This window comes from Undibacterium sp. Ji42W, from assembly GCF_049340405.1.
In the GTDB taxonomy this organism is placed as follows: domain Bacteria; phylum Pseudomonadota; class Gammaproteobacteria; order Burkholderiales; family Burkholderiaceae_D; genus Undibacterium.
Genome location: NZ_JBMPOV010000002.1, coordinates 229186 through 286609, shown reverse-complemented (window position 1 = coordinate 286609; position 57424 = coordinate 229186). Strand labels below are relative to the sequence as shown.

Annotated in this window: 57 protein-coding genes and 1 pseudogene (2 of these 58 running past the window's edge); 35 read left to right on the top strand and 23 right to left on the bottom strand. The window is 48.0% G+C overall.

All coding sequences use genetic code 11. The features are described from left to right. The 4 genes from ACO0LG_RS04650 to ACO0LG_RS04635 all read left to right on the top strand — a co-directional run. On the top strand, window positions 1–37 hold the final stretch of the coding sequence (locus ACO0LG_RS04650) for a DUF4214 domain-containing protein (protein ID WP_423023807.1). The gene continues 932 nt to the left of window position 1, outside the view; only the last 37 of its 969 coding nucleotides appear in the window; its start codon lies off the left edge, out of view; its stop codon occupies window positions 35–37. A gap of 59 nt (window positions 38–96) precedes the next feature. Then, window positions 97–813 (top strand): hypothetical protein, encoded by a 717-nt coding sequence (locus ACO0LG_RS04645; protein ID WP_423023805.1) that lies wholly within the window; start codon window positions 97–99, stop codon window positions 811–813. A 116-nt stretch (window positions 814–929) separates the two neighbouring features. Beyond that, entirely contained in the window at window positions 930–1490 is a 561-nt protein-coding gene (locus tag ACO0LG_RS04640; RefSeq protein ID WP_423023803.1) for a hypothetical protein, read from the top strand. A gap of 151 nt (window positions 1491–1641) precedes the next feature. Then, entirely contained in the window at window positions 1642–2226 is a 585-nt protein-coding gene (locus ACO0LG_RS04635; RefSeq protein WP_423023801.1) for a hypothetical protein, read from the top strand. Between the two features lie 26 nt (window positions 2227–2252). Here ACO0LG_RS04635 and ACO0LG_RS04630 read toward each other — a convergent pair whose 3' ends face one another. Next, window positions 2253–2513, bottom strand: coding sequence for a helix-turn-helix domain-containing protein (locus ACO0LG_RS04630; RefSeq protein ID WP_423023799.1), 261 nt, complete (start codon window positions 2511–2513; stop codon window positions 2253–2255). A gap of 262 nt (window positions 2514–2775) precedes the next feature. On the opposite strand from ACO0LG_RS04630, the gene ACO0LG_RS04625 reads away from it, so the two are divergent. Both ACO0LG_RS04625 and ACO0LG_RS04620 read left to right on the top strand, forming a co-directional pair. Further along, a complete protein-coding gene (locus ACO0LG_RS04625) occupies window positions 2776–3534 on the top strand; it encodes a hypothetical protein (RefSeq protein WP_423023797.1) in 759 nt (252 codons plus the stop codon). Between the two features lie 3 nt (window positions 3535–3537). Continuing rightward, a complete protein-coding gene (locus ACO0LG_RS04620) occupies window positions 3538–4203 on the top strand; it encodes a hypothetical protein (RefSeq protein WP_423023795.1) in 666 nt (221 codons plus the stop codon). A gap of 59 nt (window positions 4204–4262) precedes the next feature. Here ACO0LG_RS04620 and ACO0LG_RS04615 read toward each other — a convergent pair whose 3' ends face one another. Next, window positions 4263–4736, bottom strand: a complete 474-nt coding sequence (locus ACO0LG_RS04615) for a hypothetical protein (RefSeq protein ID WP_423023793.1) — start codon at window positions 4734–4736, stop codon at window positions 4263–4265. 114 nt (window positions 4737–4850) lie between these two features. Between ACO0LG_RS04615 and ACO0LG_RS04610 the strand changes: the two genes are divergently transcribed. The 9 genes from ACO0LG_RS04610 (at window position 4851) to ACO0LG_RS04570 (ending at window position 12250) form a co-directional block, all read left to right on the top strand. Then, window positions 4851–5666 carry a metallophosphoesterase family protein gene (locus ACO0LG_RS04610; RefSeq protein ID WP_423023791.1) on the top strand — a complete coding sequence of 272 codons (816 nt, stop codon included), beginning with the start codon at window positions 4851–4853 and terminating at the stop codon, window positions 5664–5666. 24 nt (window positions 5667–5690) lie between these two features. Next, window positions 5691–6179 carry a cyclic-phosphate processing receiver domain-containing protein gene (locus ACO0LG_RS04605; protein ID WP_423023789.1) on the top strand — a complete coding sequence of 163 codons (489 nt, stop codon included), beginning with the start codon at window positions 5691–5693 and terminating at the stop codon, window positions 6177–6179. Window positions 6180–6251: 72 nt separating this feature from the next. After that, window positions 6252–6425, top strand: coding sequence for a hypothetical protein (locus ACO0LG_RS04600; protein WP_423023787.1), 174 nt, complete (start codon window positions 6252–6254; stop codon window positions 6423–6425). A 110-nt stretch (window positions 6426–6535) separates the two neighbouring features. Beyond that, entirely contained in the window at window positions 6536–7009 is a 474-nt protein-coding gene (locus ACO0LG_RS04595; RefSeq protein WP_422639815.1) for a hypothetical protein, read from the top strand. Window positions 7010–7252: 243 nt separating this feature from the next. Next, the gene (locus ACO0LG_RS04590; protein ID WP_423023785.1) at window positions 7253–7708 is read left to right on the top strand and encodes a hypothetical protein; all 456 of its coding nucleotides are present in this window, start codon (window positions 7253–7255) and stop codon (window positions 7706–7708) included. Between the two features lie 750 nt (window positions 7709–8458). After that, entirely contained in the window at window positions 8459–9076 is a 618-nt protein-coding gene (gene trhA / locus ACO0LG_RS04585) for a PAQR family membrane homeostasis protein TrhA (RefSeq protein WP_423023783.1), read from the top strand. 747 nt (window positions 9077–9823) lie between these two features. Next, the gene (locus ACO0LG_RS04580; protein ID WP_423023781.1) at window positions 9824–10204 is read left to right on the top strand and encodes an HIT family protein; all 381 of its coding nucleotides are present in this window, start codon (window positions 9824–9826) and stop codon (window positions 10202–10204) included. 5 nt (window positions 10205–10209) lie between these two features. Then, window positions 10210–11256, top strand: a complete 1047-nt coding sequence (locus tag ACO0LG_RS04575; RefSeq protein ID WP_423023779.1) for an HNH endonuclease — start codon at window positions 10210–10212, stop codon at window positions 11254–11256. Window positions 11257–11308: 52 nt separating this feature from the next. Next, the gene (locus tag ACO0LG_RS04570) at window positions 11309–12250 is read left to right on the top strand and encodes a hypothetical protein (protein WP_423023777.1); all 942 of its coding nucleotides are present in this window, start codon (window positions 11309–11311) and stop codon (window positions 12248–12250) included. Window positions 12251–12400: 150 nt separating this feature from the next. Here ACO0LG_RS04570 and ACO0LG_RS04565 read toward each other — a convergent pair whose 3' ends face one another. Genes ACO0LG_RS04565 through ACO0LG_RS04555 form a run of 3 tightly spaced genes read right to left on the bottom strand, consistent with a single transcriptional unit; the run spans window position 12401 to window position 15267 of the window. Next, window positions 12401–14635, bottom strand: a complete 2235-nt coding sequence (locus ACO0LG_RS04565) for a hypothetical protein (RefSeq protein WP_423023775.1) — start codon at window positions 14633–14635, stop codon at window positions 12401–12403. A 40-nt stretch (window positions 14636–14675) separates the two neighbouring features. Continuing rightward, complete coding sequence (locus ACO0LG_RS04560) at window positions 14676–14981, bottom strand: OB-fold nucleic acid binding domain-containing protein (protein WP_423023773.1); 306 nt, start codon at window positions 14979–14981, stop codon at window positions 14676–14678. A 13-nt stretch (window positions 14982–14994) separates the two neighbouring features. Further along, on the bottom strand, window positions 14995–15267 hold the full coding sequence (locus ACO0LG_RS04555) for a hypothetical protein (RefSeq protein WP_423023771.1): 273 nt from the start codon (window positions 15265–15267) through the stop codon (window positions 14995–14997). A gap of 27 nt (window positions 15268–15294) precedes the next feature. Between ACO0LG_RS04555 and ACO0LG_RS04550 the strand changes: the two genes are divergently transcribed. From ACO0LG_RS04550 to ACO0LG_RS04535, 4 genes are all read left to right on the top strand, one after another. Continuing rightward, window positions 15295–15468 carry a hypothetical protein gene (locus ACO0LG_RS04550; protein WP_423023769.1) on the top strand — a complete coding sequence of 58 codons (174 nt, stop codon included), beginning with the start codon at window positions 15295–15297 and terminating at the stop codon, window positions 15466–15468. 218 nt (window positions 15469–15686) lie between these two features. Further along, window positions 15687–17213 carry an IS21 family transposase gene (istA, locus tag ACO0LG_RS04545; RefSeq protein WP_423023767.1) on the top strand — a complete coding sequence of 509 codons (1527 nt, stop codon included), beginning with the start codon at window positions 15687–15689 and terminating at the stop codon, window positions 17211–17213. Beyond that, window positions 17203–17979, top strand: coding sequence for an IS21-like element helper ATPase IstB (istB, locus tag ACO0LG_RS04540; protein ID WP_423023765.1), 777 nt, complete (start codon window positions 17203–17205; stop codon window positions 17977–17979). The genes istA and istB overlap by 11 nt, the downstream gene beginning before the upstream one ends. Window positions 17980–18203: 224 nt before the next feature. Next, entirely contained in the window at window positions 18204–20531 is a 2328-nt protein-coding gene (locus ACO0LG_RS04535; RefSeq protein WP_423023763.1) for a P-loop ATPase, Sll1717 family, read from the top strand. A gap of 239 nt (window positions 20532–20770) precedes the next feature. Here ACO0LG_RS04535 and ACO0LG_RS04530 read toward each other — a convergent pair whose 3' ends face one another. The 4 genes and pseudogenes from ACO0LG_RS04530 to ACO0LG_RS04515 all read right to left on the bottom strand — a co-directional run bounded on the left by ACO0LG_RS04530 (window position 20771) and on the right by ACO0LG_RS04515 (window position 24460). Then, window positions 20771–21307, bottom strand: a complete 537-nt coding sequence (locus ACO0LG_RS04530; protein WP_423023761.1) for a hypothetical protein — start codon at window positions 21305–21307, stop codon at window positions 20771–20773. Between the two features lie 85 nt (window positions 21308–21392). Then, on the bottom strand, window positions 21393–23264 hold the full coding sequence (locus tag ACO0LG_RS04525) for a hypothetical protein (protein ID WP_423023759.1): 1872 nt from the start codon (window positions 23262–23264) through the stop codon (window positions 21393–21395). Between the two features lie 74 nt (window positions 23265–23338). Continuing rightward, a pseudogene (locus ACO0LG_RS04520) lies at window positions 23339–24205 on the bottom strand (YifB family Mg chelatase-like AAA ATPase); the annotation flags it as partial. Window positions 24206–24217: 12 nt separating this feature from the next. Beyond that, on the bottom strand, window positions 24218–24460 hold the full coding sequence (locus ACO0LG_RS04515; protein ID WP_423023757.1) for an accessory factor UbiK family protein: 243 nt from the start codon (window positions 24458–24460) through the stop codon (window positions 24218–24220). Between the two features lie 458 nt (window positions 24461–24918). Here ACO0LG_RS04515 and ACO0LG_RS04510 point away from each other — a divergent pair, with 458 nt between their 5' ends. Genes ACO0LG_RS04510 through ACO0LG_RS04500 form a run of 3 tightly spaced genes read left to right on the top strand, consistent with a single transcriptional unit; the run spans window position 24919 to window position 27643 of the window. Next, a complete protein-coding gene (locus ACO0LG_RS04510; RefSeq protein WP_423023755.1) occupies window positions 24919–25677 on the top strand; it encodes a TorF family putative porin in 759 nt (252 codons plus the stop codon). Window positions 25678–25691: 14 nt separating this feature from the next. Further along, complete coding sequence (locus tag ACO0LG_RS04505; RefSeq protein ID WP_422949254.1) at window positions 25692–26030, top strand: P-II family nitrogen regulator; 339 nt, start codon at window positions 25692–25694, stop codon at window positions 26028–26030. 20 nt (window positions 26031–26050) lie between these two features. After that, window positions 26051–27643 (top strand): ammonium transporter, encoded by a 1593-nt coding sequence (locus ACO0LG_RS04500; protein WP_423023752.1) that lies wholly within the window; start codon window positions 26051–26053, stop codon window positions 27641–27643. Between the two features lie 254 nt (window positions 27644–27897). Here the strand turns inward: ACO0LG_RS04500 and ACO0LG_RS04495 are convergent, their stop codons facing one another. The 3 genes from ACO0LG_RS04495 to ACO0LG_RS04485 form a co-directional block, all read right to left on the bottom strand. After that, a complete protein-coding gene (locus tag ACO0LG_RS04495; RefSeq protein ID WP_423023750.1) occupies window positions 27898–29178 on the bottom strand; it encodes a tetratricopeptide repeat protein in 1281 nt (426 codons plus the stop codon). 192 nt (window positions 29179–29370) lie between these two features. Beyond that, window positions 29371–30006, bottom strand: a complete 636-nt coding sequence (locus tag ACO0LG_RS04490) for a hypothetical protein (RefSeq protein WP_423023748.1) — start codon at window positions 30004–30006, stop codon at window positions 29371–29373. Between the two features lie 98 nt (window positions 30007–30104). Beyond that, a complete protein-coding gene (locus ACO0LG_RS04485) occupies window positions 30105–30404 on the bottom strand; it encodes a DUF2288 domain-containing protein (protein WP_423023746.1) in 300 nt (99 codons plus the stop codon). 203 nt (window positions 30405–30607) lie between these two features. Between ACO0LG_RS04485 and ACO0LG_RS04480 the strand changes: the two genes are divergently transcribed. Beyond that, a complete protein-coding gene (locus ACO0LG_RS04480) occupies window positions 30608–32566 on the top strand; it encodes a bifunctional diguanylate cyclase/phosphodiesterase (RefSeq protein WP_423023744.1) in 1959 nt (652 codons plus the stop codon). Between the two features lie 370 nt (window positions 32567–32936). On the opposite strand, the gene ACO0LG_RS04475 is transcribed toward ACO0LG_RS04480, so the two are convergent. Then, a complete protein-coding gene (locus tag ACO0LG_RS04475) occupies window positions 32937–33638 on the bottom strand; it encodes a transglutaminase-like cysteine peptidase (protein ID WP_422949248.1) in 702 nt (233 codons plus the stop codon). Window positions 33639–33774: 136 nt separating this feature from the next. Between ACO0LG_RS04475 and ltaE the strand changes: the two genes are divergently transcribed. Beyond that, complete coding sequence (ltaE, locus tag ACO0LG_RS04470; RefSeq protein WP_423023742.1) at window positions 33775–34806, top strand: low-specificity L-threonine aldolase; 1032 nt, start codon at window positions 33775–33777, stop codon at window positions 34804–34806. An 11-nt stretch (window positions 34807–34817) separates the two neighbouring features. Here the strand turns inward: ltaE and ACO0LG_RS04465 are convergent, their stop codons facing one another. The 3 genes from ACO0LG_RS04465 to ACO0LG_RS04455 form a co-directional block, all read right to left on the bottom strand. After that, the gene (locus ACO0LG_RS04465) at window positions 34818–35840 is read right to left on the bottom strand and encodes a hypothetical protein (protein ID WP_423023740.1); all 1023 of its coding nucleotides are present in this window, start codon (window positions 35838–35840) and stop codon (window positions 34818–34820) included. A gap of 68 nt (window positions 35841–35908) precedes the next feature. Further along, a complete protein-coding gene (locus tag ACO0LG_RS04460; protein WP_423023738.1) occupies window positions 35909–36202 on the bottom strand; it encodes a hypothetical protein in 294 nt (97 codons plus the stop codon). A gap of 43 nt (window positions 36203–36245) precedes the next feature. Then, window positions 36246–36797 (bottom strand): hypothetical protein, encoded by a 552-nt coding sequence (locus tag ACO0LG_RS04455; protein ID WP_423023736.1) that lies wholly within the window; start codon window positions 36795–36797, stop codon window positions 36246–36248. Between the two features lie 187 nt (window positions 36798–36984). On the opposite strand from ACO0LG_RS04455, the gene ACO0LG_RS04450 reads away from it, so the two are divergent. Next, entirely contained in the window at window positions 36985–38502 is a 1518-nt protein-coding gene (locus ACO0LG_RS04450) for a sigma 54-interacting transcriptional regulator (RefSeq protein WP_423023734.1), read from the top strand. A gap of 62 nt (window positions 38503–38564) precedes the next feature. Here ACO0LG_RS04450 and ACO0LG_RS04445 read toward each other — a convergent pair whose 3' ends face one another. From ACO0LG_RS04445 to ACO0LG_RS04435, 3 genes are all read right to left on the bottom strand, one after another. Next, the gene (locus ACO0LG_RS04445) at window positions 38565–39014 is read right to left on the bottom strand and encodes a hypothetical protein (RefSeq protein WP_423023732.1); all 450 of its coding nucleotides are present in this window, start codon (window positions 39012–39014) and stop codon (window positions 38565–38567) included. A 137-nt stretch (window positions 39015–39151) separates the two neighbouring features. Further along, window positions 39152–41383, bottom strand: a complete 2232-nt coding sequence (locus ACO0LG_RS04440) for a protein kinase domain-containing protein (RefSeq protein ID WP_423023730.1) — start codon at window positions 41381–41383, stop codon at window positions 39152–39154. A 247-nt stretch (window positions 41384–41630) separates the two neighbouring features. After that, complete coding sequence (locus ACO0LG_RS04435) at window positions 41631–42227, bottom strand: IMPACT family protein (protein WP_423023728.1); 597 nt, start codon at window positions 42225–42227, stop codon at window positions 41631–41633. A gap of 269 nt (window positions 42228–42496) precedes the next feature. On the opposite strand from ACO0LG_RS04435, the gene ACO0LG_RS04430 reads away from it, so the two are divergent. Both ACO0LG_RS04430 and ACO0LG_RS04425 read left to right on the top strand, forming a co-directional pair. Beyond that, a complete protein-coding gene (locus ACO0LG_RS04430; RefSeq protein ID WP_423024416.1) occupies window positions 42497–42859 on the top strand; it encodes a hypothetical protein in 363 nt (120 codons plus the stop codon). Then, window positions 42852–43079, top strand: coding sequence for a hypothetical protein (locus tag ACO0LG_RS04425; RefSeq protein WP_423023726.1), 228 nt, complete (start codon window positions 42852–42854; stop codon window positions 43077–43079). Before ACO0LG_RS04430 ends, ACO0LG_RS04425 begins: the two co-directional genes overlap by 8 nt. 14 nt (window positions 43080–43093) lie before the next feature. On the opposite strand, the gene ACO0LG_RS04420 is transcribed toward ACO0LG_RS04425, so the two are convergent. Continuing rightward, window positions 43094–43504: a flagellar basal body-associated FliL family protein gene (locus ACO0LG_RS04420; RefSeq protein WP_423023724.1), complete on the bottom strand. Its 411-nt coding sequence runs from the start codon at window positions 43502–43504 to the stop codon at window positions 43094–43096. Between the two features lie 236 nt (window positions 43505–43740). Further along, a complete protein-coding gene (gene ettA / locus ACO0LG_RS04415) occupies window positions 43741–45408 on the bottom strand; it encodes an energy-dependent translational throttle protein EttA (RefSeq protein WP_423023722.1) in 1668 nt (555 codons plus the stop codon). 183 nt (window positions 45409–45591) lie between these two features. Between ettA and ACO0LG_RS04410 the strand changes: the two genes are divergently transcribed. From ACO0LG_RS04410 to ACO0LG_RS04375, 8 genes are all read left to right on the top strand, one after another. Continuing rightward, the gene (locus tag ACO0LG_RS04410) at window positions 45592–46206 is read left to right on the top strand and encodes an OmpW/AlkL family protein (protein WP_423023720.1); all 615 of its coding nucleotides are present in this window, start codon (window positions 45592–45594) and stop codon (window positions 46204–46206) included. Window positions 46207–46694: 488 nt separating this feature from the next. Further along, the gene (locus ACO0LG_RS04405) at window positions 46695–47942 is read left to right on the top strand and encodes an efflux RND transporter periplasmic adaptor subunit (protein WP_423023718.1); all 1248 of its coding nucleotides are present in this window, start codon (window positions 46695–46697) and stop codon (window positions 47940–47942) included. Window positions 47943–47980: 38 nt separating this feature from the next. Continuing rightward, window positions 47981–48643 (top strand): ABC transporter ATP-binding protein, encoded by a 663-nt coding sequence (locus ACO0LG_RS04400; RefSeq protein WP_423023716.1) that lies wholly within the window; start codon window positions 47981–47983, stop codon window positions 48641–48643. A gap of 10 nt (window positions 48644–48653) precedes the next feature. Continuing rightward, entirely contained in the window at window positions 48654–49889 is a 1236-nt protein-coding gene (locus tag ACO0LG_RS04395; RefSeq protein WP_423023714.1) for an ABC transporter permease, read from the top strand. Next, window positions 49889–51091: an ABC transporter permease gene (locus ACO0LG_RS04390; RefSeq protein ID WP_423023712.1), complete on the top strand. Its 1203-nt coding sequence runs from the start codon at window positions 49889–49891 to the stop codon at window positions 51089–51091. Before ACO0LG_RS04395 ends, ACO0LG_RS04390 begins: the two co-directional genes overlap by 1 nt. 69 nt (window positions 51092–51160) lie before the next feature. Continuing rightward, on the top strand, window positions 51161–52564 hold the full coding sequence (locus tag ACO0LG_RS04385; protein WP_423023710.1) for a sigma-54-dependent transcriptional regulator: 1404 nt from the start codon (window positions 51161–51163) through the stop codon (window positions 52562–52564). Beyond that, on the top strand, window positions 52561–53919 hold the full coding sequence (locus tag ACO0LG_RS04380; RefSeq protein ID WP_423023708.1) for a sensor histidine kinase: 1359 nt from the start codon (window positions 52561–52563) through the stop codon (window positions 53917–53919). The genes ACO0LG_RS04385 and ACO0LG_RS04380 overlap by 4 nt, the downstream gene beginning before the upstream one ends. A 93-nt stretch (window positions 53920–54012) precedes the next feature. Beyond that, window positions 54013–54522 carry a DUF1993 domain-containing protein gene (locus tag ACO0LG_RS04375; protein ID WP_423017031.1) on the top strand — a complete coding sequence of 170 codons (510 nt, stop codon included), beginning with the start codon at window positions 54013–54015 and terminating at the stop codon, window positions 54520–54522. A gap of 182 nt (window positions 54523–54704) precedes the next feature. Here the strand turns inward: ACO0LG_RS04375 and ACO0LG_RS04370 are convergent, their stop codons facing one another. After that, on the bottom strand, window positions 54705–56366 hold the full coding sequence (locus ACO0LG_RS04370; RefSeq protein ID WP_423023706.1) for an MFS transporter: 1662 nt from the start codon (window positions 56364–56366) through the stop codon (window positions 54705–54707). 75 nt (window positions 56367–56441) lie between these two features. Then, on the bottom strand, window positions 56442–57424 hold the 3' portion of the coding sequence (locus ACO0LG_RS04365; protein ID WP_423023704.1) for a M24 family metallopeptidase. 115 nt of this gene lie beyond the right edge of the window; only the last 983 of its 1098 coding nucleotides appear in the window; its start codon lies off the right edge, out of view; its stop codon occupies window positions 56442–56444.

Genomic DNA, 57424 nt, shown 5'->3' with positions numbered 1-57424 from the left:
TATTAAGAATGGTATTGCCTATATTCCGTTCAAATAATCTTAAAAATGTAATTCCATCAAACTTAAAACAACATCAACTAAGCTAAAGGTAAACCAATGGGTGATAGTGACTCAAAAAAAATAAAATTTAAGATACGAGCTAAATCAGAGAATTCGTCTAAAAAGGAATTGGATTTTCTGAAATGGGCTACGCTGATTATTAGCTTGGTAGCAGCTGGTTCCTGGATGACGGGTTCGTCCTTTTTGGCAGGATATTGGAATGTAGCGGGTTGGAATGGGCCAATTACACCTTTATCGTTTCAGCAGGTTGCATATTTTGGCTTCATGGGACCTTTGCAAAACTGGTTCTATGGTCTATTAATACTTTTGGGATTTGCGGTTTATATGATCCTATTGTCCATTAGATTGAATAGAGATAGCCGACCACCGCCAAATTGGCTCTTTACCAGTGTCACCTGGATCGTCAAGAATTTTCGATTGGATGCATCTACTGCAAAACCGGCAGCGATGGCTGTCGCAGGAATTTTTTCATTTACTTTTTTCATATTTATCCCCGTAGTTATGTGGTTCTATGCTGCTCATATTGTTGGGGAAAAGCAGTTCCGCGACGAAATTTGTATGGCACGAACTAAGAAAATTTTCCCTACTTCGCTCAAGTTATTTGATGGTACAACTATTACCGGGGAATTTTTAGAGCGTTCAGAGAAAGTCAGCGTTCTTTTAAACAACCAGGCAATTTACGTAGCAACAGTTGGTGAAAAACCTCAACTACTTGATACGACGAGTACTTTAGAGACCAAATGTAATAAGTAGTTTTTTCACGCCATAGCAGGAGAAAAACCGATGGCTCTGGCCTCAATAGATTTTTTTTTTGAAGTTGAGATCGCCTTCGTTCCGATCTGGTTCTATCAGCTTAAAAAGGAAATCCAGTGCGTAAGAAACCACTCCATGAAAGCGAGCAGGTAAAAATTGAGAAGCTCGTACGTGAATTCAGATCATATAATTTGCCTGACCTTGAAACTGAAAAAAACTTCTTTAAAGATATGCCTTCTTTAGAAGTTTGCATTCATCATGCTGCTTTGGCAATTGATCACCGTGGAAAACGTTACAAGCATCAATGTAGATTGCAACTTGTTGTCCTTCGAAAAGCAGAAGAATGCCTGAGTTCTGTCTTTTCGCGTCTCAAAGAATCGAAAACTTTCCATGATTTATTTTTAATTGTTCGTGAGCAAACAAGCCTAATTAATGGTATTGGGGAGCTTTTTATATATGACACGGCATTACGTATAGGAGCTTATCTTGGACTTGCTCCAGATCGCGTATATCTTCATGCAGGTACTACTACAGGTATACGAGCACTTGGTTTAGACAGCCACCAAGAATGGATAGATATCTCAAAACTACCCAGCGCACTTCGATCACTCTCTCCTAATGAGATAGAGAGCTTTCTCTGCGTTTTTAAGGACAAGCTGGTGAATGCTAAATATTAGGAAACCCCTGACTAGGTCAAAAATCGCACAACTAATTTCCCAAAAAATCATTAGTTTGCGAACTATGAATAGGGCTGAATCAGAGGTTGCTTAGCAACACTATTTTCAAAATCGAACTAACGGTTCTTCATTAAGATGAGGGAATTCGAACATGAATGAAATAAAGCCTTCCAGCATAGCGGGCGCTACAATTATTATGCAGGTATTTCTTCTCATTATTATTTTCTTAGGCATCAGTGGATATCGCGAAGATAGACACAGTCAGGAAGGGTCTATCAAAGCACCTGCCTTTGGATTGGGTTTGGTTCTCGCTATTCTCACCATTTTCATCATTGGTATTTCCGAGGAATTCTATAAAGTTTGGGGCGCGCTGATGGGGGATTTAAGCGTTCCCACAATAAATCAGTCCTTAGCAATGATGTTCGTCTTCCTGTTAGATATTACAATTACGATCTTTCTTATTGTGCTAACTGGCGGGACTCGGTCGAGCCCATTCACTTCGGTCCTTTTCTTGATCCCTTCGCTCGCTATTTTTCTACGCGAGTCTCCCTCAAAATTTTTGTCTTATACGGCTATTATCGGTGTCTTTTATTGGCTCACTTGTAGGGCAAATTATCGCGACCCCACTCGGCTTTCCTATGGTATTGACGATGAACTTGCTCCGTATCGCACTGTAAATATCGGTTGCCTGATTCTTGGAACTGTAATTGGTTACATCACCAGGCCTGGCACGTAATGCCATACTTAGCCTCATTCAGACAGTCAATCCAGCTTGTCGTCTACATAAGCAAATAAATCGGGATCCAGAAGATCCCGAATAGGAATGCCTAAAGCCTGGGCAAGCAAATCCATGTTGTCGATTGACACATTGCGTATTCCGCGTTCAACACCGCTGACATAACTGCGACTCAAGTCTGATCGCAGAGCCAAATCTTCTTGCGATACTTCTTTGTGCCGACGCGCACGGCGTAGGTTCTGGCCAAATATTTCTTTACTCGACAGTTGTTTTTTGGATTTCTTCATGCCTGTAAGCATCCAATTTGGATGTCTTACAGTCCACAGCTTATAATAAACGCAATGATTACTATAGTGCACATTATGGTAAATTTCAGCTATATTCTGGTTTCAATCAAATTCTTCTAATAGAAACACTGCCTTTATTGAAAGCTCAACATGAAAAGGTACTCCCAAACCTCTGGTATTCGTATCGTTCGATCGGTCTTGTAATTATGACGCGAATCAAATCAAGGGCATTTTTTCCAATATTAACTAAAAGGATAAGGCAATGAAATTAAGCCGTCACTATGGGCTAAGGCATGCACTTGCCTTATTTCTTCTCAGCATCTTCGTGCTCACAGGATGTGTTACAGCACAAACGTCACAACAAGAGGGCAAAGATGGGCAGCCTGTTCAAGCTTCTGGCCAGTCGTTTGGCGAGAGACTGAACGCGTCCATCAATACGGTTGGCAATGCCATCGTCGCCCCTGTCCAGAGCGGAAATAACAAAACTGCAGTTGCAGCGCCAGATGGCCGCCTGCGCCTTACCAATTTGCCGGTCAAAGACAGCATTGGAGCAAGCGCCTCTGCTGACTGGCCCAGGGTTGCCGTCAACATCAATAAGTTACCCAAGTGGTTTTACGGTATGCCACCTGGTGGCGTGCCTGGTCGCTATTCAGCCAATGACTGTATCAACGTGTCGCTCATGGTATGGAGCGACGCAAAGCATTCAGTCAATTACGATAACCTGAATGTCTGTGGTGACGACATTGTGCGGAACACGCCGTTCAAGGACGTTGGCCTGATGTGGAAGAGCTTTGGTGTCGTCAGTGGCACGCAGCACACCGGCGCGCAGCGTACGCGTGGCCCACTGCCGCCACAGCACCTGTTTTCCAATAAACCCGGTTATGACCTGTTTTTCAACCCCAATGGCAACTACTACATTGGCAGCATCATGATGACACTGGGATATAACTGGAATGAAGCCCAGGATTACCGCTTCTGGTTCGTGAATGTGCCAACCCAGGCAGAGGTGGCCAGGCAATAGCGTATGCCTACTACTTTACGCAAGCGCCACTGGAATTCTGGCCTCGGTATTCATCAATTACCCTGTTTTATGAAACGACCAACCCCTTACGATATCTCGACGTCGGCTTCCTCGCACACGCTGGCTACTCTTTTTGGCACAGCCTATCTCTTGGTTTGTATCGTGACTGCTCTCATCCTGCTCTTTGGTGGGATGGAGAAGTGGACTGAGAAGCTGGTCGCTATCCTGATCATCGGAGGATTCATCGTTTGGATCAGGTATATAGGCAGACAAGAAAAGACCCGGCTTGCCTCGACTCTGGCATCGGTCAATCAGGAATTCGGCACGACTTTTCAGATGGGTAAATCACTCGGATTTACGCGTGAAGAAGATTGCACCATGTTTGACCCAGAGGCCAGGAAAGTGCTGTTCATGAAATATAACGGCCACTGCGTGTGGGTAGTGGATTTCTCCGAGATCAGCAACTGGGACATTCTGTGGACCAACGACATCAAAAATCAAGGAGGAGTCCACCAGGTCAAAGGCAGCAACTATCGTTTCAAGTTTTATCTGAATGACTTGGAGTCCACCTCAGTGACTATGAAAGTGGGCAACAATGCCGCTGCGGACGACTGGAGCCATCGTATAAATCTGCTGTTGGCGGGTAAGAAACTACCGGACAAAAAATAAAAATTGTCATCATGTTCTGTTTGAACGATATAGCTGTTTAATTGCAGGAAAGAGACACATTATTGATGGTCATCCTCGGGATCATGAAAAGCCGCCAGATTCGCCCTGGCATCATAGAGAGCATGATGTTGAGGCAAGCCATGCTTCATATAAAATTCATACTTCAGGACTTCATTGATATTGCTGGCGATCAGGCGTCGGCGACACCAGGCCGGAACTTGATAGTCGATAGCGTCAATAAATAAATCCCAATCGAATTGGTAGTCGTAGCAAATCTCAATGTCCGAGTTCTCAGGGCGAACAGCGGATAGCCAGGCAAAAAGCTGCTGGCATAAACTATCTATTGCCATCGCTGCGCCGGGTATTTTTCCTAGCAGCGGGATGACTGCCTCACGCACAAATGCGCTGCAGCTTGCATCAGGGTATGGAACTTCTGCATAGAATTCCTCAACTTCATCGCTCACCAGGCCTATGCTGATCAGGTGCAGGTCAAAGAAGTCAGTAAATTCCGTATCGATGAATATTTTTTTCATGAGCAGTTAGTGACTAGAAGCGAATTTTATTTTCAAACATCCGAGTTCAGCACTTAAAGGAAGGTTTATTCCCATCCGTTATACAAAGAGGAACGTTATTTATTGAAAGTGATCATGCGTATTTTGCCTTTATCAGATCTTCATCACGAGCTGTGGCGCGAAGCGGCTCCCGTCATTGATCCTACCACCAGTCGCCCGGATGTGGTGATCTTGGCCGGAGATATTGATACTGGGGCGAAAGCGGTCGAGTGGGCCGCTCGGACGTTTGCGGGTATTCCTGTGCTCTATGTGCATGGCAATCATGAATCCTACGGAAAGCATCTGGAGCATGTGCAGGAAAACATCGAGGCTGCATGCACGGCGGCAGGCAATGTGCATTTCTTGAACTGTAGTGAATTCATACTCGAAAACGTACGGTTTCTCGGTGCGACCATGTGGACAGACTTTCGATTGTTCGGAGATGGTGATCGCCAGTTTGCTATGCGCGAAGCAGAAGCAGTGATGAACGACTACAAGCGCATACGGTTGGCCAGTGCCGGGTATCGCAAACTCAGGTCGGCAGATACTGCAAAGTTTCATTCACAGCATAAATCATGGCTCAAGCAAAAATTGGTCGAACCTTTTGCAGGACAGACCGTGGTTGTGACCCACATGGCTCCCTCGATGAAATCCGTCTCGGAGCGCTATGCCAATGACATGGTGTCTGCGGCCTATGCAGCCAATTTGGATGAGATTGCCTCACAGGCCGATCTCTGGATTCATGGGCATATGCATGAGTCATTTGATTATCAAGTCGGTGATTGCCGCGTGGTGTGCAATCCATGTGGGTATAAGACCCGGGCGGGTACCGCTGAGAATGCTCATTTCGATCCAAACCTAATTATTGATCTTCCAGATGGGCTCACACGTAAACACAATTTCGACATTTGATAACAAGTATAGGAAGCCACGATCATGACAAATAAAACGCGGAAACAGCTGATTGATGATTACCTCAAAGGGCTTCCTAGTCCTGTATTGGGAAAAGAAGATTCTTTCTGGGCTAATGTCACACCTGTCGGACGTGAATTTGGCAGTAAGGATTATGAGCGCTTAGTGGAGCATGACCATCTGGTTCACACCGCCATGACTTCACCCAATCCAGCTTCCCTTGCCTTACGCGTTTTCCTGGACGACGAGCGTGCCACGCCAGAAGGCTGGGTACGCGTGTATTGGCCAAACGAAGCCATTGACCTGTTGAAAATTAATGCGGTAGCCGAAATCAGCTTGGACCATGATCTGGGCAATGATGAACGTGGCACTGGTTATGATGTAGTGGTGTGGATAGAGGAAGCTGTCGCATTGCATGGCTTCAAGCCGCCCAAGATGGCCGTGCACTCTGCCAATTCTTCTGCTAGAGAAAAGATGGAAGCGGGAATCCGGGTAATTGAAGGACTACTTTAAGTCTGGACTAAACTGGCTGAATTACGACCATTTCTTCAGTGATAGCAATTTCGGTTTTAAATGGGAGTCTCAATGTCACCAAAAATTAGCCTGGCGCATGGAGCAACTTCTCATTTATATATGAAAACATTTGAAGACGATAAAATTTATCTTGAACTGAGCAACGTACAATTTGAAGCTAACCGTGATAAATATCAAATGACCGGAAACGCGATTGAAAGGGAGTTCATTTTGGTTAGGAGTTAGTAGCCGCATTGACGCGATAACTACTGGCAGAATCAACTTGAATTTGCACACATTGAGTGCCGTGTACGAAATAGGATTCATGGAGCACTCGCATTTTTCTTATCTTGCATATGCTAAAAATCTTTGTTGACACTGAATTTACCGACTTTATTGATACACATCTTATCAGTATTGGACTTGCGTCAGCGTCCGGCGAAGAATTTTATGCAGAGGTGCCGTATCCTGAACAGGTGTGCAGTCCCTTCGTCCGCATGGTGGTGATTCCAATGTTGGGCATGATGGCGAACGCCGCCTGCAGTGCGGAGGAGCTTCGAGGTCGTCTTCTGTCATGGTTGAATTTGGTCCGACCACGCGGGGCAGACATTGAAATCTGTTTTGACTACCAAACCGACTGGGATTTATTCGCCGATGCCCTGGACTATCGGGTACCAAATTGGTGCCATCCACGGCTAGTAGCGAATGAAATCAACGAATTGCTGCGCTACGAATTCCACCAGAAGAACAGTCTGCCCGAGCATCACGCACTCTACGACGCACAGGCAAATCGCTATGCTTTCCGAGAACGCCCTTCGACAGATTCATGATGAAGGAATTGCCAGGAATTTTTTGAGATGAAAAACAAGCAAGTAGAGACACTGAGATTGGCAGCAAAGCGTCATCTTCGCAGGCAAAACGCTGGGCACTTTGTCAATGGAGTCCGGTCTTATCATTGCTATGACCATCGTTCTGAAACTGATCTATCGTGGTGGGATGATTGTGCATTTATATTGAACGACTACCTGGTCCACTTATCCTGGGTACATCCACGTATGGTCTTTCAGGACAGAATGAAAGATGAAGCACATAAGCGTGTTGCTCACTTGGATTTGCATGACTGGGATATTGATGGGGCTACGCCTATCTATAAGACTGTCGGCAAATCCCGCAAGAAAGTAGCATTCAGAGAGTGGCAGCCTACTGTCAATGACACATGGCGCGAATCGTTTGAGAAAGCATTGGCGGAACTCCATCAAATCGAAGATTTCAACATTGAGCCCTATCTCAACGTCAAATGGACAAGGCGTTCACGCTTTGTTGAGCTATGTGTTCCGATGGAAGTTCGCAGTGAAGATGACCTGGCTATCCTTGCCAATCTCGCCAAAAGATTGCTGAAAAGAGAAGCCAGCCTGAATGACGAATTTCCTGGATATGTTTATCGTCGTTCCGACTGGGAACAAGACATGTTGGTGAATGAAAAATCAGCGCATTCTGGAGCAATTCATCTAATTGCTGGAAGCTACTGATCTGACTATAAGAATTGGATAAGTGCTTAAGTCATTTGGCATGCTCTTTATAAGTCAACGGGCTCCCTGTCCTGGCGTAACTGACGCAACGCTGTGCAGCAGCGACCAAGTTAGATATCAGGATAGGGCTATCTTGTTGCATCACAAACCTGTCTATTAACCCTGACGGCAGTCAGGTTCTATGTGTTTAGGCTCCCCCTGCCTGATGAGGCGACTGGGTATTCGCTTTGAAATGCGAGAGTTCGTCCAGTTTGAGATGAGAATTGGCAGTAGTTTCAATCGGAGATTTGCTGCCCTATTGAATGACAATACTCATTTTTCTTAAATAGCGTGAACTTCACCACTTGGCTCTCACAGATTTGCCAGGCTGTTCCGGCAATGAATGATTAACCGCAGTCACAGGATTCGATTGACAGTATTCATGTGCTCAACCGCGGGCCATCACTTCATGCAAACGTTGTTTTAAACTACTGGCCTTCCCAGCTTTATCTGACCAGATGGGACACAGAGTATCTGCGATATGTCTCAGCAAATTTTGTCAAGCGGCAAACTACCGATAAAAGGGAAGGCGTACTCAGTGAATGTATTGATCCATTACAATGGCGTCACTTCTATTGGAAAGAACTGGGAATTGATAGGCCGTGTGACCGGGGGGTAGCCTTCGCCAGGAAGTACACAACGCGCCCACGCAAATTACAATGTTTGGGCCGCAGCTTTCAGTAGTGGGAAATTTGTAGAGGAATAATACGCATGTATTACGGAGAGCGCTTCAATAGCATTACCCACGCGGTAGGTGCTGCGCTGGCGGCAGTAGGCGGCGTATCGCTGATCACGATAGCAGCTCGAAGTGGTGACTATTGGAAGATTGTTAGTTTCAGCATCTACGCTGCCACGCTAGTTGCCCTGTATTTTACATCTGCGCTGTATCACAGCACCCAAGGACCAGCCAAAGACGTATTGCGTCGACTCGACCATTGCGCGATCTACTTGCTAATTGCTGGTACCTATACTCCATTCACACTGGTCAGTCTAAACGGGACGTGGGGATGGTCGCTGTTCGGCGTGGTGTGGGGGCTTGCCGTTGCTGGCGTCCTGCAAGAATTGTGGTATGCCAAAGGAGCACGGCTAATGTCGTTGCTAATCTACGTGGTGATGGGCTGGGTTGGCGTGTTCGCTACTAAGCCGCTAATCAACGCGCTCACAATGGACGGTTTCTGGTGGCTGGCAGCAGGTGGTGCACTCTACACCGGCGGCATCGCGTTTTATGCCACAGATCACAAATGGCGTCACGGACACGGGGTTTGGCACCTGTTCGTGCTTGGCGGAAGCATGTGCCATTTTGGCGCGGTATTGCTGTACGTGGCGTAATAAAGGGCCACACAGAGCGATTTGACTACTATAGCATTTCCATTTTCGGACTTAGCATCGAAAAGAGTTTTTTCCAGATGGAGTTCTTTCGATTTAGATAATCAGCCAATAGTTGAGCTTATAGGCTAAATCGATTCGGTACATGCACGTGGCTACTTTGCATGAGAAACAGTGGCTATTTTGAAATGAGAATGAGCGGCTATTTTATGGCGCCAATTGGTGGCTACTTTGAAATAAGAACCACTGCCTACATTGCGGTGAGAATGCGTGGCTACTTTTAGGAGAATACGCAGCTTTGTTGAGTCTGAAGTTGATGAGTGTTTGAAGCCCTATGCAGAAGTCCCCGATAAAGGGAAAGCCGTAGCCTCATTGTCTGGCTCACTCATTTACGGGCTGGCGAATCAGCCACGTGACGACCAAATTGTCGCTGACATATCCATTTCACAACAATCAGAAACAAACAGCGGGAAGCTCTGCGAGCTATATATGAGCAAACACAATTGAACGCATAAGCCATATGCAATGCAAAATTTCCTCGCGAGACCTGCTTCACGGAAATTGCATCGACCATTTTTTTTATATATAAAGTCTTCTTCACCCCCTATAAATTAAATTATGTTAATGTCATCATTGGATTGAAAATTTGTATTTTCAAGTTTCGTCTTTCTCATTAAGCTTACCCAGCTTATCGCTCAATGGCTGCAAATTAAAACATATGGCAAGCCTTACTCTTATACGACCTAATTGATGAAAAACTCCTGCCCATTTTGCAGTATTCCTGCAGATCGCATTATCCAAAAAAATACCACTGGTTTTGTGATTAGAGATGGCTTTGCAGTTTCACCTGGGCACACGTTGATCATTCCGCACAAGCATATAGGATCATTCTTTGAGCTTTCACGAGATGAAAGAGAATCTCTATTCGAATTGCTTGAATCCGCAAAAGGTGAGATTACAAATGAATTAGAACCTGATGGATACAATATAGGTATCAATGATGGACCAGCTGCCGGTCAGACTGTCCCTCATTTGCATATCCATTTAATACCACGATTCAACGGTGACCAGAAAGATCCTCGCGGTGGTGTCCGATGGATTTTTCCTGACAAAGCAAAATACTGGGATTAATAAATATGCGGCCAACGTCTGATCAACAGATTGAATTCCTGCAGCAACTGCAGCGTTTGTTTGATGAGGGAGATTTTTCGTCCACCTATAAATATGCATTGATTCTTGCACTGGCTGAATTGTCTGTTGAGCTGGGTGACGATTCTGGGTCGCCACTGCCCATTTCGATGTATCAGTTAGCAGAAAAATTCGCTGAGTTTTATTGGCCGCAGACCGTACCTTATGTGACCACTCCCCCCAATACACCTGGTGTACTTCTTCAGAATCTTGGTGTCCAAGCCAGCGTTGTCAACCTATTGCTCATCTTGCGCGAGAATGGGGCAACCACTATACATCAGGCGCGTAGCCATGTAATGTGGCCGAGCATCATTAAGGAGATAGCTAGTGTTGTTCGAAACATGCCGGTTCGATTCCTCCAAAATCTACCTGGAGGTACGCTGGCCTTTCTGTACGATCCCGAGATCAAGAATAGAGCATTGATATTGCACCCAGGCGTAGCATTCAATTTGCGCCGTTTTCAGACTTTTGTGCAACAGCTAGTACGGGCGGGCTGGACAGACCATGTAAAAGGCAACAAGCGAAATAAACCCATCATCGGAGATTTTGCAGACTTGAATGCTTTCATGTTTGGCACATCAAGAGCCAATCTCGCAAGTGTCGCAGAAATACTGAAGCCTATTCAAGAGCACAAATGTTTTTTCTGTACAAAACCTCTATCAAGTGCTGTTGCGGTGGATCACTTCATCCCATGGTCAAGATATCCCCGAGATACTGCCTTAAATTTTGTTGTGGCTCACGGCTCGTGCAACAACGATAAAAGAGAACTGTTAGCGGCCCGTCTGCATCTGGAACGATGGAGCGAGAGAAACCTCAAGAGTGGCGACTATATATTGGAGTCCATGCGTACTTTGCCGTTTGATTGCAATGTATCTACTTCCAAGACGATTGCAAAATGGGCGTATGAACAAGGGTTGATGGCTGGCGCGAATGCCTGGATCAGCAATGGCAACATTGAGAAAATTCAATCAGATTATTTGAGTGTTTTCGATTAGCATGAAAAAATAAGACGAATGCAGTCTTCAATTTATATCAGAAAGTATAGGCATGGCAAATATCATGGTTTGGGCTGTGACATCGGCTGATAACTCTGCCAGACACATTTCCGAAGTTAAAGCCGGGCTAAATTGCGAATGCGTGTGTCCTGGTTGTCGAGCACCGCTTGAAGCAGTCAATTCAGAAAATCCCACATGGAAGCGACGACCACATTTTCGACATGAAAAATTAGCCGAATTGGAAAGTTGTTCAGAGGCATCCATACTTGCGGCTGCAAAAGATTGTTTAGCCAATGCAACCGAAATTTGCTTACCTGGCTATTTTGCAACAGTATTTGCCAAGACAGATAATGGAAAACTTCTAAGAGAGACGGTGGAGGGGCGTTCAGAAATTGTGAACGTAACAGCATACGAATTTGTCGATGTGACCGATGCGATCCTAACACTGGAAAGTGGTCAGCAGGTTTATGTGCGACTTATTGCAAGCAGCCATTCTTATCAGCAGGCACAACCAAAACACCAGGGCATGGCGGAAATTTCCATTGATATTTCCGATCCAAAATTGCTCATGGTAGATCGCGATGTATTGCGAAAGTTTATCTCACTGAGCGTAGAACACAGAAAATGGTGTCGCAATCAAATCTTCGATTCATTAAAGGCACAAGCACAAATGAAGGTCGATAAAGCTGCAGAAGAACACGCAGCTAAAGCACACTGGCAGCTTGCATCAGAACCACGTCGAGACGAATTCAGTCGCAAGAGTATATGCATATGGAGAGCAAGTTGGCCGAGTCATACAGAGCTAGTTTCAAAAACTCAAGCATTGCTCGATACCTCGCCGCATCGGGAAATTCTGGTACCCGCATTATTTGCTTTGCCTAAGTCCCCCAGCGAATCCCCAATTCATTTTGCTGACCGATTAGCGAAGCACGGGGTGCCGAATGATTATGCACTAGATTGTCTTGCTGAGCTGGGGCTGATCATACGCAAATGAACCTGATTCGGTGGCAGTAGCTACTACGTAAGCCTCCTGTAAGGTCATTTTAAATAGTGATTGCTAAGCGCAGATTTTAGCTCGCGTTTGATCGTTCCCAAACTGAGCGCGGACCATAGCGTTATCAGTATACATAACGCAATTCAGCAATCAGTCATCTACCCATCTATAGTGCCGATCCAGAAATTGTCTTTTGTCGACATCTTCCATAAGTGGCGTTAAAGCATCGAACACGACCTCTTTTTCTCCGATAGATAGAAAATCGTCCGTATCATTAAGTGCTTCTAAAAATGCACTCAACATATATCTGAGTGCAAACATGTTCATGGCGACCTCTTTTTTTTCAATTCGCTCCCGCAAAGAATTTATTATGTCCATGTGAGTATCGGGCGTGCTTCGAATTCCTAAATTTGAAGCGATGTATGAACTGTGCCCCTGTTGGAAACTCAAAATTAGAATGAGCGCTTCATGTAATTTACTTTCTTCATCTGTAGTAAGATAAATTGCCCGCTGATTCGGATGGATCGAATACTGCAATTTTTCAATTACGTTGACCAATCCAATTGTTAGATATCTCCTTTCCCGAATGAAGGGAAATTCTCTCAGATCTCGTATTTCTACATTGCGTTCCCACCATTGATTAAATTCTGTATCGACTTTATTTTTTCTCAGGAAACTTGGCTTACCTATCTCCTTGGCTTTAATCCACCCTTTAACTTTTGGTAGAAGTTTTTGGGTTATCCACTGGAGTGCGTAGAGGCATGGCATCCAATTCCGCTTGTCAGGGACATCATCATGGAATGAGTTTGGTGGTTGCCACAATATAGCAACTGAGTTGCCATAATTGGTGCCAGCTAAGTTTTCATTTGCATAGAATAATCCGTGATAACCTACATCAAATTCATTATGAAATCTATTCGTAAATATTTTTAAGTACCACTGATTTTGATCAAATATGTGCCACTCTGTTTCCCCTGCGCTTACGTCATGCGCATTGGCGAAATCAAGAATATTTTTCCATAACCATTTCGGCATGGTGCAAATGGCCACTTGCGTAGTTCCTCCTTGATGAACGAATGGGAAATCGACGGCATCCCAATCATTTTCGAGTTTCAACAGGGCGCTAGAAACGACGTTAGACAGTTCATCTACTATATTGCATATTTCCTTCATCTTGTCGCGAGGCGGATATAGTCGACAATTTCGGAGTTGAATAATGCTATGGTTGACTGATTCGTGAACGAATTCGCTGATGATGAATGGTCGAAATTCACGATCGATAGGACTGCCTTCTGCGCCAAACATATTGGCAATTAACCATTTCTGCGATAAAGTTACATCCACTCCTGCCGCATTTTCTAAACGAAACTTGATGAGAGCAGAAGCAGGATACTGACGTTTCTTTGGCTTTAGACAATGGATATAAACAGTCGGATGATCGATTGTCCAGTTGGTATCATTGTTAAAAATTTTCTCGATTTTTTCTTCTTTATCTTCTTCTGACTTGGGATCATTTTGGCTCTCGGTTTGAAGAAGGGTTTCATCAATATATTTTTCTCCGGTTAAACTTCTACGAAGAAGCTCTTCAGCTAATTCTCTGATTTCTTCGTTTTCATGACTGAATATTTTATGAAATCGCTCGATGAATTCGATCTTTTTCGTCGATTTTTTGGAGACGCTCGACTTCGAACTATTTACTTTTTCTGTATCACTAGCTTCTTCCGTTGAAGCATCGTTCATGTATTGAAGCGCGAGTGCGCGGATTTCTGGATCCTCATGAATATATGCGTAATGTAATCGCTCAATAAATCTGACCTTTTGCATCCAATCGTGGCATATATATTGTGCGATAGGCGCCGTGAAAAATCTGGTAACAATATCCGGGAAACATTGCACACGCTCTGCTAAATGTATTCCGGTCCAGATGAAGCTTTTAATACCATGCTTTTGTAATTTTCTTGATTCTTTTTGCCACGTTTTATTCAAATTCCCAATATCTTCTTGAGCTATAATGAGAATATAAATAGGATTGGATTTTGGCCATTCTCCCTTTAAGAACAAATCAATGGCTTCTCTCATTCGTGTAGAGTTAAATTTTTTCCAACACTTACATTCAAACACGATGAGTTGTGAGGGATTAAGTTTATCCCTCGCAATTAAGTCAATTCCATCTTGGTTTGTCCCAATTGCACCAACATATTGAATGTCGTCAATTAGGTAGTCCTTTCGTATTAAGAACCAACAAAACTGCTCGAATTGCTTGGGCCCCATATCTACGAACCCCATTTTATTTGAGCCAACTGGATTAGCTAAGTCGATTGGTGGAAAGTACATACTTTCAGTGAGATGATCCGGCCAGTTGCTTTGGATATTTCGCTCAGTCATATTTAATCTGTTTTCAGGTTAATAGGTCGTTATAAGTACCTTAACAAAAATCCCGGCTCTTTGTCTCCAGTTCACCGAACATATAAGACAAATCCACCAGCCGCATCGCAATCAGGTGCTGCACATTATTCTGACTCTGCCAGCGTCCATACACGCCGATGAGCGAAGCCCCGTAAATCTCCCTGCGAAACTGCTCAACGACACTCTGCCAGCAGATCACATTGACAGTCCCGGCTTCATCTTCAATCGTCAGAAACACCACGCCATTCGCTGTCTGGGGCCGCTGCCGCACAATCACAATCCCACATCCACGCGCCAGCATACCGTCTGCGCTCAGAAAGCGCATTGTTTTGAGCTTCTCACGCGGCAAAGCTAGGGGGATGTCTTCCCAGCGTCAAACTCAAGCTTTGGTAATCAGCAACGATTGTTTCCCCTTCGCTGGGAGCGGCCAGGTCGACGTGCTCTTCATGAACAATGGCCTCTCGCAGCAACCCCTTATCCGGGATACTGACGACTGATTGCCACATGGCCTGGCGTCTATTACCTGCCAGAGACTCAAGGGCATTAGCTTTTGCCAATGCCTGGATGTCATTCCTGTCCAGTCTGGCTCTGTCCGAAAGGTTACCGTCCATACATTTCAAGGCAAAGAATGCGAGTCCGTGGTTTTCGTTTTAGGTGGGAAAACTGCCGGTGCCAGAAGCTGGGCTGCTACCAAGCCCAATATTATTAATGTCGCGATTACCAGAGCAAAACGGCGTCTATATGTCGTCGGTAACAAGAGAGCTTGGTGTACCACAGCATTTGGTGCAGCATTGGCTAGAGCGCTAAACTGAGCCCCTCAATTTAACCGGGAAACTCAGCGGAGTATGGTTACACTAAAATATAGATTTGCTTTTCAGCATATTGCGATTTTGCAGTGGGTCAATTTGCGTGCAAATTGACCCATGTTGATTTGCACTGAAAATTGACCCACTTTGCTGGATAAATTGCATCTAAAATTGACCCACGTTTAGCACACAATCCTACTTATCTTGATGAGTAGGGAGCAGGAGTGATTGACGTGGCATTACTAGGTATTATTCGACGCTGGCACATTCGTGACCAGATCCCATTACGGGAGATCGCCAGACGACTCGGCATCTCTCGCAACACTGTCCGGCGCTATCTGCGCTCTGAAGTCACAGAGCCAGCCTATGCGGAGCGACAAACAACCAGTGCTATCGACAAATACGCATTGCAGCTTTCGAGCTGGCTTAAAACCGAAGCAGGTAAAAATCGGAAACAGCGACGCAGCTTGAAACAGCTTCATCTTGATCTGAAAGAACTGGGATTTGAAGGGTCGTATGACCGGGTGGCAGCCTTCGCCAGGAAGTGGAAGGTGGATCAAACTGATAGGGTCAATTCAGCTAGCAAACGAACATATATTCCTCTGACTTTTGCTCCCGGAGAGGCGTTTCAGTTTGACTGGAGTGAAGATTGGGCGATGATCGCAGGTGAACGGACGAAGCTGCAAATCGCTCATTTTAAGCTCAGCAACAGCCGTGCATTTTATCTGCGCGCATATCTGCTGCAAACACATGAGATGCTATTTGATGCACATCATCATGCGTTTGTGCATTTGGGCGGTATTCCGCGCCGGGGAATTTACGACAATATGAAAACCGCTGTAGATAAGGTCAGGACCGGCAAGGATCGGGATGTCAACCAGCGCTTTACAGCAATGGTCAGTCATTATCTCTTCGATGCGGAGTTTTGCAATCCTTCATCTGGCTGGGAAAAAGGTCAGGTCGAAAAGAACGTCCGCGACAGCAGACACAGGATATGGCAAAAAATCCCGCCAATGCCATCGCTTGATGCACTCAATGAGTGGCTTGGCAAGGAATGCATTCAGCTATGGCAGCAAATCCATCACCCTGAAGCAGACATCACAGTCGCCGAAGCATGGGAACTTGAACGACCACATCTGATGGCGAACGGGAGGCCATTTGACGGCTTCGTGGAACATACCAAGCGAGTCTCACCAACGTGCTTGGTAAGCTTTGAACGCAATCGGTACAGCGTGCCAGCTCCATTTGCAAACCGTCCTATCAGTCTCAGGGTATATGCTGCAAAGCTCATATTTGTAGCTGAAGGAAAAGTAATCGCGGAACACGACCGAAATATTATCCGCGATCATGGGCCAGGCCACACCATCTTCAATTGGCGTCACTATCTAGCTGTGCTTCAACGCAAACCTGGTGCGCTCCGCAACGGAGCACCATTTGCGGAGTTTCCTGCCGAGTTTAAGCAGCTACAGGCCATTCTCATGAAGCGCCAAGGCGGTGACAGGGAAATGGTCGATATCTTAGCGCTGGTGATGTTCCATGATGAAAAGGCAGTACTGTCTGCAGTCAGGCAGGCTCTTGAAGCCGGTGCGCCATCAAAACAGACCGTGATGAACATTCTCAGCAGGCTGATAGAAGGCACGCCACCGCCCAAGATAGACACACCCCAGGCACTCGCTTTGAAAGTTGAACCCAAGGCCGATGTAGGCCGCTACGACCAATTAAGAAACAGGAGATTAGATAATGCAGCATGAAGCCATGTTAGAAATGTTCAAAACACTGAAGCTGAGAGGCATGGCACAAGCTTTAGAAGATCTGATCGCTCAGGATTCCCCGGCCTTCCAGGCAGCAATTCCGGTGCTGGCCGGGCTGTTGAAAGCAGAAACCTGCGAAAGAGAAGTCCGCTCCCTGGCCTATCAAATGAAAGTCGCAAAGTTCCCTGCTTATAGGGACTTGAATGGCTTTGACTTCAGTTGTAGCGAGGTGGATGAGTCTCTGGTTAGGCAATTACACCGCTGTGAGTTTCTTCAGTCGGTAAATAATATTGTGTTAGTAGGCGGCCCAGGAACCGGAAAAACTCATCTAGCAACTGCAATAGGTACACAGGCTATCGAGCAACACAATTGCCGGGTTCGCTATTTCTCGACTGTGGAACTCGTCAACTTACTGGAGATTGAGAAACAGCAGGGAAAAGCAGGTCACCTTGCTCTCAGATTGCTTTATACCGACCTGGTGATTCTAGATGAGCTGGGCTATCTTCCGTTTAGTCAGTCAGGTGGGGCTTTATTGTTTCACTTAATCAACAAGCTTTACGAAAGAACGAGTGTGATCATCACCACCAATCTGGGGTTCTCGGAATGGGGATCTGTATTTGGAGATGCGAAAATGACTACTGCATTGCTTGATCGACTCACTCATCACTGTCATATAATCGAGACTGGAAATGACAGTTACCGATTTAAGAACAGTTCAACCCAAATAACTGTAAAGGAGAAAAAAACCAAACTAGCCTCAACCTAACCCTTAAAAGACATTAAAACGAGTGGGTCAGAATTTGATGCAAACGCCGGGTCATAATCCAGCGCAAACTAACATAGGAATTTCATTTCAATGCCCACTTACATAGGCAAAAATGGTATTTTATTGATTTTGCAATTTTAGATTGTCATTTAAATACTTTGACATAGGTGCTGGCATAATGAATAAAAAATTTCCTATGCCAAAAAACACTTCAAAGGATAGTCATGCCTGATCCTCATTTAGTCTTTGTTGCATACCCGTCCCGAGATCAAAACTTACTTACGGTTATTAGGGAAGGCTTGGCGAGAGCTTCAGCCAAACTCAATAGCATTCGGTTTGAACCTTGGGAATTCAATGACGTTGTTGGCACACCAATCATCTCACCTGTTATTAACAAGATAGAGCAATCAAGCTTCATTGTTGCAGATATCTCCTATCTGAATTTGAACGTTGTATACGAAATCGGTTATGCAATTGGGAAAAAGAAACGCGTTTTCTTAATTCGTCACACTGGTACTGCTGGCGACAAAGACCTTGCAAACCGGGTAGGCATATTCGATACAGTTGGATATGCTGAATATTCGGATTCTGACGCCCTGGCTTATAGACTGACCGGTTACATTGAACAAAAACCATTAGAATTTACAGGGATTATCGATAATAAGGCCCCAGTGTATGTTGTCGAGCCTCCGCAGAAAGGCGATGCTGCGACTATGATGACCTCTAGGTTGAAGAAGACTCGCTATAGATACCGAAGCTTCAACCCAAGCGAAGATTCTCGCCTTTCTGCGACAGATGCCATTAAACAAGTATCTAGTTCAGCCGGAGTGATGGTTTCTTTTGAATCCGATGCTAGGGAATGGGCAAATGTGCACAACATTAGAACAATGTTCGTGGCAGGTTTAGCTGATGGAATGGAGAAACCATGTTTAATTTTAGCACCAGCTGGGTTCACCGTACCTCTTGATGTACGCGATGATGCCAAGCACTACACGCATCCTGATGATATAGCGGAACATGTTGCTTCATTTGCTTTGGAGCTTACTGAGCATTTACAGCTTGTTGAAACACCTCTTAAAGCTTCTCTCAACTCTTTGCAAAATATGACGTTCGGTGATCCAACGGCTGAGAATGAAATGACCACGTTAGGTGCTTACTACATGCAGACCGAACAATTTACTCGAGCGGTGCGCGGCGAAGTAAATCTAGTCGTAGGGCGGAAAGGAGCCGGTAAAACAGCTCTGTTTTTACAATTGCGTGATCGAATACGCGCCGATAAACGCAATGTGATGGTTGATCTAAAGCCAGAAGGCTATCAGCTGATAAAGTTGAAAGAAGACTTGCTTTCTTATCTTACAGAGGGCGCGCGGCAACATTTAATAACGGCTTTTTGGGAATACCTTTTGTTACTAGAGGTTACTTATAAGGTTCTGGAAAAAGACAGGACAACCCATAAGCATAATCATGAGATATATGAAAAATACCTGGATCTGGAAGCAACATATAAAGTTGAAAATTTCTCTTCCGAAGGAGATTTTTCCGAACGATTGCTCGGTGTGTCGAACCGAATAGCATCTTCTTACCGCGCACGCTTTGGCGAAGTACCTGACGTAAAGTTAACGGTAGAAGACGTTACTTCACTTGTGCACGCGCATGACATTCGATTATTAAGGAAAAAGTTGTCAGATTATCTAAATACAAAGCAATCTGTTTGGATATTATTCGATAATCTGGATAAAGGCTGGAATACGAGAGGTGTCGATGAAATCGACATAATTGTCTTGCGTTGCTTAGTAGAAGCCGGAAGAAAAATTGAGAGAGAAATGCGCAAAAACGAACACGAACTATATTGTGTAATTTTTGTGAGAAATGATGTTTATGAGTTACTTATGAAAGGCAGTGCAGACTACGGCAAAGATATGCGTGCAGTTTTAGATTGGACAGATCCCGATATGTTAAGGGAGATGTTGCGATTGCGCTTAGTATCAGGTATGAATGAAGTTGACTCAAATGTGACATTCGAAAAAATTTGGCGCGACATTTGTGTATCCCATTATCATGGTGAGGATACTTCTGCTTATTTCATTGAGCGATCGCTTATGCGTCCAAGGAATGTATTAAAGATTTTTGCTCATAGCAAAGGATTTGCGATTAATTTTAACCATAGCAAAATTGAAGAGAGCGATATTGAAAAAGGCATAAAAGCGTTCTCGCAGGATTTGTTGATTGAACTTGATCACGAATTATCAGATGTTTGTCCAGATGTCCCAGATTTGCTATATCACTTTATTGATCAGCCAAGTGAAGTGAGTAAATTTGATCTAATGAGTACTCTTACAAGCGGTGGTGTAGGCGCAGATCAACTTGAGAAGGTTTTTATTTTTTTGTTGTATTACGGAGTTATAGGTCTGAAAACTGAAACTGGTGTTCAATATATATTTGATGTCAGTTATGACTCTAAAATCTTGACAACTAGGGCTCAGCGCCTTGGCGAGAACGCTCGCTACGTATTTAATCCAGCATTCTGGGACGCACTAGGCATTATTGGATAGGAGCATTTAATATGAGAAAACTACCAGCGTCCAGAGCGGAAATCGTCAGCGATACTAGCAGGTGGATTTATAAAAGGTAGTTTGGACATTTGTATGCACAACTTCTTTTAGGTTTGCACGACCAAAATAGGGAGGAGTCCGGTGTATATAAACATGAGCAGATTGGCAGCTAAACAGTTTGAATATAATTTTTTTCCACACCACTTTTTTGCAAGAAAAAATAATTATTTTGCCTAGTTCTAGTCTAACCGGCGAGGAGCAAGTATGTTTTCAGGCACGTTCTTTGGGCAACTAATGTGAACACAAGTCCTATTGATCTCTGTATGAAATTTTATAAGTGCCTCAGTGGTCATGTTAATCGCCAATTGCCATTCAATAGGTCGATTTTGTGAATTCGAGAGATCTTTCTCGACCAAATCTAATACATTCTCCTTTATTAGTTCTTGAAGGTTCACACCCCATCCATCTATTTTTCGCGACCAAAGCTCGTCCCCCGGATAAGATTTCCATGCAACAGGAAATAGTCTACGTGAAGGACAGTTCTGGCAGCTAGAATATGCGCGATCCATCATTTCGGTTTCACACCAAATTGATTGAGTGTATTCATACGTGAGAATCATCATGGTTAAATCAGTTGCCAAAGTCGCTAATTTCAGTTCGCTTCTAAGCTCCGGCACATGTTTTGTTCCGCATTCGGATACAACATTGACGAGCCGAATCGCAACATGATTTTTATCAAGTGCAATTTGTAACTCGTCAATAAATTGCCAAAGCACCCTTACTCTTGTGTTCTGTGTGCTATGGCTTACTAGCATTCGCATGGGGGCCTTCACACCTTAGGTAGTAAAGCATTGCTGTGTATCACAAACCATATTGGTTCAACTCATTTACTAAATATTCGGCCCATGTGTCCGGCGAAACTTCCAACAGGACAAGTTTGTTATTTGATAAATTTTTATCCTGTTCTCGAGTCGGGTGTCTAATTCCTTTAACTTGATAAGAATCCAAAAATAGGTTTACTTCGGCGTGATCTTCAGGTCTTTTCAGCATTAAACCTTTTCCAATCCACCTATTGTTACGTGCCGATAACTTGAAAAAATCGGAAAGTGCCTCAGAATCAACTTGATCGAAGCCATTTTTATAAAGAAGAATTGTGCTTTTTCCGCTTTCGTTTGCTTTTAATTCCATTTCAAGCAAGTATAAATAGCGGTTTTTACCCATTTCAATTTCGACAACTGCAACTTGCCGCGGCCTTCCATCGATCAAATGCCACGTCTTTACATTCGCGATCAACGTTGGAAAGTGCGCTAAAAAAGATTTAGAGAGCATGCTTGTGCTTGCTCCCAATATTGGTGTTTTGAGTGACCAGTCTTTTTTAAGGTTAGCGATTTTTTCGATTGTTTCGATAAATAATGAGAGATTGCGCCCTATGTAGTCGACTTGGCTGGTTGAAAGAGTTAGCCCTTGGTTGTTTCTTGCATCTTCCGCATTGCTTCCATCTTGGAATGTTAGGCTTTCGGGCTGAATATCCAATGTAACTAAATGATTGCCTTTATTTCCTGACTTAGATGATTTGTAAACATGCTTGAACCGAATACCATCCATACCTTCAAATTGGTTCGACGAATCTAAAATGGATCTTCGCTTCGCTCTCGCATTTGCTGGAACATCTTCAATATCTGGTAAGACTTCATCTTCCAAGAAGTGATTTTCTACGTATTTATTTGTGTTGTTTTCGTCATAATTAGATGGCCGAGAATTTTCTTCCATCTGAATAATTGGGGGTTTAAAAAATCCAAAAGAATGACTGCAGCGCCAAATTTGCATTACATACACCCCCCAAATTGGTCGCTGCGAGGTGTCAATCAATTTTATTCGCTTACCTGAAGCATAAAGTGTCGTGCTATCTCGGAAAGGAAAGTTCGCTTTGATGTCGAGACTTTCTCTATGCCATTGGTTATGACTTTCTGTAGCTCTGGCTTTTTTAATTTGATTATTAACCATAGCAGCACTTATAGAATTATGAACTTCATACATTGCAGCTTTGGCATCAGGTGATGCGACAGTTCTTGCCAGAACTCCTGCTTCAAATCTACTTAGCCTCTTCTTTGCAAATATTGTTACTCGACCGTTTTTAACAAAGGAATCTTTGTAGGAAAAATAATCATCGATTTGGCCAGCTATCGTACTTGCAAGGAGCCTTGACGAAACACCAAAATAGAATCGGACCAATTCTGTGCAGGGAATAATTAACCATCTTTCAGTACCATCCAATAATTTTGCAGGGACGACTACATATCTTGAGTTAGCAAGTATGTCTCTATTGTTACTTTTGCTATTAAAGCCAAAACAAAAATAGTCTTTTGGAAGGACCGACGGAATTAATTCATTCCTAATCTCGACTTCTTCGCTTAACTTTACTACTCTAGCCCGCGAAGCATCCACCGTGTAAGTATTGTTTAGTTCAGGGCTAAAACTGACAAGTTGCCCTTCTTTCCAAATGGATCCATGCTTAAATCGAGCAAGTTGCGCGCAATGAACTGGAAGAGCTAATATTTTCCCATTCAGGGAATGTTTGGTGTAGGGACTATGCAAATGGTCATCTTTTATCCCGGCAAAATGTAAAGTTGCATATTTCCCGGAACGCCAGCGACTCCTCACTCCACTAACGCCGTCAACTCTCCAAATACCAGGGTTTTTTTTCAGCCTAGCAATCACCAGTCTGTGTTTCATGTGAATTCTGAAAGTTTATAATTTCAGATATTCGCATTTAATTACGGATTTATGCAATTAATTTCGGATCTTACACCACCAACCAATGCTACCGCAGACGCCGTATGATGAGGCGATCGATAAGGGCGTGCCTTCCATTTCTCAATGGAAAAGCCTGATGTCAGGGACTGCACTGCCGCTGATTCCAGCGCCTCCTGATCGGTCATGGTCGGCAAGATGCCTGGGAAGCGGGCTGCCAGCATGGATTTGCCGGTGCCTGGCGGACCCATCAGAAGTACCGAATGTGAACCTGCCGCTGCTACTTCCAATGCCCGCTTGGCCTGTAACTGGCCTTTGACTTCCGCAAAATCTGCATACTGCGGCCGCTTGGGCTGGGAGGTGGGTCGATGACGCGCCAGTCTTTGTTCACCATCTACACCAGCGAAGTGGGCACATACCTGCAGCAATGAATCAGCGGGATAAATAGCAGCATCGCTAACTAGTGCCGCTTCATCAGCATTCGCGCGTGGCAAGATGAAGGCGGGTTCCTGTGCCGAGTGCTGTTGGCTTTTGCATATCGCAAACGTCATCGCCAGTGCGCCGCGTATCGGCCGCAGTTCGCCTGATAAGGATAGCTCTCCGGCAAACTCATATTGTTCTAACGCGTCTCCCGGAATTTGTCCGGATGCTGCCAGAATACCCAGCGCGATAGGCAAATCGAAGCGGCCAGATTCCTTTGGCAAATCAGCGGGCGCAAGATTGACGGTGATACGCTTGTTCGGGAATTCAAAGCGGGCATTTTGCAAAGCGGCCCTGACTCTGTCCTTGGATTCCTTGACTTCGGTTTCTGGCAGGCCAACGATAGTGAAGGCGGGCAGGCCATTCGCGAGATGCACTTCCACAGTCACCTGTGGTGCATCCATGCCATTCAGGGCGCGGCTTTTGAGTACGGCTAAGGACATGCGGTCTGTGGCTTAGTCGGCTTTTTGTGGTGCTTCGAGTGCGGCCACGCGTGCCTCCAGGGCTTCGAGCTTGGCGCGGGTCTTGGCCAGCACTTGTGCCTGGATATCAAATTCTTCGCGCGTCACCAGGTCCAGCTTGGCAAAGCCCTGGCTCATCATGGCTTTGACATTCTTTTCTATGTCTTTGGCGGGTGAGTTTTCCAAAGCCTGGCTGATCTTGGCTTGCATATCATTAAAGAAATTTTGCTTATCCATTTTTACCCTCTATTTGTAATTGCACGTTTATGGTGCAAATCTGGCTTTGCCACTTTTGTGTGCGGATTCCTTGTTGCCCGCAATTGGTGCGCAAAGCTGTTTTTTGCTTATAAATTTACCTATAGGGCAATGATAGCGCATCTTGCCCACACTGCTACTGGTATTGCAGCGCAATATAAAAAACCAGCGCGACCCAGTGTTTATCTGGCTGTATGCATATTAATACACTCTCGGCCCTGCGCTGTGTTGCCGTTTTATTGATGAGATAGCCATGGTTGGCACGACTCCTGCTAACAGGTAAGGGAAATAAGAATTTAAGAGTTTGGCTGATGCAAGCAGTGGGGGCGCAAGTGGTGGTGAATATTAATGCTTGTCCGTGCCTGTCCTCGTTATGAGCTGAAAACAGATTCTGTCCCGGGTTCAATCTAATCAAATCTTAATCAATAGGGGGAAGCGCAATGAAAAAATTAGTAATCGCCGCTGCTGTAGCCACGTCATTCTTTGGTGGTTTTGCCTATGCAGAAGATGCCAAGCCAGAAGCCAAGCCAGACAATGAAGTCAGCTTCAACATTGGCGTTGTCAGCGAATACCGCTACCGTGCGATTGCGCAATCACGCCTTGATCCAGCTTTGCAGGGCGGCGCTGATTATGTGAATAACCCAAGCGGCTTTTATGCTGGTACATGGTTGTCAACGATTAAATGGACCAAGGATGCCGGTGGTAGTGGCGATATTGAATGGGATTTGTATGCCGGTAAAAAAGGCGAGATCACCAAGGATGTTTCTTATGACGTCGGCGTGCTGACTTATATCTACCCATCCAATGGCCTGAACAAGGTTGCCGGTTTTGCTGATGCCAACACTACCGAGATTTACGGCCAGTTAGGCATGGGGCCAGCCTATATCAAGTATTCACACTCCGTCACCAACCTGTTCGGTTTTATCGATAGCAAGAACAGCGGCTACCTGGATATCGGCGCAAACATTGAGTTGCCTGAAGGTTATACGCTGGCCTTGCATGCTGGCCATCAAACCATCAAGAACAATGGTGCCTATTCTTATTCCGACTGGAAAATTGGTGTGAATAAAGAGTTTTTTGGTGTGAATTTTGGTATCGCAGCGCTGGGCACGAATGCAGAGAAAAAACTGTATGTCACGCCAGCAGGCAAGTTCACAGGCAAAACAACACTGGTATTGTCTGCAGTTAAAACATTCTAATATTCGAGGCGAGCATGAAACTGATTACTGCAATTATCAAGCCTTTTAAACTCGATGAAGTCCGCGAAGCGCTGTCCACCATTGGTGTACAGGGCATTACCGTGACTGAGGTGAAAGGCTTTGGCCGTCAGAAAGGTCATACTGAACTGTACCGTGGTGCAGAGTATGTGGTTGACTTCCTGCCCAAGACAAAAATTGAAGCGGCTGTAGATGACGCGATTGTTGAGCGCGCCATTGAAGCAATAGAAACCGCGGCCCGCACCGGCAAGATTGGTGACGGCAAGATTTTTGTCTATGACTTGCAACAAGTTGTGCGTATTCGTACCGGTGAAACCGGCAACGACGCACTCTGATAGCCTACCAGGGAGTTCACATGAAAAAACTGTTGAAGAACATACTGGCAGGGACTGCTTTGCTGGTCACCGTCGGTTTTACATCTGTCGCATCAGCGCAAGATGCGTCAGCTAAAGCTGAACCAGTGTCAGCTTCTGCTGCCGCTGTAACTGCATCAGCCAGCGCATCTGCACCCGCAGTTGCCCCGGCTTCTGCCCCAGCATCTACAGTCGTTGCACCTGCCTCTGCTCCGGCAGCGGCGGCTGACCCTGCTGCCGCCAGTGCTGCTGCAGCACCGGCACCTACGCCAAATAAAGGCGACACTGCCTGGATGATGGTTTCCACCCTGCTGGTCATTTTGATGACCATTCCTGGCCTGGCATTGTTCTATGGCGGCCTGGTCCGCTCCAAGAACATGCTGTCTATATTGATGCAGGTCTTCATGATCTTTGCCGTGATCATCGTGCTGTGGTGCATCTACGGCTACTCACTGGCATTTACTGAAGGTGGCAGGTTCATCGGTTCGTTTGACCGCCTGTTCCTCAAAGGTATCTGGGATCCGGCGAAGGCAACATTTGCGACAGCAGCGACATTCAGCAAAGGCGTGGTGATTCCTGAGTTTGCCTATGTAGCCTTCCAGGCGACATTTGCTGCCATTACTTGCGGTCTGATCATCGGTGCATTTGCAGAACGTGCAAAATTCACTGCAGTGCTGTTGTTTGTGGTCTTGTGGTTCACTTTCAGCTACCTGCCTATCGCTCACATGGTCTGGTTCTGGACAGGTCCTGATACGATCAAGGATGCAGCTACTGCGGCAACTGAATTAGTCAAAGGTGGTTTCTTGCAACAAAAAACCGCGCTGGATTTCGCTGGCGGTACCGTTGTGCATATTAATGCTGCGGTCGCAGGTCTGGTGGGTGCTTATCTGATAGGCAAACGGGTAGGCTACGGTAAAGAATCCATGGCTCCGCACTCCCTGACAATGACGATGATAGGTGCGTCGCTGTTGTGGGTGGGCTGGTTTGGGTTCAATGCGGGTTCCGCTCTAGAAGCAGGTGATGTCGCAGCACTGGCCTTCATCAATACTCTGCTGGCAACATCAGCAGCAACTGTGTCATGGGTATTTGGTGAGTGGATGTCCAAAGGCAAGCCTTCTATGCTGGGTGGTGCATCCGGTGCGGTAGCAGGCCTGGTTGCAATTACGCCGGCTTGTGGTTTCGTCGGCCCTATGGGTGCTCTGGTTATCGGTCTGCTGGCAGGCATCGTCTGCCTGTGGGGTGTGAATGGCCTGAAACGCCTGCTGGGCGCGGATGATTCTCTGGACGTCTTTGGTGTGCATGGCGTAGGCGGTATCCTCGGTGCCTTGCTGACAGGCGTGTTTGCTGCACCTTCCCTCGGCGGCCAGGGCACATTTGACTACGTCACCAACAAAATGTCGGCTGATCCATATGATATTTTTGGCCAGGTAATGACACAGGCAACTGCAGTTGGCACGACCATTATCTGGTCTGGCGTCGTGTCCTTCGTGGCTTACAAACTGGTTGATCTGGTGGTCGGTCTGCGTGTACCAGAAGATGAAGAACGTGAAGGTCTGGACATCACCAGCCATGGTGAATCTGCTTACCATTCGTAATCTTCATTGTGAAATGATTTGACCAGCTTCAGGGAACTGGGGCCGGACGAAAAGAGTTGTATCCAAAGGTGTACCGTCAGTACCGTAATCAGAGCTTGCGGTCCTGAATTTGACAGGCTGTTTTGCGTAGCGCAAGACAGCCTTTTTTTATCTGGCGGTAATTGAACATCTGTAAGTACGGTACAAAAAAATACGCCACCCGCAGGTGGCGTTTTTCTTAAAACGGCTTGTAAATGGAAGGGATATCCGCCAGCTTATTTTGCCTCAGGAGCAAATTTATTGGCGGGTACCAGCAGCCACAAACGTGCAAAGTCAGCAGAGCCATCACGGCCTTGTACAGACTTCAGGGTTTCAACAGCTTTGTCGCGCTTGCCTGCTTTGAGGTAAGCCATACCCAGATGCAGTTTTGCTTCATCAGGTGATTTCAAGCCGCCTTTGGCGATACCCTGTTCCATCAGTGCCAGGCCTTTGTCGTACTGGCCGTTAATGATGTAGTTATAGCCAATGTTGACCATACCAATACCTGTCTTGGCATTCTTGGCGGCTGCTTCACCAGCATCCAGGCTCTTGACGTCGTCAGCAGCCTGTTTGTTAACACGGTCACGCAATTGCTTGTGCTTGGTCGCTTCCTTGCCTGTGCCCAGCACGTTTGCGGCATAGCCAGCTTCAATCGCAGTCTTGGCTTCGACTGGCAAACCAGCCAGCAAGGCCAGCTCTGCCATATCGACAAAATCTGTGGCATCTTCTAATTTGCCGTTCAGGAACTGCAGACGATAGTAGTCGAGCAGCAAGCGGTCAGAAAAACCAGGTTTTTTCATCACACGATAAATCAGGTCTGTCCAGAATTCTGGTGTAGGGTACAGTGCGACCAGGCGCTCCAGCGCGACAGCATAGTTATCCCAGTCCTTGGTCTGTTGATAAGCAAGAGCCAGCAACTTCAGGTTGTCAGAGCTGGTATTGCGTTTGGCTTTTTCATCGTCTGCTATCTGGGTATTCAAGACTTTGATGACATTGGCAAAATCGTTTTCCAGATAATAGGAACGGGCAATCAGATAGATCATGACTTCATTGCCTGGTGCTTTCGCCAGGAAGCGATTACCCCATACCCTGGAATCAGCATATTTCTTTTCACCAAACAGCGTACTTGCCATGGCTTCCATCAAACGCTGTTTTTCTGGATCTTTCAGAAAATCAGTCGAAATCATATAATCGAAGGAGCTTGCCATCAGCGCAGAGTCATTGATACTGGATGCAACCACGGCACGCAAACGGTTGATCGTAAACAGCTCGAAAGGTGTTTTCTTTTCCAGGGATGCGTCCATGGCATTAATTTTTTCCAGTGCCTGAGGGTATTGCTTGGCGGTCAGCAAGTCCTGGATTTCATTAAGTGGCTTGGCCATTTCCTGGCGCACGGTCTGCTGCTTCGCCGGATCAGCCGCTTCTTGAGCCTGAACGGCATTCACAGTCACGGGAGAGAAGCCAGAACCAAGAGCTGCCAGCATCATGGCGGCGAACAGGTAAGAAGTTTTTTTCATGAATGATCCAGATAAAAAATGAAAATTATTGCGTTAATGTCAAAACACTTTGCAACAATCAGTCAAACACATCAATAATACAAATGACAACAGGCGTAGTACCGGCCTTCATCCCTGCTTATGCCCTGGCCGTTCCATGCAAGCCTGTTTCACAGTACGGAATCCGGCATTATAGCCGAGCTCTTGCCAGCATTACCATTTGCAACCTGTGTCTACAACGGCGCTGACTGCCAGCGGGATGACAGCCAGCAAGCCTATGCCCGAATACGCCTTCAGGCATTCTTTCTTTTCTGCCCGTCTGGTGCCTTCACCTAGCCTTTTTTCCAGACTGTCGCCACGCCTGTGGCTGGCCTGTATCTGTTCAATTTCTGTGGGCCTCATGGCCAGGGCTGACTTGCGCACAGACTCCAGATTCAGGCCCAGGCCAGTCGGTCTGTCGGGGCTGATGGTCGTCTGAGGCGAGCGTTGGCTGACGGTTCCCGGTATGCTTTCTGCTACTGGCTGGTCGGGGTAAACCAATGATCTTGCGGGTTTGCTGGCAGTGATGGGCTTGCTGGCTTCTTTTTTTACAGGCTTTTCAGGTTTGGCTGGAGCTACTGCTGTCGGGCTTGCCTCTGGGGTAGCAGGCTTGGGGGCGACGGTTAGTAATTGTAGATATTGCAAGGCCGAATGGCTTTCACCTGCCCTGGCGGTTGCGTGTTGATGACGTAGTAATTGCCAGAACAGCAGGTGGGCGATCATCACCAGCAAGATGGTCAGTGCCGGAAAGCCAGGTCTACTGATTCCCTGATTTGCTGGTGTGTTGATAGTTGCCAGAGAAAATTGCATTGTGCCTTTCCCAAACTCTGTGCTGTTACGTTGTCCGGACTCAGACAACCGTTGCTTGTTAAAAGTTCATGTCGGTACGCAATCCCATCGGCAGTTATTTATTTTTGTCTTTCCTGCACCAGTATCCAGGGCCTGACGACCACGGTCCAGTGCTGGGCATCCTGCTTCAGCCATACCTGGGCTTGCTCATCGCTGACCTTGCCTATCTGGCCATGCTCAAGCAGGGCAGAGATCACATCTGCATGGTCTTCTGCCATGTGCATGGCAACTTCGACCAGGTCCAGGCCGGGCTGGACTACTAGTACCGTGCCACTGGCAAAATGACGTAATAGTTCACTCCAGGGGTAAGCGGCGGTCTCGAGATTGATCTTGCTACGTAAAATATCGGTATTGGACATGAAATTTAATTAAAATATATTGAGCCGGGGGTGGCAAACGCGAGGCCACATCCATAATTCTATGCAAATCCAGAAATAAAGCGGAAGAAATAAGCGGGAAAGCCTGTTTTCTTGTTAAAGTCGCCATGGGCATGACTTATCAACAGATAGAAAATTGCAGACAGAAATGAGTTCCAGGGAATGAAAACACTCAAAGAGACCTTATGACGCTGAGACGCCAACTCCTTCTTGCCATATCCATCATCTTTTTTGCCGTTTTTCTTGGATTGCAAATTCTGTCAGTCCTGACGATGCGGGATTATTTGCAGCAGCAACTGGCCTCGCATGCCCAGGATGCGGCCACTGCTTTGTCACGTCCTCTCGAAGAAGCACTGGCCAAGAATGACCAGACGCTGGCAAACATCCAGATATCCACCCTGTTTGACCGCGGATATTATAAAAAAATCGTCGTTCTTGACCCCGCAGGCAAAGTGTTGTTACACATGGAACTGGGAGCAGGCAAAGACAATGTGCCTGCCTGGCTACCTGCCCTGTTTGATTTGCAGACCCCGCCCGGTGAGGCCTTCATTTCTTCGGGCTGGCGTCAACTGGGCAAGGTTGTCGTGATCAGCCACCCGGCTTATGCTTATGACTACCTGTGGCGCTCTATGAGGGAAATGGCTTTGTGGATGTTTGCCATGTACCTGGTGGTCTGGGGGTTGACCGTGGTCTTGCTCAGGATTATTTTGGGACCGCTGGAAAAAATCGAAGAAGTCGCGATTGCCATACAGGCCAAGAATTTTCGCCGTATTGAAGTGGTGCCACAAACCCGCGAATTGCAGCGCGTGGTGGTCGCCATGAATCACATGACCGAGCGTATTTCCAGCCTGCTCGATGAAGAAATAGCCAGGGCAGAAAATTTCAGGCGAGAAGCTTTTATCGACAAAGTCAGTGGCCTCGAAAACCGTCATGGTTTTGACTTGCGTTTCAATCATTTACTGTCAGAAGAAGGGCGTTTTGAAACTGCCGTCATCTTTGTGCTGGAATTTGACGGCCTCAAAGAATACAACCACCAGCACGGCTATCAGCAAGGCGATATCCTGTTGGCCGATGTGGCAACGGTGGTCACAGAAGTGTTCAGCAAATATACCAATATCCTGGGCCGCATAGGTGGTGCCTCGATAGCTGCGGTTTGTATCGATGTCGATCAAAAGACCATGCAATTGCTGGTAGATGCGTTGCAGTACCGCCTGAACCAGGTATTGCTGCGCGCCTCGCGCCAGGTCAGCCTGGCTGCCGGTGCCCTGGTGTTTAGCCCGGCGCAAACGCGCGGCGACATATTCTCCAGGACTGACCTGGCAATTGAAGTCATGCGTCAGGCGGGCAGTGGGCAGATTAGCCTGACCCATATGGAAGACAGCTTAGCCGTGATCGCTGGTTCACATGGCTGGCGTACCCTGATTCACGATGCACTAGCAGACCACCGCTGGGTTTTGTTTGCCCAACCTGTCATGCGTCTGCAATTACGCCAGCTTGTCCATCATGAAGTATTTTCGCGTTTGCTCGATACCCAGGGCAACCTGGTTCCGGCCAACCAGTTTTTGCCTATGGCCTTGCGTCACCAGCTCATGCCCGAGATAGACCAGGCAGTAGTTACCCTGGTCATGGAGATGCTGCAAAAAAATCGCGGCAGCTATAAAAATGTTGCCATCAATGTGTCCCTGCAATCAATGGAGAGCAAAGAGTTCTGTGAATGGTTGCAGGCGCGCCTGAAATACTCGCCAGAGCTGGCGGCTTTGGTGTCGGTGGAGATCAGTGAATTTGCCTGCGCCAGAGACCATGCAGTGACCAGGAAATTCGTCAATGTCCTGCGCGAATTAGGTGTCCGTTTTGGTGTCGATCATTTTGGCCTGGACCCGCATGCCCTTAACTTTATCCGCGAAGTACCGCCAGACTATATCAAGCTCGATGGCGGCCTGGTGCAGGAAGTCGCCACGAATGACAACAGCCATGCCCACTTGCGCGCCATCGTCAAATTTGCGCAATCCCTGGGTATACCCCTGATAGCCCAGAATGTAGAAAGCGAAGCATCGCTGCAATTACTGATTGCAGATCAGGTCGAATGTGGACAGGGCTTTTATTTTGGTGCCCCGGAAAAGATAGTCTTGGCTGAGGCAGTGTAAGCGAAGAATTTCATGCGGGCTTACGAAAAGTTGTTCCAGCAAGGCTATCGCTTTAAGAAACCACCCTTGCAAGGGTGGTTCGTTGCATTGGCGGACAACATGTTGTCCGAAATCCCAATTGCACCTATCGCTTTAGGAAACCACCCTTGCAAGGGTGGTTCATTGTATTGGCGAACAACATGTTGTCCGAAATCCCAATTGCACCTATCGTTTTCGGAAACCACCTTTGCAAGGGCGGCGCGTTTCATCGGCGCACAGCATGCTGTTCGAAACCCCGATTGCACCGCTGCGACGAAGACAGTACTTTAGTACCGAATCTTGCTAAATACAGGAGCAGCAACCCAGCTGGAGCGGTTTTTCGTAAGCCTACTCACATGCGTTTTTCTTTTTCCATTTTCTCTATCAACTCCTTCCACAGGCGCACAGTCGATGCGCCGCCCTTGCGGGTATTGCCGCTGGCCAGCCACAAATCTTCGTCATTAAAGCTATACACAGGCACCAGGTCACTGCGGGCAGAGCCCGGCTGTATCTCGTCGACGAGATTGTCGAGTATCCAGGGCTCGGCAGCAGGTGTTGGATAATAGGCCAGCACCATATGCGTTTCACCTATGCGGGTCGCCCTGACATAGGTAATGCGCAGGCGTTCAGCCGGTATACCCAGGTCTTTCAGCGTCATGTATTTGGCAATCGCATAGTCTTCACAATCGCCACCCCAGGATGCGATAAATTCTACCGGGGTCGCCCAATAATCATTGACGCCCCAGTGTTCCTGATCACTGAAGTAGGGAACGCGGTTATAAAAATCATTCACCTGCCGCAAGACCGGCATTTCATAAAGCCCGTCGGCAGAGCGTGCTGCATTTTTGGCAAAGTCCTTGCCCGCAGTGGCTTTGATCTTGTTGACGGCAATTTGCATTTGCGTCAGCCGACGCGGCCCTTCAGCACCAAAACGTTTGTGGACATGCTCGATCAGGCCTTGCGAAAAATCCACCAAACCAGATACCACTGCTGGGCTCATGAGGCCCAGCAGTAAAAACAGGCTGGCAGCGATTTTCGCATCCTTACTGCGCATGGGTGGTTGATCTGGTAAGCATGGACAAGAGCAACAGTGTAGCTGTTTCCAGTGCCGCAATACCTGGATTTGTGGCTTTAAAAATTGTCAGATGAAAATTGTTAGAATAGATCATCTGCCTCCTCAAGGAAAAACCATGTCAGAAAACCAGCAAAACTGGATAGATTTACGTAGTGACACCGTCACCCGACCTACTCCTGCCATGCGTGAACTCATGCATACCGCTGAACTCGGTGATGATGTGTATGGGGATGACCCCAGCGTCAACCGTCTGCAAGACTATGCCGCCGACCTGTTTGGCTATGACGCAGCCCTGTTCGCGCCCTCCGGCACACAAAGCAATTTGCTGGCCCTGCTCGCGCATTGCGCCCGCGGTGATGAATACATCGTAGGGCAAGAGGCGCACACCTATAAATATGAGGGCGGTGGTGCCGCCGTCCTGGGCAGCATACAACCACAGCCTTTGACTAACCAGGCAGACGGCAGCATTGCCCTGGACGATATCGCTAATGCCATCAAGCCTGACGACTTTCACTTTGCCCGCAGCCGTTTGCTGGCGCTGGAAAACACCATAGGCGGCAAGGTACTGCCACCTGACTATATACAAGCTGCCACCAGCCTTGCCCATGAGCGCGGCCTGGCCACCCACCTGGATGGCGCACGCATATGCAATGCCATCGTCAAGCTGGGCGTCAGCCCCAGGCAAGCGGTGCAGGGTTTTGACAGTGTCTCGGTCTGTTTGTCCAAGGGCCTGGGTGCACCCATAGGTTCTGTACTCTGTGGCAGTCAAGACTTGATCGCGCAGGCCAAACGCTGGCGCAAGATGCTCGGTGGCGGCATGCGCCAGGCGGGTATGCTCGCTGCTGCCGGTTTGTATGCGCTGGAACACCATATCCCGCGCCTGGCAGAAGACCATGCCAATGCAGAACGCCTGGCACATGGTTTGCGCCAGATCAGCGCCTTGCAAGTGCAGACGCCGCAAACCAATATCGTCTATGCCGACCTGCCCGCTACAGCCTGTGCAGGGCTGGACGAACTCTTGCGCGAAAATGGCATTCTGGCCAGGGTGACCCCGCATATGCGCATGGTCACCCATCTCGATGTCTCGGCTGCTGACATTGATAACGTGCTGGCCGTATTCCAGGCTTACTTCAGCCATCATTCATAGCGTGGTGAGCTCTACCTGACATCCAGCATGGGGCTGTACAGGATGATGCGGCTGATATGCAGACTACACTGGTTTTCACATAGCCTGGCATGATCCACATGAGGCAGGTTATTTAGACCTTGCCCCAGATTGCTTTGTGGGTATTTGGTCTTGACTATGACATTGAACAGGCTCAGGCATTGCTGTAAATGACTGCGCTCTGCCCTTGAGATATTGTCCAGACTGAAGCTGACCGTGTTTCTGTCGCGTGCCTGTCCCGGATTCTGTTTTACCGATACCGGGAAGGAGACACTATTATTATTCGCAGTGTTCGTGATGGTTTGCAGCCAGCTACGGGTGGCTGTGTCATATACGATGCGGCAACTCAGGATATCGCCAGGGTTGACAGGCATGCTGGGCCCGCCAAAGCAGGTTTGCCCGGCTTTTTGTTTGCCACCTGCATGCATATACTGACCGCACACCCACCAACCAGCATGGTTGCCAGGGCCAGATGCCGAGTTGGCTGCGGCGCTATAGCTGAGCACAGCCTGCAAACCACTATCCATGCTTTCATCACCATTGTCCTGGCCAGGACGCAGGCAGGGCCACAAATAGGCATGCGTCTGCTCACTGCTGAGGGACGGCACCTGGAGCTGTGCCTGCACTGAAATCCAGTTATTCCCCGGCGCAGCGGTAATACTCAGTTTGCTGTCCGGTGCTGCCGGCTTTTCAAAACAATCGGCTCCTGGCTCTGCATGCAGTGCAGGTGTCCCGGAAAAGAAGATCACGTCGCCCGCATGCAAGACCTGGTGGTGATACATGATGGCGTAATGTTTGATGTAAAAGAAAAAACTGATGCGGTCATCTGTTGCCGCAAATGCCTTGGCTTCTGCCAGCGTCATGCATGACATGCGGCAGACTTCCAGCTCTCGGCTGGCTTCGTCAAGCACCGCCATGCCGCTGATACGCTGCCATTGCAGGCCGGGCTCTTCTGGCGCAAAAATAACCAGTGGATCAATGTCATCAGAGGTGAGTAATTTTTTTTCTGCCATCATTTTCTATCCTGATTTTGTCAGATGCCTGCATTATTTTTATCGTGCTTTACCTCCAGGAACGTGTGTCATCAACTTGCATTGCCATCACTTTTGCGGCGGTGATAATGCGTTTTCATCCCTGCAGCAGCAGTTGCAGGTTTGTCCAGTTTGCGCCTGTCAAAGCCGGTTCTGGAACCAGAAAAAAGACTGCGGAAACTCTCTACGGCAGCCGCCTCCTCAGCCTCGCTGGGCGTATGCTCGCCAAACAGATTGGCTTGTAACCTCAGCATGGGAGGCAGACAATCCTGGAAAAGCGCAAAGTCTGCAACAGGATCAAGTTTCAATAACATCGCTGCATTCACGAATTGCTGTGCGGGCTTCATACGTGACTCCTGGAAGAATATAGGCATGGCTGGTTGCTCCGGATTATTTGCAAAACAGGGCGTGCTGCATCATCCCCAGGTCCAGCATGTCTTGCGCGGTCTTGCCGGGCTTGACGGCAGATTTGCGGACTGGCGTGATGGGTGTGACTGGAGCTGCTGGCTGTGCTTCAGCCGTGGTTTCGCTTTTCTTTTCTGGTTTCAGGCTGACCGTGGTGGACCAGGGCGTATCTTTTGATACCCAGGTCGTGGCCCACAAGGCATATGGCACTTCCAGCACGGAGGGTGCTGGTTCTGGCAAAGGGCGCAAACGCAAGTGAGTAGAAGTGTGCACAGCTGCCGACCAGGCGGCATGCGGGTCTTGTGGGCGGGTGACTGGTCGCTGCGTGACCGTACCTATGCTGGACCAGCCCCAGCTCAGCCTGGCGCGTTCTACATTTTTTTGTATCAGTACACCGCGGGTTTCATTGTAATAAACATCGTCGGTCAACAGGCGCATGGCGATATTGCGCGCCAGCCTGGCTTTCAGGGCCATTTTGCTGAGCAGCATGAATAACAGCAGATTAAGAGCAGCTAACAAAATTTCAGTGGTTGGCATGATGATCTCCTTCAGGTGGCAAGTACGTTCACTTGCGCAATGCATGCCTGTTTGCAAACGCCGTGCCAGCATGCCTTTCCTAGGAGGAGCCTGTTTTTTAAGCCTAATTGACATGTAAAGCATACAAATTTACATTGGCGCTTTACACTGTCGCTTACATTCAAGTACGAGCTTCACTGCAAACACAATGACCGATACCGACTACACCCTGACCTCACCCTTGGCCAAGCTAGCCGACAATGCGTCTGCCCTGCTTGGCCTGAGCATCATCTGGCATCCGGACAGCCAGCGCATCGGTGAGCAGTTCATGGTCAGCAACCCTGATGGCCTGGTTGAAATCAACCGCTTCCTGCCACTCTTCCGTCATCCCGGTAAAGACGGCCTGCCGCTAGGTTATGGCGGCATCTCGCGTGATCCTGTGCGCATCAGTCGCGATGCCGGTGACAACATCCTCATCACACCACCTGCCAGCCGCATGGTGGTCGAGCTCAATGGAGCAGAGATCAACGCACCCGTGGCACTCAGCCGTGAGCAGATAGAAGCAGGCGTCATCCTCGGCCTGGGTCGCGCCATTGTGATTTGCCTGCACTGGATGCGCTGCCTGCCCAAGCACAATCCCGCGCTGGGCTTCATCGGCGTAGGCAGCGCTGCCATCGTCGCCCGCGACCAGATACGCCAGGTCGCCGGGACTGAGCTGCCCGTCTTGCTGCTGGGTGAAACCGGCACCGGCAAAGAAATCGCCGCCCGTGCCATCCACGCCTACAGCAAACGCGCCAATGCAGAACTGGTCAGTGTCAACATGGCTGCCTTGAATGAATCCCTGGCAGCGGCTGACTTGTTTGGCGCCGTCAAAGGCGCTTACACAGGCGCACAAAACGCCCGCAAAGGCCTGTTTGCCGAGGCAGAAGGCGCAACTCTTTTTCTCGATGAAATAGGCAATACCCCGGGCAGCATACAACCGATGCTGCTGCGCGTACTCGAAAGCGGCGACTATCGCCCGCTAGGTGCCCAGCAAGACCAAAAATCCAGCGCCCGCCTGATCGCCGCGACTGACCAGGATTTATATAGCGAAGGCTTCAACCAGGCCTTGTTGCGTCGTCTTGAAAGTTTCATCATCCACCTGCCACCGCTACGTGCCCGCCGTGAAGACATAGGCGTCTTGCTGCTGCACCTGCTCAGCACCAGCAAACTGTCGAACGAAATAGGCACCAGCCTGCCAGTGGCACTGGTCAGCGAATTTGCCAATTACGACTGGCCAGGCAATATCCGCCAGTTGTCCCACGTCCTGCGCCGCGCCTTGCTGGCCCTGCAACTCGGTGAAGTGCCACAACTCGCCAGCCTCGTCAAAACCACCCACCAGGCCCCATCCAGCGTGGCGCAGGCCAGCATAAGCACAGACAGCAAATTCCCTCAGCCAGCGACACCCCGCAAAAAATTGGCCGAACTCAGCGATGAAGACGTCCTGCATGCCATGGAAAACAACGACTGGTATATACAGGGCGCAGCACAAGAACTCGGCGTCTCACGCCCGTCGATGTATAAGCTGCTCGACAACCACCGCCAGATACGCCGGGCTGAACAGATACCCATAGAAGAAATTCGCCAGTCACTGGAAACCAGTGCTGGCGATGTAGAGGCTTGTGCTGCTTTGTTGAAAACGCCTAGTGAGGCGTTGAGGCGGTATTTGAAGGTGGTGGGAGTCTAATCTTTGCAATAAAAATATTAAGTGCTACACCTTGTCCAATTTCGAATTTGCTGTGAATAATTTTAACCTCCGCCAGCAGAAACATCGACTTCAGGATCAGGCAAGTAAAAGAATTCGGAGCTTACGACGTTACCAGTTGGGTCAATGAAATCTGCCGTGAACGAGATAGTGAAGCCCCAGAAGCCTAGGCTGTCTGTACTCATCGTCATTGTTACGCCATCAACGGGGCAGGCAGTTTTTGCTGTCCCAACGGCAGCCTTACCATTTTCGAATTCACCCTTACAAATCGCGATGAATGCACTTGCTGTGACCGTTACGGTATTGGCAGTATCTGTAGCCGTACCTTTGAAATTAAAGGTAACTGTATCGCCGACGTTAAGAACTCGTTTATTATTTATAGGGCTTCTTGGGGGCTCAGGATTGAATTTACCCGTTGCAGAAACAGTAGCCCGACTTTGTGGATCGCCCTGTTTAAAAAATGTCGTGAATGTGTAGTTGACTGGATCACTCATATTCAAATTCTCAATTGATAGGATCAAATAAATAAGCATGCATAAATACTGTATCCATGCTTCCCACTTCAATAATCAAGTAATTCAGATTAAAGAAATTTATACTACGTACATACAGCAGCAAAAACTGTTCCAGTTCATTTCAGCACGCTATTGGATATTTTTGCATAACGAGGGTCTCTTCTTAAATTGAGTAAATCAGGTTCAGACTCGATAGATTTGATCGAGTAACCGAATTCAATTGCTTTAGCTATCTCTGTAATAGCCTCATTTCTTTGTCCAAGCAGTTCGTAAGCCATACCGACACGGAAATGAACATTGGCATCTTTTGGACCTAACGTCAGTGCTTGCTGCATATATTCGTTCGCTTTTTCTTTGTCACCAATTCGTGCAGAGTACAAGCCAAATCGCGAAACAAGTGCCATATCATTTGGTGATATTTTGAGACGAGGCGTGAGCAATTCGCGAGCTTTCTCATAAGCTGTTTTGGACTCACTTTCTTTACCTGGTATCCAACGTAATGTATCTCCGAGATTTGCCCAGGCCCAATACAATTTTGGGTTACCTTTATCTGGCGATACTGCAGCCTCAAAAGCATCAGCCGCTTCTACATATTTGCCGGTTTTAAAGAGAGCAAGCCCCATATTTGAATACAAATATGCGCTCGGTCGTACCAATAAACCTTGTTGTAAAGTTTGCATTGCCTCGGTATCGCGGTTTTGTTTTGCCAATGCATTGCTTAGGTTGGCATAAGTCATTACAGAATCAGGTTGTATTTTTAAACTTAATTTAAAAAAATTCTCTGCATCGACATATTTCCCCTGCTCATAATTGGCTATGCCTAATTCTTCTGCAAATAATCTTTCATGTGGAAATTTATCAAGACCCAACGAAGCATATTTAACAGCTTCGTCATAGTGTTTTAAAAGGCGTAACACTTTTACTCGACCATAAAAAGCAAAAATATTATCAGGGTCGAGTGTTAAAGCTTTTTCGTAAGTAATCAAAGCTAATTCATTTTTTCCTGACTGCGCTTGCACTCGGGCAATCGCAATGTGACTTAGTGCTAATTTATCGTTTAGTTTTAAAGCTTGTTGTGCGCTAGCTTCAGCCTTTTGTAGCAGTACTTCGTCTTGCTTATCGCTGTCATAGCGATATGTGTAGATAATCGACAGACCTGCGACTGCGGCCGCATGTGTGGGATTACGTTTCAAAATAGCGTCAAAGTTTGCTTCGGCGACGTCCAGACTGCCCGGTCTATCAAACTGCTTCAACGCCTCCAGCCCCTGTTTCATCGTCAATGACTCTGAAAACGGTTTTAATGACATTTTGTCAATTTCAAGATAAGGTACAACTTGCCAGATCCCATAGCCAAACGCGACGAAGATCGCGCTGACGATGGCAAAGCGTGTCGGCTTGCTCAGCGCCTTCCAGCCATTGCCTGAGTTTCCGCCTGCGTTAGCAGCACCAGTAACAGCGACAAGCGCAGGCACACTCACCAACCCACGCAATTGCTCATACACCTGCTGCATACTGTTCAGGCGTTTCTCAGTCTGTCTGGCCGTCATCGCCAGCACCAGCTTGATCAGTTCTGGCTTGCATCCTGCCGGGAATTCCCAGGTGTCGGAGTTTGATTGCATCAGGGCGGCGGCCAGGGCCAGGCCGCTGGCGTTGGCGAAGGGGCGCTGGCCGGTCAGGGTTTCGTAGAGGATGACGCCGAGGGCGTAGATGTCGCTTTGGGCGCTGGCCGGGTTGCCCATCATGCGTTCCGGGGCCATGTAGGCTATCGTGCCTTGGGGGTCGAGCTGGCTCATGGACGTGGTGGCTTGTGCATCGGTTTTTGATGCGAGGCCAAAGTCGAGTATGCGGACTTTGCCGTCGGGTTCGACCATGAGGTTCGACGGTTTCAGGTCACCGTGAATGAGGCCGCTGGCGTGGGCCTCTTGCATGGCTTCGGCGACCTGGCTGATGATGTTGATGGCTTGCTGTTCTGGCAGAGGCTGCGGTGCTTGTTGTGAGTGTTGTTGCAGCAATTGCTTGAGGGTCAGACCGGGCACCAGTTCCATGACGATGGAATGGTTATTGTCTTCATCTTCAATGGCAAAGATCTTGACGAAGGCTGGGTGCTTGAGAGACGCGGCCAGGCGTGCTTCCTTGAGCAGGCTGCTGGTCTGGATTGCAGCTCCTGTACCTTCTGTGGTTTTGAGCTGTTTGATGGCGACAGGGCGGCAGAGTTTGCTGTCCCAGGCTTCATGGACTTGCCCAAAGCCGCCTTCACCCAGACGTTTTTTGAATTCGTAGTGTCTGAGGCTGACGCTTATTTCCTCTACTCCAGTATTGTCGTTGCTAGCCAGATTGATATTTTGCATGGGTTTCTTGCATGGTTATTATTCTTGACGCCGCATCTGGCTACATGCAGCTATCTGTCCATGCAAGATAGTTGCTATTCGTAACAGGATGTAACGGCAATAATATAGCGAACTTTATTACAAAACTGTGTACTCACAGTGACAAGCCAATCTATTTTATATGTAAATGACATGTTAATTGACAGTAATTTACATGTAAGAACATTGCTTGCACAGTCTCTACGGTGCGGGCAAGGCGGGGTGGAAATTAAATAGTTTGTTCAGGCTTGATGATGCTGACTTGCCCTTTGAGCATTTCTATCAATTCAGCTTCAAAGCTGGCAGCGAGTTTTTGTTTGAGACTGATACTAATGGTGGCAGATTCTGTATAGACCAGTTCGGTGACGCTGGCGGCGAATTTGTCGCACAGGCGGCGTACATGGGATTCGTCGGCATAGGCGCAGACGATGCCCCATTCAAGCATGTATTCGACTTCTGTCAGTTGGGCGACCTTGAAGGCATCGGAGATGGCCTGGCCATAGGCGCGGGTCAGGCCGCCTGCACCGAGCTTGATACCACCCCAATAGCGCACGACCACGGCCAGCACATTGGTCACGTCTTTGTGTACCAGCACGTTGTACATGGGCTTGGCGGCGGTGCCTGATGGTTCGCCATCGTCATCCAGGCCAGAATCACCCGTACAGATCAGTGCCCAGCAGACATGCACGGCGTCCGGGTGTTGTGCCCGTATCTGCGCCAGTTGCTGGCGTGCTTCTGCGCGGCTGTTCAGTGGGTAGAGCTGGCCAAGGAAACGGCTTTTCTTGATTTCAATCTCGGCAAAAGCAGGGGCGGCGAGCTGATACATGGGGTGCTGGATGGGAGAAAGTCGCTATTTTGGCGGCTAATTGGGTTTGGGTATACATAAAACGTTCTTTCGCTACCGCGGGATATTCTGGATATTTGATGCATATCAAACAGTTTTGTTTACACGCTGCTTATTGTTCACGTTTAACTATTCACGTTTAACTATTTTGTACCGTAGCAGTAGTATGCCTACTCTCCATTTCAACGCCAACTCCAATGATTTTTCCGACATCGTCTTGATGGCTGGCAACCCTTTGTACGCCAAAATGACTGCCGACCACTGCTCAGCGATGCCTTGCTGGTCAATACCGTACGCAATATGCCGGCCGGTATAGCGACCAGAAAATCTCGGTGCTGGCGCATGGCATGGGCATACCTTTGATAAGCATTGATGCAACTGAATTGATACGCGACTACGGCGTGAACAAACTTATCCGGCTGGGCTCCAGCACTGCCCTGCGGGACGATATGCCACTGGGCGATGTCGTGATCGCCATGGGGGCCAGTACAGATAGCAAGGTCAACCGCTTACGCTTCATGGGCCATGATTTTGCAGCGATTCCCGATTATGACTTGCTGGCTAAGGCAGTGACAGCCGCGCATTGCCTGCAAAAAACCAGTCAATGTGGGTAATGTATTTTCTGCTGATTTGTTTTACAGCGTGCAGCCCGAATTGTTCGACATCATGGAAAAAATGCAGATACTGGCTGCCGAACATGGCGTGCAGGCCCTGGGTTTGCCGCCGGTAGCAGACTATGTGCGCAGTGGTACCGGCATGACACCAGAACAAAGGCAAAACAGCTTTGGCGATATGGTGGAAATTGCGCTCGAAAGCTGTTGCTGCCAGGATTGATGATCTTGCAAGCCCTATTGGATGACAAAGTTTTCAAAGAACACGTCAGTCACGCCATCATGTTCTTTGAGGTCCAGGGTCTTATTGACACCGTTCTTGATTTCTTCCATCAACTGGTGTTTGCCTTCCAGGCTTTGTAATTGTTCGCCATCTTTGCTACTGAGTAGCAGGATCAGTGTGTGTCTGACCTTGGGCATGAATAATTTGATCTTGTCGTTGACTTCTGCATTGGCGATTTGTAAGGCCATGCTGAGTTGCAGGTAGCGCTCGGTAGTGGAGAGGTTAACCACAAATGCCTCCAGTTTGGCAGTGGAGCCGCCACCAGAGGCGCTGGCACTGCCACCAGAGTTGGCCAGAGCCATGCCAGAAGACAGGCTGAGCGCGAGGCAAAGCAGGAGCGGGTATAAATGTTTTTTTAGCATCATGTCTTATCTTCTGCAAGTATTTGCTCAGGAAAAATCTCTATTTTTCAACAGCTTACCGCAATGAAACAAAACATACTGTTAAACAACTTAAAGCCTAAGAACTGATGAAAACGGCGATGTTTTGTTGCCAGCCAGTATGTCAATGCCAAGCTCAACCTGCTGACTAGTGCGAAGAATATGCAAATGACATGCCCGCTCAGGGCATGTACACCTGCATTTACGTCTACATGTATTTCTTATACGGTCAGTGGCTTGTAACGGATGCGTTTTGGTTTGGCGCCTTCTTCACCCAGACGTTTTTTCTTGTCGGCTTCATATTCTTGATAGTTACCATCAAAGAAGCTGACTTGCGAATTGCCTTCAAACGCCAGGATATGGGTGGCGATACGGTCAAGGAACCAGCGGTCATGGGAAATCACCATGACGCTGCCAGCGAATTCCAGCAAGGCGTCTTCCAGTGCGCGCAGGGTTTCCACGTCCAGATCATTCGATGGTTCATCCAGCAGCAGGACGTTTCCGCCTTGCAGCAGGGTCTTGGCCAGATGCAAACGACCACGCTCACCACCAGACAGGTTGCCAACGATCTTTTGCTGGTCACCGCCCTTGAAGTTGAAGCGGCCCAGGTAGGCGCGGGACGGCATTTCAAAACGACCTACCGTCAAAATGTCGGCACCGTTTGCCACGTCTTCAAACACGGTCTTGGTATTGCCCAGGTCTTCGCGTGATTGATCTACCAGCGAGATCTTGGCAGTCTGGCCCAGCACGACTTCACCACTGTCAGGTGTCTCCAGACCTTTGATCATTTTGAACAGGGTTGATTTACCGGCACCGTTAGGGCCGATGATACCGACAATCGCACCAGGAGGAATCTTGAAGCTCAGGTTATCGATCAGCAGGCGGTCACCAAAGGCTTTGCTGACGTTCTTGAATTCAATGACTTCATTACCCAGGCGCTCTGCCACCGGGATGAAAATTTCCTGGGTTTCATTGCGCTTCTGGTATTCATGCTCGCTCATCTCATTGAAGCGGGCCAGACGCGCCTTGCTCTTGGCCTGGCGTGCTTTCGGGTTCTGGCGTGACCATTCCAGTTCTTTTTGCAGGGCTTTCTGGCGGGCAGATTCTGTCGCTTCTTCCTGCTTCAAACGGGCTTGTTTTTGATCCAGCCAGGAAGAGTAATTGCCTTTCCATGGTATGCCATGGCCACGGTCCAGCTCCAAAATCCATTCCGCCGCATTGTCCAGGAAATAGCGATCATGGGTAATCGCTACCACGGTGCCAGGGAAGCGCAACAGGAATTGTTCCAGCCAATCAACCGATTCAGCATCCAGATGGTTGGTTGGTTCGTCAAGCAAGAGCATGTCAGGCTTGGACAGCAACAATTGGCACAGGGCGACACGGCGTTTTTCACCACCGGACAAGACGCCAATCTTGGCATCCCATGGCGGCAGGCGCAGCGCATCGGCAGCCATCTCAAGTTGCAGTTCTACATTGTCGCCAGAGGAGGTGGAGATAATCGCTTCCAGGCGTGCCTGCTCATTGGCCAGCGCATCGAAGTCAGCGTTTTCTTCGGCATAGGCGGCATACACTTCTTCGAGCTTGGCTTTGGCTTCAAACACTTCGCCCAGCGCAGATTCAACTGCCTGGCGCACGGTTTGTTCCGGGTCAAGTTGCGGTTCTTGCGGCAGGTAACCAATGTTCAGGTTGGGCATAGGCACGGCTTCGCCCTGTATGTCCTTGTCTAAACCTGCCATGATTTTCAGCAGGGAAGACTTGCCTGAACCATTCACACCCAGCACGCCGATCTTGGCACCAGGGAAGAAGGAAAGGGAAATATCTTTCAGGATTTGACGCTTCGGCGGGACGATTTTGCCGACGCGATTCATGGTGTAGACGTAATTGGCCATTTTTCTTGATTTTTCATAGGGAATAAGAATGCTTGCAAGGATACCTCAAGCGAGCACAGGACGGAATATTTAGCTAAAAAAGACCTGCATGCTGCTCCGCACCAAAGTTGATGTAACTCAAGTCCCTGTCAGTAGTGTGGATTTACACTTTATTCATCATTGTTGATAAAAGAGGAAATGAAAATGAACAAGCTTGTAATCGCACTCTCCCTGGCGGCTATCGGTTTCACTGCGACCCAGGCAATGGCTCAAGAACAGAGCCCATGGCAAGTGCGTGCCCGTGTCGTCAATATCGATCCTGCCAATAGCGCTGACCCTGTAAGCGGTGTCGGCGCTGCCGACCGCATCACGGTCAGCAGTAAAGAAATCCCAGAAGTCGATATCACTTATTTTTTCACGCCACACTGGTCTGCTGAACTGATACTGACTTACCCGCAAAAACATGATGTCATGCTTGATGGTGCCATCATCGGCACTTTCAAGCATTTGCCACCGACTCTGACAGCGCAGTATCACTTTGTACCAGGCGCACAAATCAGTCCTTATGTTGGTGCAGGTGTCAATTACACCCGTATCTCTGATGTGAACCTGCTCAAAGGTGCAGGCGGTCTGGAAAACAGCAGTGTCGGTCTGGCGATACAGGCTGGTGTGGATTTCAAACTCGACAAAAACTGGTCTTTGAATCTGGATATCAAAAAAGTGCAGATACGCAGTGATGTGACTATTTCTGGTGCCAAAGTCAGTGCAGTGAAAGTTGATCCGTGGCTGGTAGGCGTAGGCGTAGGCTATCGCTTCTAAGGAAAGCGGACATACGAAAAACCGCCCCAGCTGTGTTGTAGCTCCCGCAAGTAAAACCCGGTACTAAAGTACTGTCTGCGTGGCTACGGTATAGTCGGGGTTTCGAACAGCATGCTGTTCGCCGATGGAAACGGGCCTTCCTTGCAAGGGAGGCTTCTTAAAAGCGATAGCCTTGCTGGGGCGGCTTTGCGTAAGTCCTTAGTTCTTAGTTCTTAGTTTTAAGCTCTAAGCTCAAAAAGAATATCCACTCATGTTTTCCCCTTTCTTTCAGGAAGGGGATTTTCATTCGGGCAAAAGATTTTCCCTGCCGTCACTGTGCTAATTCGCACACCATCGTTCGCTGGCGAACGATGTAGCTGCACTATTCTTTCCTTTTCTTGCTATTGAAATCTTCCAAGTAGTTGATTTTAAATAGTTAAATCAAAATCCATGAAGCAGGCACGGTGCTTGCAAACCTGATCTGGTAGTTACTTACAACAGGTTTCAACATGGATCAGGCGCTCAGCCACGACGCACTCAAAAAACGCAGGCGCAAGACGATCTTGCTGATTGCTGCCGCCGCCATTTCTGTCACAGGTGCGGCATGGGCTGTTAACCGGCTTATCAGCCCCGGCGTCAGCCTGGGTGAGATACGGTTGGGACAGGTGCGTGTGGGGGCCATTGACAATACTATCAATGCAGCAGGTGTCGTCATCCCTGTTCATGAAGAGCAATTGTCCAGCCCTAACCAGTCACGCGTCAGCAAGGTCATTGCCAAGGCGGGCCAGATCGTGCATGCGGGTGAATTGCTGATGGTGCTGGATGACCACAGCATACGTCTGGCAATCGACAATTTACGCGAGCAGGTTTCACAGCAAGACGTCAAGGGGCAATTGCTGGCGATGGAGATGGAGTCCAATCTCAAAAAAATTGCCAGTGAAATTGAATTGCTGGAACTGGATTTGCAGAGCAATAAAGTCAAACTCGCACGCTATCAAAAATTGGGGGCTATAGGCATTACCTCAGCCGTTGATTTGCAGGCGGCAGAACTAGCCGTCAAACGCAATGAAGTGCAATTGCGTCAGCATAAAGAGAGCTTGAACGACACTCGCCGCACCACGCAAAGTAATGTAGAGGCAGCACGCCTGCAAAAGTCCATTTACCAGAAGCAGATGGAAGCCCAGCAAAGACTGCTGGAACAAACCCAGGTCAAAGCACCGTTTGACGGTTTGCTGACCTGGATGCTGGCGGACGAAGGGGCCAGCCTGAATACCGGGCAACTGATCGCCAAGGTGTCTGAATTGAATAATTTCAAGGTAGAAGCCACGGTCTCTGATTTTTATGCGCGTTACCTCAGTCCCGGTCAAAAAGTACGGGTTGAATACAGCGGGCAAATCATGCCAGGCGAAGTACAAACTATCTTGCCCGAGATACAAAACGGCACCGTGAAACTCATCGTCGTACTGGACAAGGCGAATCATCCTTCACTCCGGCATAAACTCCGGGTGGAAGTGAATATCATTACAGAGCAAAAAGCACGCAGCCTGATCGTCGAGAACGGCCCTGCCATCAGTGGCAAGGGCAGGCAGGACGTGTACGTGCTGGAAGATGGCAGGGCAGTAAAGCGCAGCGTGGAAATCGGCCTGGGTGACAGCAAGATGGTAGAAGTGGTGCAGGGTGCAAAAGCGGGAGACCGGCTGGTGATTTCTGATATCAGCAGCCTCAAACACTTAAATAGTTTCAGGGTATCGCAGTAAACCTCAAGCATAAAAATTGAATAAAAAAGGAAACGATCATGATCAAGCTGGACAACGTCAGCAAAACCTATCAGACCGATAAAGTTGAAACCCTGGCTTTACGCGACATTAATCTGTATGTAAAAAAAGGCGAATTTGTTTCCATCATGGGGCCCAGTGGCTGCGGAAAAAGTACCTTGCTGAATCTGATAGGCCTGCTCGACAGACCGGGCAAGGGCACGATTGCCGTCGATGGTGCCGAGATGAAAGTTTGGCGCGACAAGGAACTGGCCAGCATACGGAACCGTACCTTTGGTTTCATTTTCCAAAGCTTCCATCTGATCAATGATTTACGTGTCATCGATAATGTAGAACTGCCCCTGCTCTACCGCTCTTGCACTGCAAAGGAACGCAGGCGGCTGGCAGAAGAAGCGTTGGCCAGAGTGGGCCTGTCTGCACGCATGGATCATTATCCCAATCAATTGTCTGGTGGTCAGCAACAAAGAGTAGCGATTGCCCGCGCCATTGTCGGCCGCCCCAGTATCTTGCTGGCAGATGAGCCTACCGGTAATCTCGATAGCCAGATGGGAGCAGAAGTCATGGATATTCTGCTCAAGCTCAGTCATGAAGGCACCACGGTCGTTATGGTTACCCATGATGAGCGGCAGGCAAAGCAGAGTGGCCGTATCGTCCGGGTATTTGACGGCCAACTGGTGGCCTAGGGGGAATGTCATGTTAAAAAATTATGTCCAGATTGCCTGCAAGGTATATATGCGGCGCAAGCTCTTCACGGCCATCAACCTGCTCTGCATAGTCTTGACCATGGTAGTTTTGCTGGTGGTGACAGCAATTTTGCAAGCCACGTTTTTTCCTACCGGTGTAGAAGGCAAGAGCGAGCGGTTTTTGCAAATCGGCACCCTTACAATCACCAACAAAAACAGTGTCACACGGACTCCACTGGGCTACAAGATCATAGATCAGTATTTGAGAAAAATGAAGACCGTGGAAAAAGTGGCGGGCGTGACCGGGCCAGAATCTGTTTCTGTGTATCAAAAAGACAGCGTCAATGAAATCATGATGCGCCGCGCCGATGCAGAATATTGGCAGATACTCGATTTCAAACTCTTGTCGGGGCGCGTGCCGACTGAGGAAGACGTTAAACAAGGGCGCTTTGTTGCCGTGATCAATGAAAGCACAGCGAAAAAACTGTTTGGACCTGAAGCTGCCCTCGGTAAAAAAATTAACACGAGTGGACAACAGTTTGAAATCATCGGTGTAGTAGACGATGTGCTGCATCTCAATGCCTATGCCGACATGTGGGTGCCAGTGACTACTTTTCCATCTTCACAATATCGTGAGCAATTCTCAGGAAATTTTACTGCCATGCTGATGGGTAAGAGTCCGGCAGATTTAGCCCTGATCAAGGATGAACTGCTGCAGGTCGTCAAGCAAATCAATGCTGACGATCCCAGACACTGGGAGCATACCTATATGTGGGCTGATGGCAAGCTGGATTTTTTCGCCAGAAATATCATGAGTCATGACGACAGGGCTGATTCAGGTGCCGCCCAGTTATTGGCTGGCATAGTGATAGCCATGTTGCTCTTCATGTTGTTACCTGCATTGAATCTGATCAATCTGAATTCTGGCCGCATCATGGAAAGAGCAGCCGAGATTGGGGTGCGCAAAGCCTTTGGCGCCAATAACAATGAGTTGGTCAAACAATTTGTCATGGAAAATATTTTGCTATGCCTGTTCGGTGGCTTACTGGGACTGATATTCACTAAACTGACCCTGGTGTGGCTCAGCAATGCCAACCTGGTCCCTTACATGAAAGTAGATTTGAGCTTTATGGTATTTGCCTATGGCTTTGCCATCGCCGTCGTCTTTGGTGTTTTGTCCGGCGTTATCCCGGCATGGAAGATGTCCCGCCTTGATCCTGTGCTTGCCCTGAAAGGAGCTGCATAATGTTTTTCCATATACTCAAACCCATCTGGAAGCGCAAGTTCAAGAACTTGCTGCTGAGTCTGGAAATTCTTTTGGCTTTTTGTGTGTTATTCGGGCTGGCATTGATGAGCGCCCGCTATTTTCAGCTGTATCATATGCCCAGGGGATTTGAATACCAGGATGTGTGGTCAGTCAGTATGTTAAGTGTAGGCGAAGAGGATAAAAAAAACGATCCTGCCGTCACTGAAAATTTCCAGCGCAGTCTGGCTGCCATGCCTGAAGTGGAACAAGTTGGCTTCATCAATTTTTCACCCTACAGCAATGCAACCTGGCGTACGGATCTGTATTTGCCAGACAATAAATTCAGTTATTCTGCCAATATGATTGACATGTCTGATGAGACGCCGGCTCTCTTGAAAATGAAATTGCTCTATGGACGCTGGTTCTCGGCGGAGGATGAAGGTAAGTCAGAAAAACCCATACTCCTCAATAAAAGAATGGCCGAGACTATGTTTCCTGGCAAGAGTGCGCTGGGACAATTGATTGCAGATGATGAGCCTGGGGCTAAAACAAATCAGATGTTTCGTGTCACGGGTGTGTTTGAAGATTTTCGCAATAAAGGTGAATTCATGGCACCCACCAATTTCGCCATCATGCGTTTTTCCAGGACAAGTGCAGAAAAACGTATGGACGTGGCATTGCTCAAAGTCAAGCCTGGCACATCGCGCGCCTTTGAAGAAAAACTGAACCAGCAATTGAAACTCATACGCAGCGACTGGGGTTACCGGATTTCGCCACTGAAAGATTTGCGGCAATCGAAGATGGCACAAGACACCATACCTTTGGTGATACTGGCGATCATCGCGGTCTTCTTGCTCATCATGGTTGGTTTTGGCCTGTTTGGCGTACTCTGGCAAAATACTACGCAACGTATCCCCGAGATAGGTTTGCGGCGTGCCATTGGTGCCAGTAGCAAGCATATCTATCAGCAAATCGTCACCGAGCAATTATTGTTGAGTTCGATTGCCATGCTGACAGGCATGGTGCTGCTAATACAACTGCCCCTGACCGGCGTTTTGGGGGACGCGATCAACTGGACTGTATTTATCACCGCCACTGTTATTTCCATGGCACTGATCTATGCGATTTCCACATTGTGCTCCTTGTACCCTGCATGGCGTGCCAGCAGGCTCAGCCCGACCGAAGCCTTGCACTATGAATAATAGATGCTTTCCAAAGCTTAAAGCGTATAAGATAGTCAGCCTGTTTTCACTCATTGGTAATTGAAGACCATGCCAGCAGCATTAGCAAATCAACGTATCCTGATCATAGATGACGACAACTCGGTGCTGGTGTCGCTGGCTTTGTTGTTGAAGCAAGCTGGTTATGCCAGCATCAGTTGTGATGATGCGCAGCAGGCCATGCAGATACTGGCAACGCAAGAAATAGATCTGGTCTTGCAGGACATGAATTTTTCCCTGCAAACTACGGGAGAAGAAGGCCTGGCATTACTGGTTGACATCAAGCGACTGTGTCCGGCCTTGCCAGTGTTGCTGATGACGGCCTGGGGTTCGATTGCACTGGCCGTGCGCGGCGTCAAGCTGGGGGCTGCCGACTTTTTTACCAAGCCCTGGGATAACACCCAACTGCAAGAGCTGATACGCAGCACTCTGGAGATGGCACAAGTTGCCATGCCCGCTAATGCAGATCGCCAGGCACTCGACAGGCAGTTTGATTTCAGCGACATCATAGGTGAGCATGCAGAATTGCTGAAGGTAATGGCGACCATAGGCCGGGTTGCCAAAACCAATGCCTCTGTCCTGATACTGGGCGAGAGTGGTACTGGCAAGGAACTCATCGCCGACGCCATACACCGCAACAGCCCGCGCGCCACTAAGCCCATCGTCAAGGTGAATATGGGGGCGGTGACGACGAGCTTATTTGAAAGCGAAATGTTTGGCCATGTCAGGGGCGCTTTCACAGATGCCAAAAGCGACCGCAAAGGTCATTTCGCCATGGCCAGTCAAGGCAGTTTATTCCTGGATGAAATTGGTGAGCTGAACCGCAACGACCAGGTCAAGCTATTGCGGGTATTGCAAAACCAAAGCTATCAGGCAGTCGGTGCCTGCAAGACTGAACAGGCGGATGTGCGCATCATCTCGGCCACCAACCGCGAGCTGGCAGAACTGGTCGCCAGCAATGAATTCCGTGAAGATCTGTATTACCGCCTGAACCTGATCACCATACGCCTGCCGCCTTTGCGCGAGCGCCGCAGCGATATCCCAATGCTGGCAAACCGCATGATGGCAACGCTGTCGCATAGTTATGGCATGCAGCCAGTCAGCCTAGCACCATCCGCATTGCGTTGGCTGGGTAGCAGGACATGGCCGGGCAATATACGCCAGCTCAAACAATGTCTGGAACGTACCTTGTTGCTGGTGGGGAAACCCGTGCTGGAACAACATGATTTTCTGTTTGCCGAGCAGCACGAAGAAGCACAAGGCCAGGGAATGAGTATAGCGGGCATGACACTGGATCAGGTAGAAAAGCTGATGATAGAAAAAGCGATGGAACAGCATAATGGCAATATTACCCGTGTCGCAAAGGTGCTGGGCCTGAGCAGGTTCTCGCTGTACCGCAGGCTGGAAAAACATCAGATCACTGTTACTGAAGATGATGATGAGGTGCAGCAATGAGCCTGAAGCGACGCTTGCTGGCTTATCTATTTTTTATACACGGCATTTTTCTGGTGCTGGCTTTCAGTTTTTATTTAAGCCAGCCCTTGCTCATTATCTGTGTTGAACTGGGGCTCGCCTGTAGTCTGGCTTTGGGGATTTATTTGCTTAACAAAGTTTTGCAGCCCTTGGATTTTGCCCAGCAATTTCATGATCTCTTGCAAGATGAAAATTATGCCAGTCGGATCAAAGGAGACAGCAACAAGGAAATCAATGAATTGGTGGTCTTGTTCAACCGCATGCTGGAAGCCTTGTATAAAGAAAGACTGGAATTGGGTGAGCAGCGCGGCTTTTTAGATCGATTGCTGGAAGCAACGCCAACTGCAGTCATCGTATTTGATTTCGACGACAAGATCAGTTTGATGAATACCAGCGCCCAGAATTTGTTGGACGTAACAGAAACCGCAGGCTTGAATTTGCAGCAACTGATCCTGAAAAATAAAATCATCAGTAGCACTGAATTACTACAGCAGCTACAACAATTATTGCCTGGTGACAGCGCTGTGTATGGAGATACCGAAGGCAGACGTTACCGCTGCCAGAGAAATCAATTTACAGACCGTGGCTTCAAACGTGATTTTGTATTGATCGATGAGATCACTGCAGAACTCGCCAGTTCAGAAAAAGCTACTTATGAAAAACTCATACGGGTACTCGCACATGAAGTGAATAACACGGTCGCCGCCACAGGTTCTGTGCTCGAATCACTGCTATTTTACCGCGGGCAGTTACAGACCGAAGACAGCCATGATTTTGTCACTGCCATCGCTGCCGTCAGGAAGCGCAATGGCAATCTTGGTGAATTCATAGAGCGATTCACCCGCGTTGTCAAAATGCCAGAACCTGAACTGAAGCCTCATGATCTGGCTGCCATGCTGGATGGCATTGTTTATTTATACCGTCAGCAATGCAATGAGCTAGGCATCACTTTTAAATGGCTTATGCGTGAAGAAATACCCCTGCAAATGCTGGATGGGCATTTGATGGAACAGGCTTTACTGAATATCGTCAAGAATGCGATTGAAGCTGTAGAAACCTCCATCAAGCCTGGCTTGCAAAAGACCGGGTATGTCAATCTTGAACTCAGACGGGATGCAGATACGCAGGCCATTATGTTATCTGTCAGGGACTCTGCCAATCTTTTGTCAGAGGTGCCGCATGGGCAATTATTCACTCCTTTCTTCACGACCAAGAAAGGTGGGCAGGGCATAGGCCTGATGTTTGTGCGCGAAGTACTGAACCGGCATGGTTATAGTCATAAGCTTATGACGAATGGCCAGGGTGAGACCAGTTTTGATATCCTGATCGACGGTTAATTCAGAAAACTTCTAGCCTCATACGCAAATCTTCTATACGTCCTATAATGCAGCTCCATTCGGCGCATTCTGCCAATTATTTAGGAGATTTCCATGTCTATTTCCATGTACGCTGCCTCTGTTCCCGTGTTTAACCAGATGCTTGATAGCCTCAGCGATGTCCTGAAAAAAGCTGAAGCGCATGCTACTGCCAAGAACATCCCGGCAGAAAATTTCTTGCAGACACGTTTGTTCCCCGACATGCTGGCTTTGACACGTCAGGTACAGATCGCAGCTGATTTCGCCAAAGGTGTAGCAGGCCGTCTGGCACAAGCTGAATTGCCAGCCTATGAAGACAATGAACAGACTTTTGCAGAGCTGCAGGAGCGTATTGCCAAAACCAAGGCTTTCATTGCCACGCTGGATGAATCCAAATTTGAAGGCAGCGAAACCCGCAACATCGTCTTGCGCCCAGGTACACCAAAAGAACAGACGTTCACTGGACAGGCTTATTTATTGAATTACGGCTTGCCACAGTTCTTTTTCCATGTGACAACGGCGTATGCCTTGTTCCGTCATAACGGTGTGGAAATTGGTAAAAAAGATTTTATGGGTTTGCGTTGATTTTCAATGCATAAGTGTTACCTGTAATTTTGTAGGTAGGGCTACGGGGTATCAGCCCAAGACTCGGGGCTTAAATAAGTTGTACGTTTGTTAAATCCCAGCGTTGGACTGATGGTTGCGCTGATGAAATGAAGCCCAACCTACGAAGGCATAGCCTGCATGCGTGATTCAACGCATGCAGGCTATGTCGCCACCGCAAAGCCCTGCACAGCCTCCTTCAGCCGCACATTAAACACCAGCAGCGCAACAGAAGTAATAAGCCCTATCCCCCCAAACAAACTCCACATCAACATTGGTTGATGCATTTGCCGCGCCAGCACGGTATACGACCATCCCGACAAAAGCCCGGCAAACAAATTGCCGAGTGCCATCGAGACAAAGTAGTAACCCATGAACATCGCGGTTTTTCTTTTCGGTGCAATTGCTGCCACATATTCCTGACTCTTCGGTGAAGCGATCATCTCACCCAAAGCAAAGACAAACACAGCCATGCACACACTCGAGCCGCCAAACAACAAGGCATTTGACAGGCCCGCCATCCACAGGCTCAGGCTCAGCACCAGCGTGCCTATGACCAGCACAGGCAAGGCTTTCCAGCGCTGCACATAAGTGCTGATAGCAATTTGCAAGAGCACGACAGCACCAAAATCCAGGTTGACGATGTATTCAGGATTGACCTGACGGTAAACTTGGCTCCAGTCCGTGGCAAGTTGTGTAGCACTGATCTGGCCCGCATGCAAAGCCTGCAAGCCTGACTGCAGTTGTTCAAGTGGTGGCATGACTTTGTAGTTCACCAGTTCCAGTCGTAATTGTTCCAATAACTGGGGATCTGCATATGTCCCCAGCTTGGCAGCCAGGCCAGGCAAGACGGCCGTCAATTGTTCTACATTGACTGCTGCCAAAAAATTCAGTGCCGAGGGGCTGAATTTGCTTATCAGTAGTACCAGGTCGGTGGTATCGACAAAATCACGTATGTATAAAGGCAGGGTGATGAAGAGCTGGTTATAGATAGTCCAGAAGCCTGTCATGATGAGCAGGTAAATCACGAATTGTGCATTGCCTATGCGTATGCCTTGCTGGTACCAGTGCTGCTGGCTGCCAGATTTATTCAGCACACTCCAGATCAGGTTGATACCTATCCAGCCTGCCATGGCCATGAAATATTGTGCATAGCTGATGCCACCTTTGGCCGCCACCATGATGCCTATGATGGCTGGCACCACCAGCAAGGCAAGCCGGCCATTGCCCAGAACTTCCTGGGTTTCCCGTAATACCTGACGCAAGCCGCGCTGGTCTGTGCCGCCCTCATGATGATCGCCGTCCTTGTACAGAAAAATCGCTGGTATGAAATTCAGCAAGATCCAGAATGAAGACATCAGAAATACCATGTTCCAACTAATGGCACGCACATAACCAGCTACCAGTGGCCCCAGAAAACCACCAATATTCACCATGGTATAAAACACACCAAAACCCAGACCACGATTTGTGTCGTCGGTAGTGCGGCCTATGGTGCCAACTACCACCGGTTTGAAGCAGGCAGCACCGACAGCCACAGCCAGGAAGACGGCGCAGAAACTCCAGAAGCCATGTACCTGCCCCAGCAGGAAATAAGCCGGGCTCATGATGCTAAATGCGATTAGGAACATGCGCCGGTAACCATAACGGTCAGCCAGTGCACCAGTAATCACCGGCAGCAGGTATAGCAGGAAGGGGATCATGCCTTGCAAGAAACCGCGCTCCTGGTCATTCAAACCCAGTCCACCTTGTGAGACCGGGCTGGTCATATATAAAGAAGACAGCGTGAAAAAACCATACCAGGCCAGGCGTTCAAAAATTTCCATGCTGTTTGCGACATAGAAATTTTTATGGAAAGGACTGCGACCCGAAGAGAGTGGGGTAGAGGACATAAGTAGTTTTTAAATTTCCAGCTCAAAGAGCTTGGGCGCATGACTAATAAAGCTGTAGCCATCAGCGAGTACGACTACGTCATCTTCTATACGTACACCGCCATAGCCTGGAATATAGATGCCGGGTTCTATGGTGATGACGTAGTTGGTTTGTAAAGTGTCGTGGCAAACCGGGCTGATGAAAGGTTGTTCATGCAACTGTATGCCTACGCCATGACCCAGGCCAGTACTGGTATGGGAGGCAAATTCCGAGGCCTGTAAAACATTGCTGGCAGCAGCACTTACTGCAGTGGCGATTTGACCAGCATGCAGACTATCCAGTGCTGCCTGTTGCGCGCGTTGCACGGTATCGAATATATTTCTTTGTTGTGCATTGGCCTTGCCTGCGACGAAGCTGCGTGTCATGTCCGAGCGGTAGCCGTTAATCACTGCGCCAAAATCGATGACGATGAGGTTACCTTCAGCCAGAGCCCTGGACGAGGGAATGCAATGCGGCAGGGCAGAACGCGGGCCAAATCCGACTATGCTTGGGAACGACAGACCTTCTGATCCCAGTTGTTGCATGCGGTATTCAAGTTCCAGTGCAAAGGCGCGCTCGCTGATGCCAGGTTTTATTAATGGCAAACTGTCTTGCAGGGCCTGGTCGGCAATTGCTGCTGCTTTACGGATTTGCGCAATCTCCCATTCGTCCTTGGTCTTGCGCAGATCTTCTGCCAGACCTGCGCTGGCCGTATAGATAATGCCATTTAATTCTTGCACTATGCCTGCCCACACCTGCGTATTAATATGTGCAGCTTCAAACAATAGCCGGGTGATACCTTGGGCATCCAGCACTTGCCGTATCGCCTGTCCCAGGCTTTGCTGATCCCGGTCACGGCATTTTAGATGGCAGTCAAAGCACTCTTCTTTTGCCTGTTCCATAAACCGATAATCGGTAATCAAAAAGACCTTCTCCAGCGTGACGATGCCATAAGCCGCTTCGCCAGAATAAT

Bases quoted from the DNA above. Each gene is read 5' to 3' on its own strand.
- ACO0LG_RS04435 (WP_423023728.1), bottom strand. From the start codon at position 42,227: ATGTATCAGCTCGCCGCCCCTGCTTTTGCCGAGATTGAAATCAAGAAA.
- ACO0LG_RS04400 (WP_423023716.1), top strand. From the start codon at position 47,981: ATGATCAAGCTGGACAACGTCAGCAAAACCTATCAGACCGATAAAGTT.
- ACO0LG_RS04605 (WP_423023789.1), top strand. From the start codon at position 5,691: ATGACAAATAAAACGCGGAAACAGCTGATTGATGATTACCTCAAAGGG.
- ACO0LG_RS04440 (WP_423023730.1), bottom strand. From the start codon at position 41,383: ATGCAAAATATCAATCTGGCTAGCAACGACAATACTGGAGTAGAGGAA.
- ACO0LG_RS04495 (WP_423023750.1), bottom strand. From the start codon at position 29,178: ATGAAAAAAACTTCTTACCTGTTCGCCGCCATGATGCTGGCAGCTCTT.
- ACO0LG_RS04525 (WP_423023759.1), bottom strand. From the start codon at position 23,264: ATGAAACACAGACTGGTGATTGCTAGGCTGAAAAAAAACCCTGGTATT.
- ettA (WP_423023722.1), bottom strand. From the start codon at position 45,408: ATGGCCAATTACGTCTACACCATGAATCGCGTCGGCAAAATCGTCCCG.
- ACO0LG_RS04475 (WP_422949248.1), bottom strand. From the start codon at position 33,638: ATGCGCAGTAAGGATGCGAAAATCGCTGCCAGCCTGTTTTTACTGCTG.
- ACO0LG_RS04455 (WP_423023736.1), bottom strand. From the start codon at position 36,797: ATGCCAACCACTGAAATTTTGTTAGCTGCTCTTAATCTGCTGTTATTC.
- ACO0LG_RS04555 (WP_423023771.1), bottom strand. From the start codon at position 15,267: ATGGACGGTAACCTTTCGGACAGAGCCAGACTGGACAGGAATGACATC.
- ACO0LG_RS04515 (WP_423023757.1), bottom strand. From the start codon at position 24,460: ATGGATAAGCAAAATTTCTTTAATGATATGCAAGCCAAGATCAGCCAG.
- istB (WP_423023765.1), top strand. From the start codon at position 17,203: ATGCAGCATGAAGCCATGTTAGAAATGTTCAAAACACTGAAGCTGAGA.
- ACO0LG_RS04420 (WP_423023724.1), bottom strand. From the start codon at position 43,504: ATGATGCTAAAAAAACATTTATACCCGCTCCTGCTTTGCCTCGCGCTC.
- ACO0LG_RS04380 (WP_423023708.1), top strand. From the start codon at position 52,561: ATGAGCCTGAAGCGACGCTTGCTGGCTTATCTATTTTTTATACACGGC.
- ACO0LG_RS04610 (WP_423023791.1), top strand. From the start codon at position 4,851: ATGCGTATTTTGCCTTTATCAGATCTTCATCACGAGCTGTGGCGCGAA.
- ACO0LG_RS04375 (WP_423017031.1), top strand. From the start codon at position 54,013: ATGTCTATTTCCATGTACGCTGCCTCTGTTCCCGTGTTTAACCAGATG.
- ACO0LG_RS04500 (WP_423023752.1), top strand. From the start codon at position 26,051: ATGAAAAAACTGTTGAAGAACATACTGGCAGGGACTGCTTTGCTGGTC.
- ACO0LG_RS04450 (WP_423023734.1), top strand. From the start codon at position 36,985: ATGACCGATACCGACTACACCCTGACCTCACCCTTGGCCAAGCTAGCC.
- ACO0LG_RS04535 (WP_423023763.1), top strand. From the start codon at position 18,204: ATGCCTGATCCTCATTTAGTCTTTGTTGCATACCCGTCCCGAGATCAA.
- ACO0LG_RS04600 (WP_423023787.1), top strand. From the start codon at position 6,252: ATGTCACCAAAAATTAGCCTGGCGCATGGAGCAACTTCTCATTTATAT.
- ACO0LG_RS04395 (WP_423023714.1), top strand. From the start codon at position 48,654: ATGTTAAAAAATTATGTCCAGATTGCCTGCAAGGTATATATGCGGCGC.
- ACO0LG_RS04390 (WP_423023712.1), top strand. From the start codon at position 49,889: ATGTTTTTCCATATACTCAAACCCATCTGGAAGCGCAAGTTCAAGAAC.
- trhA (WP_423023783.1), top strand. From the start codon at position 8,459: ATGTATTACGGAGAGCGCTTCAATAGCATTACCCACGCGGTAGGTGCT.
- ACO0LG_RS04560 (WP_423023773.1), bottom strand. From the start codon at position 14,981: ATGCGCTTTCTGAGCGCAGACGGTATGCTGGCGCGTGGATGTGGGATT.
- ACO0LG_RS04385 (WP_423023710.1), top strand. From the start codon at position 51,161: ATGCCAGCAGCATTAGCAAATCAACGTATCCTGATCATAGATGACGAC.
- ACO0LG_RS04460 (WP_423023738.1), bottom strand. From the start codon at position 36,202: ATGAAGCCCGCACAGCAATTCGTGAATGCAGCGATGTTATTGAAACTT.
- ACO0LG_RS04590 (WP_423023785.1), top strand. From the start codon at position 7,253: ATGAAAGATGAAGCACATAAGCGTGTTGCTCACTTGGATTTGCATGAC.
- ACO0LG_RS04410 (WP_423023720.1), top strand. From the start codon at position 45,592: ATGAACAAGCTTGTAATCGCACTCTCCCTGGCGGCTATCGGTTTCACT.
- ACO0LG_RS04635 (WP_423023801.1), top strand. From the start codon at position 1,642: ATGAATGAAATAAAGCCTTCCAGCATAGCGGGCGCTACAATTATTATG.
- ACO0LG_RS04490 (WP_423023748.1), bottom strand. From the start codon at position 30,006: ATGCAATTTTCTCTGGCAACTATCAACACACCAGCAAATCAGGGAATC.
- ACO0LG_RS04580 (WP_423023781.1), top strand. From the start codon at position 9,824: ATGAAAAACTCCTGCCCATTTTGCAGTATTCCTGCAGATCGCATTATC.
- ACO0LG_RS04630 (WP_423023799.1), bottom strand. From the start codon at position 2,513: ATGAAGAAATCCAAAAAACAACTGTCGAGTAAAGAAATATTTGGCCAG.
- ACO0LG_RS04575 (WP_423023779.1), top strand. From the start codon at position 10,210: ATGCGGCCAACGTCTGATCAACAGATTGAATTCCTGCAGCAACTGCAG.
- ACO0LG_RS04615 (WP_423023793.1), bottom strand. From the start codon at position 4,736: ATGAAAAAAATATTCATCGATACGGAATTTACTGACTTCTTTGACCTG.
- ltaE (WP_423023742.1), top strand. From the start codon at position 33,775: ATGTCAGAAAACCAGCAAAACTGGATAGATTTACGTAGTGACACCGTC.
- ACO0LG_RS04625 (WP_423023797.1), top strand. From the start codon at position 2,776: ATGAAATTAAGCCGTCACTATGGGCTAAGGCATGCACTTGCCTTATTT.
- ACO0LG_RS04465 (WP_423023740.1), bottom strand. From the start codon at position 35,840: ATGATGGCAGAAAAAAAATTACTCACCTCTGATGACATTGATCCACTG.
- ACO0LG_RS04565 (WP_423023775.1), bottom strand. From the start codon at position 14,635: ATGACTGAGCGAAATATCCAAAGCAACTGGCCGGATCATCTCACTGAA.
- ACO0LG_RS04480 (WP_423023744.1), top strand. From the start codon at position 30,608: ATGACGCTGAGACGCCAACTCCTTCTTGCCATATCCATCATCTTTTTT.
- ACO0LG_RS04595 (WP_422639815.1), top strand. From the start codon at position 6,536: ATGCTAAAAATCTTTGTTGACACTGAATTTACCGACTTTATTGATACA.
- ACO0LG_RS04485 (WP_423023746.1), bottom strand. From the start codon at position 30,404: ATGTCCAATACCGATATTTTACGTAGCAAGATCAATCTCGAGACCGCC.
- ACO0LG_RS04510 (WP_423023755.1), top strand. From the start codon at position 24,919: ATGAAAAAATTAGTAATCGCCGCTGCTGTAGCCACGTCATTCTTTGGT.
- ACO0LG_RS04405 (WP_423023718.1), top strand. From the start codon at position 46,695: ATGGATCAGGCGCTCAGCCACGACGCACTCAAAAAACGCAGGCGCAAG.
- ACO0LG_RS04620 (WP_423023795.1), top strand. From the start codon at position 3,538: ATGCCTACTACTTTACGCAAGCGCCACTGGAATTCTGGCCTCGGTATT.
- ACO0LG_RS04505 (WP_422949254.1), top strand. From the start codon at position 25,692: ATGAAACTGATTACTGCAATTATCAAGCCTTTTAAACTCGATGAAGTC.
- ACO0LG_RS04445 (WP_423023732.1), bottom strand. From the start codon at position 39,014: ATGAGTGATCCAGTCAACTACACATTCACGACATTTTTTAAACAGGGC.
- ACO0LG_RS04645 (WP_423023805.1), top strand. From the start codon at position 97: ATGGGTGATAGTGACTCAAAAAAAATAAAATTTAAGATACGAGCTAAA.
- ACO0LG_RS04370 (WP_423023706.1), bottom strand. From the start codon at position 56,366: ATGGAAATTTTTGAACGCCTGGCCTGGTATGGTTTTTTCACGCTGTCT.
- ACO0LG_RS04570 (WP_423023777.1), top strand. From the start codon at position 11,309: ATGGCAAATATCATGGTTTGGGCTGTGACATCGGCTGATAACTCTGCC.